Origin of the sequence: Actinomadura rifamycini DSM 43936, assembly GCF_000425065.1 — a bacterium.
Classification (GTDB): Bacteria; Actinomycetota; Actinomycetes; order Streptosporangiales; family Streptosporangiaceae; genus Spirillospora; species Spirillospora rifamycini.
The window spans coordinates 1-55,967 of record NZ_AULB01000017.1; the positions used below are offsets into that span (position 1 = coordinate 1).

General features: G+C 73.8%; 53 protein-coding genes. 28 read left to right on the forward strand and 25 right to left on the reverse strand.

Annotated elements, in window-relative coordinates:
- Positions 1-237: 237 nt before the first annotated feature.
- Positions 238-1,485 (reverse strand): class I SAM-dependent methyltransferase, encoded by a 1,248-nt coding sequence (locus H505_RS0117085; protein ID WP_026402969.1) that lies wholly within the window; start codon positions 1,483-1,485, stop codon positions 238-240.
- Between the two features lie 256 nt (positions 1,486-1,741).
- Here H505_RS0117085 and groES point away from each other — a divergent pair, with 256 nt between their 5' ends.
- The 5 genes from groES (at position 1,742) to H505_RS0117110 (ending at position 6,865) form a co-directional block, all read left to right on the forward strand.
- Entirely contained in the window at positions 1,742-2,050 is a 309-nt protein-coding gene (gene groES, locus H505_RS0117090) for a co-chaperone GroES (protein WP_026402970.1), read from the forward strand.
- An 82-nt stretch (positions 2,051-2,132) separates the two neighbouring features.
- A complete protein-coding gene (groL, locus tag H505_RS0117095) occupies positions 2,133-3,758 on the forward strand; it encodes a chaperonin GroEL (RefSeq protein WP_026402971.1) in 1,626 nt (541 codons plus the stop codon).
- Between the two features lie 196 nt (positions 3,759-3,954).
- Positions 3,955-4,602: a sigma-70 family RNA polymerase sigma factor gene (locus H505_RS42435; RefSeq protein ID WP_425248258.1), complete on the forward strand. Its 648-nt coding sequence runs from the start codon at positions 3,955-3,957 to the stop codon at positions 4,600-4,602.
- Between the two features lie 101 nt (positions 4,603-4,703).
- Complete coding sequence (locus H505_RS0117105; RefSeq protein WP_026402972.1) at positions 4,704-5,357, forward strand: hypothetical protein; 654 nt, start codon at positions 4,704-4,706, stop codon at positions 5,355-5,357.
- A 212-nt stretch (positions 5,358-5,569) separates the two neighbouring features.
- The gene (locus H505_RS0117110) at positions 5,570-6,865 is read left to right on the forward strand and encodes an FAD-binding oxidoreductase (protein ID WP_026402973.1); all 1,296 of its coding nucleotides are present in this window, start codon (positions 5,570-5,572) and stop codon (positions 6,863-6,865) included.
- Positions 6,866-6,906: 41 nt separating this feature from the next.
- Here H505_RS0117110 and H505_RS0117115 read toward each other — a convergent pair whose 3' ends face one another.
- Entirely contained in the window at positions 6,907-7,293 is a 387-nt protein-coding gene (locus H505_RS0117115; RefSeq protein WP_026402974.1) for a DUF5319 domain-containing protein, read from the reverse strand.
- Positions 7,294-7,536: 243 nt separating this feature from the next.
- Between H505_RS0117115 and guaB the strand changes: the two genes are divergently transcribed.
- From guaB to glpD, 3 genes are all read left to right on the forward strand, one after another.
- Entirely contained in the window at positions 7,537-9,033 is a 1,497-nt protein-coding gene (gene guaB, locus H505_RS0117120; protein ID WP_026402975.1) for an IMP dehydrogenase, read from the forward strand.
- A 123-nt stretch (positions 9,034-9,156) separates the two neighbouring features.
- Positions 9,157-10,269 (forward strand): GuaB3 family IMP dehydrogenase-related protein, encoded by a 1,113-nt coding sequence (locus H505_RS0117125; protein ID WP_026402976.1) that lies wholly within the window; start codon positions 9,157-9,159, stop codon positions 10,267-10,269.
- Between the two features lie 167 nt (positions 10,270-10,436).
- Positions 10,437-12,176, forward strand: a complete 1,740-nt coding sequence (glpD, locus tag H505_RS0117130; RefSeq protein WP_034518355.1) for a glycerol-3-phosphate dehydrogenase — start codon at positions 10,437-10,439, stop codon at positions 12,174-12,176.
- Positions 12,177-12,285: 109 nt separating this feature from the next.
- Here glpD and H505_RS42440 read toward each other — a convergent pair whose 3' ends face one another.
- A complete protein-coding gene (locus H505_RS42440) occupies positions 12,286-12,987 on the reverse strand; it encodes a TetR/AcrR family transcriptional regulator (RefSeq protein ID WP_051300801.1) in 702 nt (233 codons plus the stop codon).
- Positions 12,988-13,253: 266 nt separating this feature from the next.
- Between H505_RS42440 and H505_RS0117140 the strand changes: the two genes are divergently transcribed.
- From H505_RS0117140 to H505_RS0117150, 3 genes are read left to right on the forward strand one after another with little or no spacing between them, the layout of a single operon-like run.
- Positions 13,254-14,834: a succinic semialdehyde dehydrogenase gene (locus H505_RS0117140; RefSeq protein WP_026402978.1), complete on the forward strand. Its 1,581-nt coding sequence runs from the start codon at positions 13,254-13,256 to the stop codon at positions 14,832-14,834.
- A gap of 15 nt (positions 14,835-14,849) precedes the next feature.
- Positions 14,850-16,601: an FAD-dependent oxidoreductase gene (locus H505_RS0117145; protein ID WP_026402979.1), complete on the forward strand. Its 1,752-nt coding sequence runs from the start codon at positions 14,850-14,852 to the stop codon at positions 16,599-16,601.
- Between the two features lie 60 nt (positions 16,602-16,661).
- Positions 16,662-17,402: a DNA alkylation repair protein gene (locus H505_RS0117150; protein WP_026402980.1), complete on the forward strand. Its 741-nt coding sequence runs from the start codon at positions 16,662-16,664 to the stop codon at positions 17,400-17,402.
- 16 nt (positions 17,403-17,418) lie between these two features.
- Here H505_RS0117150 and H505_RS0117155 read toward each other — a convergent pair whose 3' ends face one another.
- The gene (locus H505_RS0117155; RefSeq protein ID WP_051300802.1) at positions 17,419-18,408 is read right to left on the reverse strand and encodes a zinc metalloprotease; all 990 of its coding nucleotides are present in this window, start codon (positions 18,406-18,408) and stop codon (positions 17,419-17,421) included.
- A 267-nt stretch (positions 18,409-18,675) separates the two neighbouring features.
- On the opposite strand from H505_RS0117155, the gene guaA reads away from it, so the two are divergent.
- The gene (gene guaA / locus H505_RS0117160) at positions 18,676-20,247 is read left to right on the forward strand and encodes a glutamine-hydrolyzing GMP synthase (protein ID WP_026402982.1); all 1,572 of its coding nucleotides are present in this window, start codon (positions 18,676-18,678) and stop codon (positions 20,245-20,247) included.
- 487 nt (positions 20,248-20,734) lie between these two features.
- Here the strand turns inward: guaA and ahpD are convergent, their stop codons facing one another.
- Together ahpD and H505_RS0117170 are read right to left on the reverse strand one after the other, a co-directional pair.
- Positions 20,735-21,277, reverse strand: coding sequence for an alkylhydroperoxidase, AhpD family (gene ahpD, locus H505_RS0117165; RefSeq protein ID WP_026402983.1), 543 nt, complete (start codon positions 21,275-21,277; stop codon positions 20,735-20,737).
- 138 nt (positions 21,278-21,415) lie between these two features.
- Positions 21,416-21,976, reverse strand: coding sequence for a peroxiredoxin (locus tag H505_RS0117170; protein ID WP_026402984.1), 561 nt, complete (start codon positions 21,974-21,976; stop codon positions 21,416-21,418).
- An 877-nt stretch (positions 21,977-22,853) separates the two neighbouring features.
- Between H505_RS0117170 and H505_RS0117175 the strand changes: the two genes are divergently transcribed.
- The 4 genes from H505_RS0117175 to H505_RS49880 all read left to right on the forward strand — a co-directional run bounded on the left by H505_RS0117175 (position 22,854) and on the right by H505_RS49880 (position 27,950).
- Positions 22,854-24,140 carry a helix-turn-helix domain-containing protein gene (locus H505_RS0117175; protein ID WP_026402985.1) on the forward strand — a complete coding sequence of 429 codons (1,287 nt, stop codon included), beginning with the start codon at positions 22,854-22,856 and terminating at the stop codon, positions 24,138-24,140.
- Positions 24,141-24,235: 95 nt separating this feature from the next.
- Entirely contained in the window at positions 24,236-24,880 is a 645-nt protein-coding gene (locus H505_RS42445; protein ID WP_051300803.1) for a toll/interleukin-1 receptor domain-containing protein, read from the forward strand.
- Positions 24,877-27,186, forward strand: coding sequence for a hypothetical protein (locus H505_RS0117185; RefSeq protein ID WP_026402986.1), 2,310 nt, complete (start codon positions 24,877-24,879; stop codon positions 27,184-27,186). Before H505_RS42445 ends, H505_RS0117185 begins: the two co-directional genes overlap by 4 nt.
- The gene (locus tag H505_RS49880) at positions 27,186-27,950 is read left to right on the forward strand and encodes a hypothetical protein (RefSeq protein ID WP_026402987.1); all 765 of its coding nucleotides are present in this window, start codon (positions 27,186-27,188) and stop codon (positions 27,948-27,950) included. The genes H505_RS0117185 and H505_RS49880 overlap by 1 nt, the downstream gene beginning before the upstream one ends.
- A gap of 50 nt (positions 27,951-28,000) precedes the next feature.
- Here H505_RS49880 and H505_RS0117195 read toward each other — a convergent pair whose 3' ends face one another.
- From H505_RS0117195 to H505_RS0117205, 3 genes are read right to left on the reverse strand one after another with little or no spacing between them, the layout of a single operon-like run.
- Positions 28,001-29,035 (reverse strand): ABC transporter permease subunit, encoded by a 1,035-nt coding sequence (locus H505_RS0117195; protein ID WP_026402988.1) that lies wholly within the window; start codon positions 29,033-29,035, stop codon positions 28,001-28,003.
- A complete protein-coding gene (locus H505_RS0117200) occupies positions 29,032-29,913 on the reverse strand; it encodes an ABC transporter ATP-binding protein (protein WP_026402989.1) in 882 nt (293 codons plus the stop codon). The genes H505_RS0117195 and H505_RS0117200 overlap by 4 nt, the downstream gene beginning before the upstream one ends.
- On the reverse strand, positions 29,910-30,302 hold the full coding sequence (locus H505_RS0117205) for a GntR family transcriptional regulator (RefSeq protein ID WP_026402990.1): 393 nt from the start codon (positions 30,300-30,302) through the stop codon (positions 29,910-29,912). Before H505_RS0117205 ends, H505_RS0117200 begins: the two co-directional genes overlap by 4 nt.
- 109 nt (positions 30,303-30,411) lie before the next feature.
- Here H505_RS0117205 and H505_RS0117210 point away from each other — a divergent pair, with 109 nt between their 5' ends.
- The 4 genes from H505_RS0117210 (at position 30,412) to H505_RS0117225 (ending at position 32,585) form a co-directional block, all read left to right on the forward strand.
- A complete protein-coding gene (locus H505_RS0117210) occupies positions 30,412-31,152 on the forward strand; it encodes an ATP-binding cassette domain-containing protein (RefSeq protein WP_026402991.1) in 741 nt (246 codons plus the stop codon).
- A 75-nt stretch (positions 31,153-31,227) separates the two neighbouring features.
- Positions 31,228-31,611: an ArsR/SmtB family transcription factor gene (locus tag H505_RS0117215; protein ID WP_026403102.1), complete on the forward strand. Its 384-nt coding sequence runs from the start codon at positions 31,228-31,230 to the stop codon at positions 31,609-31,611.
- Positions 31,556-32,026, forward strand: a complete 471-nt coding sequence (locus H505_RS0117220) for an SRPBCC domain-containing protein (RefSeq protein ID WP_026402992.1) — start codon at positions 31,556-31,558, stop codon at positions 32,024-32,026. Before H505_RS0117215 ends, H505_RS0117220 begins: the two co-directional genes overlap by 56 nt.
- A complete protein-coding gene (locus H505_RS0117225; protein ID WP_026402993.1) occupies positions 32,013-32,585 on the forward strand; it encodes a TIGR03086 family metal-binding protein in 573 nt (190 codons plus the stop codon). Before H505_RS0117220 ends, H505_RS0117225 begins: the two co-directional genes overlap by 14 nt.
- 10 nt (positions 32,586-32,595) lie before the next feature.
- On the opposite strand, the gene H505_RS0117230 is transcribed toward H505_RS0117225, so the two are convergent.
- A complete protein-coding gene (locus H505_RS0117230) occupies positions 32,596-33,513 on the reverse strand; it encodes an RNA polymerase sigma-70 factor (protein ID WP_026402994.1) in 918 nt (305 codons plus the stop codon).
- 194 nt (positions 33,514-33,707) lie between these two features.
- On the opposite strand from H505_RS0117230, the gene H505_RS0117235 reads away from it, so the two are divergent.
- Positions 33,708-34,193 (forward strand): carboxymuconolactone decarboxylase family protein, encoded by a 486-nt coding sequence (locus H505_RS0117235; protein WP_026402995.1) that lies wholly within the window; start codon positions 33,708-33,710, stop codon positions 34,191-34,193.
- A 40-nt stretch (positions 34,194-34,233) separates the two neighbouring features.
- Here the strand turns inward: H505_RS0117235 and galK are convergent, their stop codons facing one another.
- The 8 genes from galK to H505_RS0117275 are packed head-to-tail and all read right to left on the reverse strand — an operon-like array spanning position 34,234 to position 42,923.
- Positions 34,234-35,322, reverse strand: coding sequence for a galactokinase (galK, locus tag H505_RS42450; protein ID WP_034518359.1), 1,089 nt, complete (start codon positions 35,320-35,322; stop codon positions 34,234-34,236).
- Between the two features lie 3 nt (positions 35,323-35,325).
- Positions 35,326-36,435, reverse strand: a complete 1,110-nt coding sequence (gene galT, locus H505_RS0117245) for a galactose-1-phosphate uridylyltransferase (RefSeq protein WP_026402996.1) — start codon at positions 36,433-36,435, stop codon at positions 35,326-35,328.
- Positions 36,432-37,439 carry a formylglycine-generating enzyme family protein gene (locus tag H505_RS42455; RefSeq protein ID WP_084550382.1) on the reverse strand — a complete coding sequence of 336 codons (1,008 nt, stop codon included), beginning with the start codon at positions 37,437-37,439 and terminating at the stop codon, positions 36,432-36,434. The genes galT and H505_RS42455 overlap by 4 nt, the downstream gene beginning before the upstream one ends.
- Complete coding sequence (locus tag H505_RS0117255) at positions 37,436-38,941, reverse strand: sulfatase family protein (protein WP_026402997.1); 1,506 nt, start codon at positions 38,939-38,941, stop codon at positions 37,436-37,438. Before H505_RS0117255 ends, H505_RS42455 begins: the two co-directional genes overlap by 4 nt.
- Positions 38,938-39,927 (reverse strand): aliphatic sulfonate ABC transporter substrate-binding protein, encoded by a 990-nt coding sequence (locus tag H505_RS0117260; protein ID WP_026402998.1) that lies wholly within the window; start codon positions 39,925-39,927, stop codon positions 38,938-38,940. The genes H505_RS0117255 and H505_RS0117260 overlap by 4 nt, the downstream gene beginning before the upstream one ends.
- Positions 39,928-39,941: 14 nt before the next feature.
- Entirely contained in the window at positions 39,942-40,760 is an 819-nt protein-coding gene (locus H505_RS0117265; protein WP_026402999.1) for an ABC transporter ATP-binding protein, read from the reverse strand.
- Positions 40,757-41,605: an ABC transporter permease gene (locus tag H505_RS0117270; RefSeq protein WP_026403000.1), complete on the reverse strand. Its 849-nt coding sequence runs from the start codon at positions 41,603-41,605 to the stop codon at positions 40,757-40,759. Before H505_RS0117270 ends, H505_RS0117265 begins: the two co-directional genes overlap by 4 nt.
- Complete coding sequence (locus H505_RS0117275) at positions 41,589-42,923, reverse strand: ROK family transcriptional regulator (protein WP_026403001.1); 1,335 nt, start codon at positions 42,921-42,923, stop codon at positions 41,589-41,591. Before H505_RS0117275 ends, H505_RS0117270 begins: the two co-directional genes overlap by 17 nt.
- A 199-nt stretch (positions 42,924-43,122) precedes the next feature.
- On the opposite strand from H505_RS0117275, the gene H505_RS0117280 reads away from it, so the two are divergent.
- The 4 genes from H505_RS0117280 to H505_RS0117295 all read left to right on the forward strand — a co-directional run bounded on the left by H505_RS0117280 (position 43,123) and on the right by H505_RS0117295 (position 47,775).
- Entirely contained in the window at positions 43,123-44,463 is a 1,341-nt protein-coding gene (locus tag H505_RS0117280; RefSeq protein WP_026403002.1) for a family 43 glycosylhydrolase, read from the forward strand.
- An 81-nt stretch (positions 44,464-44,544) separates the two neighbouring features.
- Positions 44,545-45,474: a deoxyribose-phosphate aldolase gene (deoC, locus tag H505_RS0117285; RefSeq protein WP_026403003.1), complete on the forward strand. Its 930-nt coding sequence runs from the start codon at positions 44,545-44,547 to the stop codon at positions 45,472-45,474.
- Positions 45,475-45,479: 5 nt separating this feature from the next.
- Positions 45,480-46,910 (forward strand): aldehyde dehydrogenase family protein, encoded by a 1,431-nt coding sequence (locus H505_RS0117290; protein WP_026403004.1) that lies wholly within the window; start codon positions 45,480-45,482, stop codon positions 46,908-46,910.
- Positions 46,903-47,775 (forward strand): aldehyde dehydrogenase family protein, encoded by an 873-nt coding sequence (locus H505_RS0117295; protein WP_026403005.1) that lies wholly within the window; start codon positions 46,903-46,905, stop codon positions 47,773-47,775. Before H505_RS0117290 ends, H505_RS0117295 begins: the two co-directional genes overlap by 8 nt.
- On the opposite strand, the gene H505_RS49885 is transcribed toward H505_RS0117295, so the two are convergent.
- Positions 47,726-48,163 (reverse strand): hypothetical protein, encoded by a 438-nt coding sequence (locus tag H505_RS49885; protein ID WP_157433027.1) that lies wholly within the window; start codon positions 48,161-48,163, stop codon positions 47,726-47,728. The two genes, H505_RS0117295 and H505_RS49885, sit on opposite strands and share 50 nt — an antisense overlap.
- On the opposite strand from H505_RS49885, the gene H505_RS49890 reads away from it, so the two are divergent.
- From H505_RS49890 to H505_RS0117310, 3 genes are read left to right on the forward strand one after another with little or no spacing between them, the layout of a single operon-like run.
- Entirely contained in the window at positions 48,162-48,662 is a 501-nt protein-coding gene (locus H505_RS49890; protein ID WP_157433028.1) for a hypothetical protein, read from the forward strand. The genes H505_RS49885 and H505_RS49890 overlap by 2 nt on opposite strands.
- 3 nt (positions 48,663-48,665) lie before the next feature.
- Positions 48,666-48,911 carry a DUF2630 family protein gene (locus H505_RS0117305; RefSeq protein ID WP_026403007.1) on the forward strand — a complete coding sequence of 82 codons (246 nt, stop codon included), beginning with the start codon at positions 48,666-48,668 and terminating at the stop codon, positions 48,909-48,911.
- Entirely contained in the window at positions 48,908-49,795 is an 888-nt protein-coding gene (locus H505_RS0117310; protein WP_026403008.1) for an LLM class flavin-dependent oxidoreductase, read from the forward strand. The genes H505_RS0117305 and H505_RS0117310 overlap by 4 nt, the downstream gene beginning before the upstream one ends.
- A 10-nt stretch (positions 49,796-49,805) precedes the next feature.
- Here H505_RS0117310 and argS read toward each other — a convergent pair whose 3' ends face one another.
- From argS to H505_RS42470, 6 genes are all read right to left on the reverse strand, one after another.
- Complete coding sequence (gene argS / locus H505_RS0117315; protein WP_026403009.1) at positions 49,806-51,551, reverse strand: arginine--tRNA ligase; 1,746 nt, start codon at positions 51,549-51,551, stop codon at positions 49,806-49,808.
- 93 nt (positions 51,552-51,644) lie between these two features.
- Entirely contained in the window at positions 51,645-52,877 is a 1,233-nt protein-coding gene (gene plsX / locus H505_RS42460; protein ID WP_084550386.1) for a phosphate acyltransferase PlsX, read from the reverse strand.
- A gap of 173 nt (positions 52,878-53,050) precedes the next feature.
- Entirely contained in the window at positions 53,051-53,458 is a 408-nt protein-coding gene (locus H505_RS0117325; RefSeq protein ID WP_084550427.1) for a hypothetical protein, read from the reverse strand.
- A gap of 88 nt (positions 53,459-53,546) precedes the next feature.
- Complete coding sequence (locus H505_RS0117330; protein WP_051300804.1) at positions 53,547-53,921, reverse strand: hypothetical protein; 375 nt, start codon at positions 53,919-53,921, stop codon at positions 53,547-53,549.
- On the reverse strand, positions 53,918-54,796 hold the full coding sequence (locus H505_RS42465) for an alpha/beta fold hydrolase (protein ID WP_051300805.1): 879 nt from the start codon (positions 54,794-54,796) through the stop codon (positions 53,918-53,920). Before H505_RS42465 ends, H505_RS0117330 begins: the two co-directional genes overlap by 4 nt.
- Positions 54,793-55,662: a DUF998 domain-containing protein gene (locus H505_RS42470; protein WP_245592549.1), complete on the reverse strand. Its 870-nt coding sequence runs from the start codon at positions 55,660-55,662 to the stop codon at positions 54,793-54,795. The genes H505_RS42465 and H505_RS42470 overlap by 4 nt, the downstream gene beginning before the upstream one ends.
- Between the last annotated feature and the right edge of the window lie 305 nt (positions 55,663-55,967).

The window sequence follows — 55,967 nt, forward strand, 5'->3', positions numbered from 1 at the left end:
CCGCCCCACCCGTTCCTGAACAACCCTTGGTGTTTCTCCGGGCGCCGATCCGCCCGCGCCGATTCACGGGGCCCGTTACCGCCTTGCCGCGCGTCCCGCGGTCCCCTGGGGAACGCAATGCCGGAATGCGCCGATGATTTGCACCGCCATGGTGCGCCGCCGGGGCGCGCTTGGACCGCCCGGGGCCCCCGGAAGATCTTTGGAATCGATTCCCGGCCGCCGCCCGCTCCGGGCGGGTCAGCGCCCTTCCGGCCCGGCGGGCGGCCCGGCGGGCGGCCCGGCCAGCGGACGGACGAGCAGCGCCACCGGGTCCCGCCCGACCCGCGTCACCACCACCGTCAGCTCGGCCCCGCCCCGCCGCCGGCGCCCGCCGAACCCCAGGTCGCGGCGCAGCTTGTCCACGTCCACGGCCGACCCGCGCTTCTTGACCGTCAGCACCCCGACGTCCCGCCGCCGCAGCTCCGCGCGCAGCCGCTTCACCGAGAACGGCAGCACGTCCTCGATCGCGTACCCGGACGCGAACGGCGTCGCGTGCGCCTCGTTCGACGTCACGTACGCGATGCGCGGGTCCGCGAGCCCGCCGCCGACCCGCTCCGCGACCTCCGCCACCAGGTGCGCCCGGATGACCGCGCCGTCCGGCTCGTACAGGTAGCGGCCCCACCCGCGGACGTCCGGGTCGCCGAGCCCGCGCGGCACCAGCGAGCCCGCCACCGCGCCGTCCCCGGCCAGCAGCGTCGCGCGCCGCGGGACGCCGCCCGCGAGCCCGCCGAGCCACAGCGCGGCCTCCTTCACGTCGCCGCCCACCGAGATCCACTCGGCCTCCGCGCCCGCCGGCACCGCCTCGTGCGGAATCCCCGGCGCGACCTTCACGCACGCGCCGCCCGTCCGTCCGGCCAGGTCGAGGACGGCGTCGAGCGGCGGCTCGTACGCGCGCGGGTCGAATACCCGGCCGCGCGCCGTGCGGCGCCCGGGATCGGCGAACACGGCCGCGTACCCGGCCGGGTCCTGCTCGACCGCGTCGCCCACCCGGACGGACGCGCGGTCGGCGACGCCGAGCGCGTCCACGTTCGCCTGCGCGACCTCCGCCGTCAGGGGGTCGAGCTCCACCCCGTCCCCGATGAGGCCCGCGCGCGCACGGGCGACCAGGTCGGCCCCGATGCCGCACCCCGGTTCCAGCACGCGCGCGCCCGGCAGCCGGTCCGCGAACCGTCCGGCCCGGTACGCGGCCACGCTCGCCCGGGTCGACTGTTCGAGCCCGGCCTCGGTGAAGAACATCCGCTCGGCGTCCGCGCCGAACTTGGCTTTCGCGCGTTCCCGCAGCCGGGCCTGCGTCAGCGCCGCCGCCACCAGATCGGGGTCGTGCGCCTCCCGCAGCCGCGCCGCCGTCGCGAGCAGCCCGCCCCCGCCGACGTCCGCCCCCGTCGCAGCCGCGAGGACGTCCTGACCGGAGGGGGCCAGCAGGCGGCGGAAGGAGACGGGGTCCATAGGGTGAAGTTAGCGCTCCGTGAACGTCGCGGAACCGTTGCCGGACGCTCGCCGCGGACGTTCGCGTTCGTGTTGACGAGCCACCGGGCACGGCATAGTTTCATGTCTGGCACTCTCCACGCTAGAGTGCCAACACAGCGACAAGGTCGGTCTGGCACCCGCGACGGCAGGCCGGTCCAGGGTCGCCTCTCTCTGTCACAGTTGCCGGTCGGCCGACCGTGGCCGGCCGAGGACCTATCGAAGGGGAGGTCAGATCGTGACGACCGCCACCAAGGTCACTCTCAAGCCGCTCGAGGACCGCATCGTCGTCCAGCCGCTCGAGGCCGAGACCACCACCGCGTCGGGCCTGGTGATTCCCGACACCGCCAAGGAGAAGCCCCAGGAGGGCACCGTCGTGGCCGTCGGCCCGGGCCGCGTCGACGACAAGGGCGACCGCGTCCCCGTCGACGTCAAGGTCGGCGAGGTCGTGCTCTACAGCAAGTACGGCGGCACCGAGGTCAAGTACAACAACGAGGAGTACCTCGTGCTCTCGGCCCGTGACGTGCTCGCGGTCATCGAGAAGTAATCAGCGAGACGTGATGCGCCCGCCCCGGTCCGCGCCGACTTCGGCGGGGCCGGGGCGGCCCGCGTGAAAGAGGAGAATCCGCATGGCGAAGATCCTGGAGTTCGACGAGGACGCTCGCCGGGCTCTTGAGCGCGGCGTCAACGCTCTCGCTGACGCCGTCAAGGTGACGATCGGCCCGCGCGGCCGCAACGTCGTCATCGACAAGAAGTTCGGCGCGCCGACGATCACCAACGACGGCGTCACCATCGCCCGCGAGGTGGAGCTGGAGGACCCCTACGAGAACCTGGGGGCCCAGCTCGCCAAGGAAGTGGCGACCAAGACCAACGACATCGCGGGCGACGGCACCACCACGGCGACCGTCCTCGCGCAGGCGCTGGTCCGGGAGGGCACCCGCAACGTCGCCGCCGGCGCGTCGCCGCTCGCCCTCAAGCGCGGCATGGACGCCGCCGCCCAGTTCGTCTCCGACCAGCTCCTGAAGGCGTCCCGCGAGGTCGGGACCAAGGAGGAGATCGCGCACGTCGCGACCATCTCCGCGCAGGACCCGCAGATCGGCGAGCTGATCGCCGAGGCGTTCGACAAGGTCGGCAAGGACGGCGTCATCACCGTCGAGGAGGCCCACACGATGGGCCTCGAGCTGGAGTTCACCGAGGGCCTCCAGTTCGACAAGGGCTACCTGTCCCCGCACATGGTCACCGACCCCGAGCGCATGGAGGCCGTCCTCGAGGACGCCTACGTGCTCATCGTGGACGGCAAGATCTCCAACGTGCAGGAGTTCCTGCCGCTGGCGGAGAAGGTCGCCCAGACCAAGAAGCCGCTGCTGGTCGTGGCCGAGGACGTCGAGGGCGAGGCCCTCGCGCTGCTCGTCGCCAACAAGATCCGCGGCACCTTCACCTCCGTCGCCGTCAAGGCGCCGGGCTTCGGCGACCGCCGCAAGGCGATGCTGGGCGACATGGCCACCCTGACCGGCGGCCAGGTCGTGTCCGAGGCCCTCGGCCTCAAGCTCGACTCGATCGACATCGACGACCTGGGCCGGGCGCGCCGGATCACCGTCACCAAGGACAACACCACCATCGTCGACGGTGAGGGGTCCGCGGACGAGATCAACGCGCGCGTCAACCAGATCAAGGTCGAGATCGAGAACAGCGACTCCGACTGGGACCGCGAGAAGCTGCAGGAGCGGCTGGCCAAGCTGGCCGGCGGCGTCTGCGTGCTGCGCGTCGGCGCCGCCACCGAGGTGGAGCTGAAGGAGAAGAAGCACCGTCTCGAGGACGCCATCTCCTCCAGCCGCGCCGGCATCGAGGAGGGCATGGTCTCCGGCGGCGGCAGCGCGCTGGTGCACGTCGCCAAGGAGGGCTTCGACGCCCTCGGCCTGTCCGGCGACGAGGCCGTCGGCGCCGAGGCGCTGCGCCGCTCGCTCGACGAGCCGCTCCGGTGGATCGCCGAGAACGCGGGCCAGGAGGGCTACGTCGTCGTCTCCAAGGTGCGCGACCTGCAGGCCGGCCACGGCTACAACGCCGCCACCGGCGAGTACGGCGACCTGGTCGCCCAGGGCGTCATCGACCCGGTGAAGGTCACCCGTTCGGCCGTCACCAACGCCGCCTCCATCGCGGGCATGCTGCTCACGACCGAGGCGCTCGTGGTCGACAAGCCGGAGGAGGAAGAGGAGCCCGCCGGCGGGCACGGCCACGGCCACGGCCACGGCCACTGATCAACGGCCACGGCGAAAGCGCACGTCGGACGGCGTGTCGCGCGCCGTCGAGGGGCCCTCGTCCGTACGGACGGGGGCCCTTCCGCGCATCCCCCGGCTCGGAACTGTGACCATTCCGTTGTACGAGACGGTGGCGACACGCCCGGCGGCGCTGGGCATCATGCTTGACGTGACCGAGGGAAGCCACGCCCGGACCATGGCCGCGAGCGCAGCCGAGCTCTCCGGGGGACCGCCGCCCCCGCCCCGCGACGTCCGCCGTGGAAGGCGGCGGACGGCGAAGCCCGACGACGGTGATCTCAAGGAACTGACCGCGCTGGCGGTCCAGGGCGACCCCGCCGCGATCGAGGTGCTGATCGCCGAGGTCCGCCCCATGATCGTCCGGTACTGCCGGGCGCGGCTCGGCCGCGTCTCCGGGCAGTACCACATCGCCGACGACGTGGCGCAGGAGGTGTGCATCGCCGTCCTGTCCGCGCTGCCCCGCTACCGGGACATGGGCCGCCCCTTCGCGTCCTTCGTCTTCGGCATCGCCGCGCACAAGATCGCGGACGCGCTGCGCAGCGCGGTCCGCGCGGCCGTGCCCACCGAGGACCTGCCGGACGGTCCGGACGACCGTCCCGGGCCCGAGGAGACGGTGGTGCGGCACATCGAGGCGCAGCGCGCCCGCGACCTGCTGACGCGGCTGCCCGAGCAGCAGCGCGAGCTGGTGCTGCTGCGCGTCGTGGCGGGTCTGTCGGCCGAGGAGACCGGTAATGTACTGGGCATGTCCGCGGGGGCGGTACGGGTCGCGCAGCACCGGGCGCTGGCCCGGCTTCGGGCGATGGCCAGAGAGGAGTCGATCGCTTGACGGAGCGGAGCCGCGGCGCCCCGAATCCGGCCGAGCCATCACGCCCCCACGACGCCCCCGCAGCGGGGGGCGGGCCATCGGCCCCCGCCGACCTGAGCGCGGTGCGCCGTACCGACGCCATCATCGACGCCATGGCGGCCCGGCGCGCTGCCGGCTCCGCTGACCGCGCCGCCCCGCCCGACGAGACCGACCCGGCCGTCCGGCTGCTGACCGCGCTGATCAGCGACGTCGAGGAACCGGCCCCGCCCGTCCCGGCGGGCCCCGGCCCGCGCCGCCGCGGGCCCCGCACCATCGTCGCGCTCGGCGTCGCGGGCGCCGTCCTCGCCAGCACCGGCGTCGCCGCGGCCGGCGGCGGCGTGTCGGACCGGTCGTCCGCGGTCGCGCCCCCGGTCCCCGGCGCCGCGGGCCCGGCCGATCCGCCGCGCGACGCCGACGACGCGGTCGCCGCCACCCACGCGCGTCCCGCGCCGCCCGACCCGCCGGTGCGGCGCCCGTCCGAGCCCGCCCGTCCGACCACGGCGGCGCCCGCGACGTCCGCGGCGCCCGACCGGGGCGTCCCCGAGCCCGTCGAGCGCGAGTTCAAAGAGCGGCTGGAGCGGTTCCTCGAGTCCCGCCCGGAGCCGGACGCGCGCCCGTCCCTGTCGCTGTCCCGCGAGGACGACGACCGCGACGGCGATGGCGACGCCGAGCCGCCCACGCTCCGCGAGCTGCGCGACCAGGCCCGCGAACGCTGGAAACGGTTCACCCGCGACTAGGCGGCGCGGGCTCGACCGCGCGCGTTTCGTGGGAGCGGCGTAGCCCGCGCCCAGACCTTTACGGCGACCCCTGGCTGCGCGCTGCGTCCCCTCCGTCGGCCGAATTGACCCATTTTTCTGGCGTGGGATTGCACCCTGTGGCCGGTCTCTTCGCTCCCTAGCCTCGTAACTGGACACGGAAGATCCAGAACCGTCCAGAATCGAGGCCGACCATGAACGACCTGCGCACCGCCGTCCGGGGCCGCGTCCTGCTCCCCGGCGACCCCGGCTTCGGCGCCGCCCGCCGCCCCTGGAACCTCGCCGTCGAGCAGCCCGCCGACGCCGTCGTCGAGGCCGCCGACGCCGACGACGTCGCCGCGCTCGTCCGGTACGCCCGCGCCACCGGGCGCACGATCACCACCCAGCCCGGCGGGCACGGCGCCACCGGCCGCACCGGCGGCGCGATCCTGCTGCGCACCGGACGCCTCGACGGCCTGCACGTCGACCCGTCCGCCCGCCGCGCCCGCGCCGGGGCCGGCGTCCAGTGGGGCCGCGTCCAGGCGGCCGCCGCGCCGCACGGCCTCACCGGCCTGCCCGGCAGCTCCCCCGTCGTCAGCGTCACCGGCTACACCCTCGGCGGCGGCCTCAGCTGGTTCGGCCGCGCGCACGGCTGGGCCGCCGACTCCGTCACCGCGTTCGACGTCGTCGACGCCGCGGGCACCGCCCGCCGCGTCACCGCCGGCGACGACCTCTTCTGGGCGCTGCGCGGCGGCGGCGGCGACTACGCGATCGTCACCGCCGTCGAGTTCGACCTGCACCCCGCCCCCGCCCTGTACGGCGGCCGGATGCTGTGGAGCGGCGACCGCGCCCCCGAGGTCCTCGCCGCCTACCGGGAGGTCACCGCCGCCGCGCCCGACCGGCTCACCGCCTGGCTCGACCTCCTGCACTTCCCCGGCTCCGACCCGCTCGTCGCCGTGGACGTCACCTACCTCGGCGACGAGGCCGAGGCCCGCGACCTGCTGCGCCCCCTCGACGCCGCCGGCGCCCCGCTGTCGGACGGCCGCCGCCCCATGACGCCGGCCGAACTCGGCCCGATCACCGCCGAACCCACCGACCCGGGCGCCGGGATCTCCCGCGGCGAACTCCTCACCGACCTCGACGACCTCGCCGCGAAGATCCTCCTGGAGCCGATCGCCCCGCTCATGAGCGTGCAGGTCCGGCACCTCGGCGGCGCGTTCGCCCGCCCGTCCGACGGCCCGCACGGCCCCCTGGACGAGCCCTACTCGCTCTACCTGTTCGGCGTGCCCGCCGGGCCCGGGTCGTCCGCCGCCGTCACCGCGAAGCAGCGCGACCTCGCCGAAGCGCTCGCCCCGCGCCTGTCCGGCCGCAAGCCCTTCACGTACCTGAACCCGGCGGAGACGGCCGCGGACGCCTTCGCCCCCGCGGCCCTCGCCCGCCTGCGGTCGGTCAAGCGGGCCCACGACCCCGAGGGGGTCTTCCGCAGCAACCACCCCGTCCTCCCGGAGTGACACGGGCCATGCGGCCGTCCGGTGGGGGCGGGGCCGGGGGGTCAGTCGTCGCGGCCCTCTTCGCTGTCGATGACGCCGTCGACGTAGCCGCGGGCGTACTCCCACGACACGTAGTCGACCGGGTCGGGGGAGAGGGCCGGCTCGTGGACGCGGGGAAGGCCCTCGTCGAGGAGGTGGCGCAGGTTGCCGTGCAGGAGTTCCCAGTCGATGTAGTGCGGCTTGCCGCAGTCGCCGCAGTCGACCGTGAGCCCGCGGACGCCCAGGGGTTCGAGGAGGGTGCGGAAGACTTCGAGGTCGGCGAGGTCGGCCAGGACGTCCTCGCGTTCGGTCACGCTGAGCGGGGCGGCGTCCTCGCCCGGGTCGCCGAGCGACGCCGCCGGGTCGTCCGGATCTCCGGCGAACGGGTCGAGCGGAGCGTCGTCGTGCACACTCCCACGCTACTGGTAGAGGCCCGGTGAGGTGCACCCCCCGGCGGGCGGTGCGTCGAAACGGTCGCGTGGCGGGGCGGTACGCGGGGGAATGTCGGTGCGGGGCGCGGTTGTTGTGCGGTGTCATCAAGCCCACTCGGGGACCGTCCCCAACCGCCCCTCGCGGCGCGGACGCACGCCCTACCATGGGTACAGGGTCGCCCTGACCTGGCCGGACACCGCCACCACGATCGGAAGGTCGCAATGAACCCCGCCGCCGAGCCCGCCAAGTTCCTCCCCCAGGGCCTCACCTTCGACGACGTCCTGCTCCTCCCCGGGTACTCCGACCTGCAGCCGGGCGAGGCCGACACGACGACGCGGCTGACCCGGGAGATCTCGCTGCGCATCCCCCTGCTGTCGGCGGCGATGGACACGGTGACCGAGGCCCGGACGGCGGTCGCGATGGCGCGGCAGGGCGGCATCGGGGTGCTGCACCGCAACATGCCGATCGAGGAGCAGGCCGACCAGGCCGACCGGGTGAAGCGGTCCGAGGCCGGGATGATCACCAAGCCGGTGACGTGCCTGCCGGACGCCACGCTCGCCGACGTCGAGGAGCTGTGCGCCCGCTACCGGATCTCCGGGGTGCCGGTCACCGACGTGCGGGGCGTGCTGGTCGGCATCGTCACCAACCGGGACATGCGCTTCGAGTCCGACCCGTCGCGCCCGGTGCGCGAGGTCATGACGGCGATGCCGCTGGTCACCGCGCCGGTGGACGTGACGCGGGACGAGGCGTTCGCGCTGCTCGCGGGCAACAAGGTCGAGAAGCTGCCGCTGGTCGACGGCGACGGCCGGCTCAAGGGCCTGATCACCACCAAGGACTTCACCAAGAGCGAGAAGTACCCCCACTCGACCAAGGACGCGGACGGGCGCCTGCTGGTGGCGGCGGCCGTGGGCGTGGGCGAGGACGCGGTGACGCGGGCGCGGGCGCTCATCGAGGCGGGCACGGACGTGGTCATCGTCGACACCGCGCACGGGCACTCCAAGGGCGTCGCGGACACGATCGCGGCGATCAAGGGCGGCTCGCGGGTGCAGGTCGTCGGCGGCAACGTCGCGACGTACGCGGGCGCGAAGCTGCTGGTCGAGGCCGGGGCGGACGCCGTCAAGGTGGGCGTCGGGCCGGGCTCGATCTGCACCACGCGGATCATCGCGGGCGTCGGCGTCCCGCAGCTCACGGCGATCTCCGAGGCGGCGCGGGCGGCGAAGGAGGCGGGCGTCCCGGTGATCGGGGACGGCGGCATCCAGTACTCCGGCGACATCGCGAAGGCGATCGTCGCGGGCGCCGACACGGTGATGCTCGGCAGCCTGCTGGCGGGCATCGAGGAGTCGCCCGGCGAGCTGATCTTCGTGCACGGCAAGCAGTACAAGTCGTACCGGGGCATGGGGTCGCTCGGCGCGATGCGCAACCGGGAGCGGGGCGGCTCGTTCTCCAAGGACCGGTACGCGCAGGCCGACGTGAGCAGCGAGGAGAAGCTGATCCCGGAGGGCGTCGAGGGGCAGGTGCCGTACCGGGGGCCGCTCGCGAACGTCGCGCACCAGCTCGTCGGCGGGCTGCACCAGTCGATGTGGTACGCCGGGACCCGGACGATCCCCGAGCTGCAGGAACGCGGGCAGCTCATGCGGATCAGCCCGGCGGGGCTGCGGGAGAGCCACCCGCACGACATCCAGATGACGGTCGAGGCGCCGAACTACCAGGGGCGCTGACCCCCCAGGGGGCGTCCTGGCCCTGTCCTGGGCTGACGTAAGCTCTTCCGGGGCTTGTTTCCGCAGCGCGCGGGAACGCCCCGGACGTCCCGTGACCAGAGGAAGGGCGCAGTGGCCGCAGACGTGGAGATCGGCGCCGGCAAGAGCGGCCGGCGGGCGTACGCCTTCGACGACATCGGCATCGTGCCGTCCCGCCGGACGCGCGATCCGGAGGAGGTCAGCGTCGCCTGGCAGATCGACGCCTACCGGTTCGAGATGCCGCTGGTCGTGGCGCCGATGGACAGCGTCGTCAGCCCGGCCACCGCGATCGCGGTGGGGCGGCTCGGCGGGCTCGCCGTGCTCGACCTCGAAGGGCTGTGGACGCGGTACGAGAACCCGGAGCCGCTGCTCGCCGAGATCGCGTCGCTGGACGACGCCCGCGCGACCCGGCGGCTCCAGGACATCTACAACGAGCCGATCAAGGCGGAGCTGATCGGCCGCCGGATCGAGGAGGTCCGGGAGGCCGGGGTGACGGTCGCGGCGCGGCTGTCGCCGCAGCGCACCGCGCAGTTCCACCGGACGGTCATCGACGCGGGCGTCGACCTGTTCGTCATCCGCGGCACCACGGTGTCGGCGGAGCACGTGTCGGGGCGCGCGGAGCCGCTGAACCTCAAGCAGTTCATCTACGACCTGGACGTCCCGGTCATCGTGGGCGGCTGCTCCACGTACACGGCGGCGCTGCACCTGATGCGGACGGGCGCCGCGGGCGTCCTCGTGGGGTTCGGCGGCGGGTCGGGGCACACGACCCGAACCGTGCTGGGCGTGGCGGTGCCGATGGCGACGGCCGTCGCGGACGTGGCGGCGGCGCGGCGCGACTACCTGGACGAGTCGGGCGGCCGGTACGTGCACGTGATCGCGGACGGCGGCATGGTGAACAGCGGCGACATCGCGAAGGCGTTCGCGTGCGGTTCGGACGCGGTGATGGTGGGCTCGCCGTTCGCGCGGGCCACCGAGGCGCCGGGGCGCGGCTACCACTGGGGCAGCGAGGCGCACCACCCGGACATCCCGCGCGGCACCCGGCTGGAGGTCGGGACGATCGGGACGATGGAGCAGATCCTGCACGGCCCGTCGCACGTCGCGGACGGGTCGATGAACCTGATCGGGGCGCTGCGGCGCGCGATGGCGACGTCCGGGTACACGGAGCTGAAGGAGTTCCAGCGGGTGCAGGTGGTCGTGGCGCCGCGCCGCGGCGACTGAGCCGGGTACTTTCCGGAAGCCCCGGGCCCGTGCGGGTCCGGGGCTTCCGCGCGTCCGGCGATCTGAGACCAGACACACCAGGGGAATCGGCCGATTCCGGGGTAGGTCCGTACCTACTGTGGGGTAGGTACTTGGCGTAGTCGATCCGTGTGTGGGGGGAATGTGCGATGACGGGATCACCGGTGACCGGCCTGGGCAGTTCGCGGCTGGGGCCCGCCGAGCGGGCCGCCGCCCTCGACCGCATGGCGCGCGAGGAATTCGACGTGGTGGTGGTCGGCGGCGGCATCGTGGGCGCCGGGGCGGCGCTGGACGCGGCGACGCGGGGGCTGTCGGTCGCGGTGGTCGAGGCGCGCGACTTCGCGTCGGGGACGTCGTCGCGGTCGTCGAAGCTGATCCACGGGGGATTGCGGTACCTGGAGCAGTACAACTTCGACCTGGTCCGCGAGGCGCTGACCGAGCGCGGCCTGCTCCTGCAGATCATCGCGCCGCACCTGGTGCGGCCCGTCCCGTTCCTCCTGCCGACGACCCACCGCGCGTGGGAGCGGGCGTACATCGGGGCGGGCGTGGCGCTGTACGACGCGCTCGCGTTCCAGATGGGCAGCACGCGGGGCGTCCCGCACCACCGGCACCTGACCCGGAAGGGCGCGCTGCGGCTGGCGCCCTCGCTGCGCAAGGACTCGTTCACCGGGGCGATCCAGCTGTGGGACGCGCAGGTGGACGACGCCCGGTTCGTCATGACGGCGCTGCGGACGGCCGCGGAGTACGGGGCGCAGATCGCGTCGCGCGTCCAGTGCGTCGGGTTCCTGCGGGAGGGGGAGCGCGTCACCGGGCTGCGGGTCCGCGACCTGGAGGCGAACACGACGGCGGAGGTCCGCGCGAAGCAGGTCGTGAACGCGACCGGGGTGTGGACGGACGACATCCAGGAGCTGGTGGGCGGCCGCGGGCAGATCCACGTGAAGGCGTCCAAGGGCATCCACCTGGTGGTGCCGAAGGACCGCATCCACTCGTCCACGGGCATCCTGCTGCGCACGGAGAAGTCGGTGCTGTTCGTGATCCCGTGGGGGCGGCACTGGATCATCGGGACGACCGACACCGCGTGGGACCTCGACAAGGCGCACCCGGCGGCGTCCCAGGCCGACATCGACTACGTGCTCGAACACGTCAACTCCGTCCTGACCACACCGCTCACGCATGACGACGTGGAGGGCGTGTACGCGGGTCTGCGCCCGCTGCTGACGGGGGAGACGGACGAGACGTCGAAGCTGTCGCGCGAGCACGTGGTGGCGCACCCGGTGCCGGGGCTGGTCCTGGTCGCGGGCGGGAAGTACACGACGTACCGGGTGATGGCGAAGGACGCGATCGACGCGGTGGCGCACGGGCTGGACGGCAAGGTCGCCGAGTCGTGCACGGACCGGATCCCGCTCGTCGGCGGCGACGGCTTCCAGGCGATGTGGAACGCGCGGCACCGGCTGGCGAGCCGGTCGGGCCTGCACGTGGCGCGGATCGAGCACCTGCTGCGCCGGTACGGCACGCTGGTGGACGACCTGCTGCGGCTGATCGCGGAGAAGCCCGACCTGGGCAAGCCGCTGGCGGGCGCGGACGACTACCTGCGCGCGGAGGTCGTCTACGCCGCGTCGCACGAGGGCGCCCGGCACCTCAACGACGTCCTGGCGCGGCGGACCCGGATCTCGATCGAGACGTGGGACCGCGGTGTCGGCGTCGCGCAGGAGGCCGCCGACCTGCTGGCGCCGGTGCTCGGCTGGTCGAAGAAGCAGCGCGACCGGGAGATCGAGTACTACCGCAAGCGGGTGGAGGCGGAGCGCGCCTCGCAGACGCAGGTCGACGACCAGGAGGCCGACGCGCACCGCCGCGGCGCGCCCGACATCGTCCCGACCGCCACCCCGTAACCGGGCGCCGGCCGGTGCTCGCCCGTCCGTGCTCGCCGGTCAGTGCTCGCCGGCCGGTGCTCGCCCGTCCGTGCTCGCCGGCCAGTGCTCGCAGGTCCGTGCTCGCCGGTCAGTGCGCGTCCGTCAGTGCGCCGGTGCTCTCCGCCGCGTCCGGGCGGACGAGCGCGCGGGCGGCGTCGTAGAGGCCGGCGGGCACCCGGGCCGGGTCGAGGAGGTGCTGGAACGCGAGGCCGACGTCGAGCGCGACGGCGAGCGCGGCGCGGTCGTCCGGGGCGATGCCGTCGCGTTCGGGCAGGTCGCGGGCCAGCCGGGCGCGGCGCTCGGCGTACCAGTCGGCGATCCGCCAGCCGGCGGCGTAGTCGCGCATGCCGTAGAGCCAGAACTCGACGAGGAGGAGGGCGATGCGGCGGGCGCCGTCCGGCGGTTCGGGGGACGGGCGGACGCGCCCGGCGCGGCCGCCCGCGTCCGGTTCGGGCAGGGCGGGCCGGGCGGCGTCGGGGGCGAGGTCGTCGCGCAGCTCGGTGCCGAGGCGGTCGCTGGTGAAGCGTTCCAGCAGGGCGAGCAGCAGGTCGGTCTTGCCGGTGAAGTTCGAGTAGACGGCGCCCTTGGTGAGCCCGGCGGCCGCGGCGACGTCGTCGAGGGACGCGCCGTGGATGCCGCGCTCGGCCCACAGGCGCTCGGCGGCGGCGAGGAGGGCGTCGCGGGTCTGCTCGCGGCGCTCGCGCCGGGCGGCGGGGCCGCCGCCGGCCCGGTGCCGCGGGGCGCCGTTCGCGGCGTCCGCGGACGGGTCGTCGCCGTGGGCGTCGGTCATGGGGGGTTCCCTTCGCGTGGGGGGGCGCGTCGGCTCTATCTGTTCTGTCGGCTCTATCGGTTCTGTCCGTGCCGTCTCCGCCGCTTCGTGCCAGTCGGCTCTGGCTTCGTCGGCGCCGCCTTTTCGGAATACACCGGTCGAGCATGGTCAGTCCGGGAGTTGCGGAAGTCCGCGCCGGTTGGAACGGTCCGTTCGGGTGGGCGCCGCGTGAAATCGCCGTTACTTGCGGGTAGCAAAAATGGCCGGGCGGTCATACCCTCTTCTGCATGGCATCTCCGACGGTCCGTGCCGACGGTGCGGCGGCGCACGAACTCCCCTCGAACCTCCTCGACCGGCTGGTCGCGCGCGTGGCGTCGGACGGCGCCGAGTCCGCGACGATCCCGGCCCCCTTCACCGGCAAGCCGCTGGCGACCGTCCCGCTGTCCACGGCCGGCGACGTCCGCCGCGCGCACGAGCGGGCCCGCGCCGCCCAGCGGGCGTGGGCGGCGCTGCCCGTCCGCGAGCGGGTCAAGCCGTTCCTGCGGCTCGCGGACGCGCTGGTGGCGCGGCGGGAGGAGATCCTCGACGTCATCCAGCTCGAGACCGGGAAGGCCCGGCGGCACGCGCTGGAGGAGTTCCTCGACGTGGCGCTGTGCTCGCTGTACTACGCCCGGCGCGCCGGGAAGCTGCTGAAGCCGCAGCGCAGGCAGGGCATGATGCCGGGGCTGACCCGCGTCCAGGAGCTGCGGCACCCGAAGGGCGTCGTCGCGCTGATCGCCCCCTGGAACTACCCGTTCGCGCTCGGCGCCAGCGACATCGCGCCCGCGATCATGGCGGGCAACGCGGTCGTCCACAAGCCCGACACCCAGACGTGCCTGTCCAGCCTGTGGGTGCTCGACCTGCTGGTCGAGCTGGGGCTGCCGGAGGACGTGTGGCAGATCGTCGTCGGCGACCCGGCGGAGATCGGCGACCCGCTGATCGGCGAGGCCGACTACGTGTCGTTCACCGGCTCCACCCGCGGCGGCACGGCCATCGCGGAGAAGGTCGCGCCGCGCCTGGTCGGGTACTCGCTGGAGCTCGGCGGCAAGAACCCGATGATCGTCAGGGCGGACGCCGACGTCGAGCGGACCGCGCGCGGCGCCCTCCGGGCCTGCTTCACCAACGCGGGCCAGCTGTGCATCTCCATCGAGCGCATGTACGTGCACGAGGACGTGTACGACCGGTTCGTCCCGCGGCTCGCCGAACTCGTGTCGGCCATGAAGCTCGGCACCGGGCTCGACTTCGACGCCGAGATGGGCTCCCTCACCCACGAGCGGCAGCTCGCGGCCGTCACCCGGCACGTCGACCAGGCCGTCGAGGCGGGCGCGACCGTCCTCGCGGGCGGGAAGGCCCGGCCGGACGTCGGCCCCCTGTTCTTCGAGCCCACGCTGCTCACCGACGTCACCACCGACATGGACCTGTGCGCGAACGAGACGTTCGGCCCGGTCGTGTCGATCTACAAGTACCGGGACGAGGACGAGGTCGTCGAGCGCGCCAACGACACCCCGTACGGGCTCAACGCGTCGATCTGGACGAAGGACGTCGCCGCGGGCCGCCGCCTCGCCGCCCGGATCCAGGCCGGCACCGTCAACATCAACGACGGGTACGGCGCCGCCTACGCGTCCTACGACTCGCCGATGGGCGGCATGAAGCAGTCCGGGGTCGGCCGCCGGCACGGCGCCGAGGGCCTGCTCAAGTTCACCGAGGTCCAGACGGTCGCCAGCCAGCACTACATGGACCTCGAACCGCCCGGAAGCATCGGCTACGACACCTTCGCCGGGTTCATGGCGAACGGGATCAAGCTGATGAAGAAGTTCCGGATCAAGTAAGGGCCACGAGCGCGAGTGAAGCACGACTACGACGTCCTGGTCATCGGGTCGGGGTTCGGCGGCAGCGTCACGGCGCTGCGGCTGACGGAGAAGGGCTACAAGGTCGGGGTGATCGAGGCGGGCCGCCGCTTCGACACGAACCCGTCCGGGGCGCCCGGCTCCCGCTACCCCGCCCTGCCGAAGACGAACTGGCGCGTCGCCCGCTACCTGTGGGCGCCCGCGCTCGGCCTCACCGGCATCCAGCGGCTGCACCTCATCCGCGGGACGAAGCAGAGCCGCGTCCTCGTCATGGCGGGGGCGGGCGTCGGCGGCGGGTCGCTCAACTACGCCAACACGCTGTACGTGCCGCCGGAGCCGTTCTTCAAGGACCGGCAGTGGGCGCACATCACCGACTGGCAGGACGAGCTCGCCCCGCACTACGAGCAGGCGCGCCGGATGCTCGGCGTCGTGCAGAACACCACCACGACCGCCGCCGACGAGGTGATCCGCCGGGTCGCCGACCGGATGGGCAAGGGCCACACGTTCGTCAAGACGCCCGTCGGGGTCTTCTTCGGGCGCGGCGCCGGGATCGAGAGCGCCGACCCCTACTTCGGCGGCGCCGGGCCGCGCCGCCGCGGCTGCCTCGAATGCGGCGAGTGCATGGTCGGCTGCCGGCACGGCGCGAAGAACATGCTCACCGAGAACTACCTGTACCTCGCCGAGAAGGCCGGGGCCCGGGTGATGCCGCTCAGCCGCGTCACCGAGGTCGCCCCCGCCGAGGGCGGCGGGTACGCGGTCGAGATCGTCCGGACCGGCTCGTTCGGCCGCAACCGCAAGGTCCTCACCGCCGGGCAGGTCGTGTTCGCCGCCGGCACCTACGGCACCCAGAAGCTCCTGCACAAGCTCAAGTCGACCGGGCGGCTGCCGCGCGTGTCCGACCGGCTCGGCGCCCTCACCCGCACCAACTCCGAGGCGATCCTCGGCGGCGGGCGGCCGAACGGGAAGCCGGGCCCCGACTACTCCCGGGGCGTCGCGATCACCTCGTCGTTCCATCCCGCCCCGGACACGCACGTCGAACCCGTCCGGTACGGGCGCGGCTCGAACCTGCTCGCCGGCCTGCAGACGCTCCTCGTCGACGGCGACCGGCCCGGCGAGCCGCACGTCCCGCGCTTCCGCAAGTTCCTCCGCGAGGTCGCCCGCAGGCCCCGCGACCTGGTGCAGCTGTTCGACGTCCGGCACTGGTCCGAGCGGACCGTCATCGCGCTCGTCATGCAGACCCGCGACAACTCGATCACCCTGTCGCCGAAGAAGGGCCCGTTCGGCTGGGACGTCCGCGCCGACGCCGGGCACGGCGAGCCCAACCCCACGTGGATCCCGGAGGGGCACGAGGCGACCCGGCTGATCGGCGAGGAGGTCGGCGGCCTCGCCGGCGGCACCTGGGGCGACCTGTTCGACGTCCCGATGACCGCGCACTTCCTCGGCGGCTGCGCGATCGGCGACTCGCCCGCCACCGGCGTCATCGACCCCTACCACCGCGTCTACGGGCACCCCGGCCTGCACGTCGTGGACGGCTCGGCCGTCTCGGCGAACCTCGGCGTCAACCCGTCCCTGACGATCACCGCGCAGGCCGAGCGGGCCATGTCGCTGTGGCCGAACCGGGGCGAGCCCGACCCGCGCCCCGAACTCGGCGACGCCTACCGCCGCGTCGGCGCCGTCGCGCCGAAGAACCCGGTCGTCCCGGCGGACGCGCCCGCCGCGCTGCGGCTGCCGATCGTGGACGTGCGCTGACCGTCCCCCGGTCGCGGAGGCGCGTCCCGGACGTCCGACCGCGGGCGTAGCGTGGCGCGCATGGACGTCGAAGGGGAGGTCGCGCGGATCCTCGCGGAGCTGCGCGACCGGGCCGACCCGGTGCGGGCGGAGAGCGAGCGGCGGTACCTGCGGAGCGCGTTCGTCCACATCGGCGTGCCCGTCCCGGCGCTCCGCAAGGTCGCCGTGTCCGCCGTGCGGACGCCGCCCCCGCGCGGCGACCTGCTCGCCCTCGCCGCCGCCCTCTGGACGGTCGAGGACGCGGGGCGGCCGGTGCACGAGGCCCGCATGGCGGCCGTCGAGGTGCTGGTCAGGCGGGTCGCGCTCCTCGACGGCCGCGACGTCCCGGTCGCCGAGCGGATGATCCGCGACTCGTCGAGCTGGGTGTACGTCGACAACCTCGCCGAACGCGTCGTGGGCGCGCTCGTCCTGCGGACGCCCGGCCTCGCCCCCGTCCTGGACGCCTGGGCGGCCGACGACTGCATGTGGATCCGCCGGTCGGCGCTGCTCGCGCTGCTGCCCGGCGTCCGGACCGGCGCGCCCGACCTCGCCCGCATCGACCGGTTCGGCGGCGCGCTGGCGGGCGAGACGGAGTTCTTCATCCGCAAGGCGCTCGGCTGGGTGCTGCGCGAGCAGTCGAAGAAGGACCCCGCGTGGGTCGTGCGCTGGGTGGAGGCGCACCTCGGGGAAATCTCGGGCGTGACGTTCCGCGAGGCCGTCCGCCGCCTGCCCGAGGGCGACGCCGCCCGGCTCACGGACGCCTACAAGGCGCGCCCCCGGTAGCCGGGCCCGTCCGGCGTCAGCGCCGGTAGGCCGCCCACACCTTGTGCATGCGGTCGCCCTGCCCCCGGGTGAACGACGACATGCAGGTGTCGTAGCTGTAGTTCATGAAGTTGTGGATCGGGTCGTTGCCGGGCTGCGGGCAGGTGTCCTTGCCCTCCGGGCACCCGTTGGACGGGTCGCGCTCCGGCGGGGTGTCGGCCACCCGGTCGCCCTGGCCGCCGCAGCCGTCCTGGAACGTGTGGTACAGCCCGAGCCAGTGCCCCACCTCGTGCGTCGCGCTGAACCCGCGGTTGAACTGGTCGATGTGGCCGCCCGGCATGCTGCCGTAGTGGATCGTGACGCCGTCCATCGCCGGGTCGTCCCGGTACTTCCACGGGAACGTCGACCAGCCGAGCAGGTCGCCCTCGATGTACGCGCTGTACAGGTTCAGCGTGCCCTTGCCGCCCTTGCGCAGCCGCGGCTTGTACGACCCCTCGTACTGCTCCGGGTACCGGTACCAGGCCGCGTTGTCGGACCGGGTGATGCCCTGCAGCCGGAACGACACGCTGGTGTCGTCGCCGCCGTACCGGCCGCCGTAGGCGTCGTTCATCACCTTGATCTGCCGCCTGACCGCGGCGCTCGACACGTTGCCGCGCGTCCCGTCGTGCAGGACGTGGAAGTACACGGGCACCGTGAACCGCTTCGCCGCCCGCCGCTCGGCCGGGTTCGCCTCCCGCGGCTCCTTCGGGCCGAGCGTCAGCCCGAGCCCGTCCAGGATCCGGTCGAGGTCCGACTCGACGGACGCCGACTCCGCCGGGCTCAGCTCCGCGTGGTCCTTGTGCCCGCCGTGGTCGCCGTGCCCGTTCGGGCCGGGCCGCATCCGCGCCGCCGCCGGAGCGCAGTCGTCCCGGACGGCCTCGCGCTGCCCGGCGGCGAGCCCGGCCGGAGCGGCGGCGCCGCCGGCGGGGGCTGCGGGGACGGCGGGAACCAGGGCGGTGAGCAGGGCGGCGGCGGTCAGCAGCTTCACGGCACTCCTACAGGGGCGGGCGCGGACGGGCGGCATGCAAACACAGTGCGTCATCAACAGGTATCAGAGTGAAGTCATCGTGCGTGTGTGATCCAGGTAAACGGATGCCGACCGTTACCGTGCGCGTCCGGTCCGTCAACCCGGCCTCCGCCCGTCCACGGGAGAGGCCGCAGGGACGGGACGGGCGCGGTGCGCGGGCGCGGGCATCGGCGCAGGCCGGGGCCCGTAGACTGGGAAGTCCTTCCGGCCGTGGGAAAGGCGTATTCGTTGGTGGCCGCAGACCAGTCCTTCGACACCGTTCTCGTCGTCGACTTCGGCGCGCAGTACGCGCAGCTCATCGCGCGACGCGTCCGCGAATGTCACGTGTTCAGCGAGATCGTGCCGTCCACGATGCCCGCCGCGGAGATGCTCGCGAAGCGGCCCAAGGCGATCATCCTGTCCGGCGGGCCCGCCTCGGTCTACGAGGACGGCGCCCCCGCCGTCCCCGACGGCCTGTTCGACCTCGGCGTCCCCACCTTCGGGATCTGCTACGGCCACCAGGTGATGGCCCGCGCCCTCGGCGGCACCGTGGAGAACTCGCACGTCGCCGAGTACGGCGGCGCGACCGTCGCCGTCACCGCGCCCGGGATGCTGTTCGCCGGGCTGCCCGCCGAGCAGGCCGTCTGGATGTCGCACCGCGACTTCGTCAGCCGCGCCCCCGACGGCTTCACCGTCACCGCCAGCACCGACGTCACCCCGGTCGCCGGCATGGAGGACCGCGAGCGCGGCTTCTTCGGCGTCCAGTTCCACCCCGAGGTGCTGCACACCGAGCACGGGATGGAGATCCTGCGCCGCTTCCTCTACGAGGGCGCCGGCTGCCGCCCCACCTGGACGATGGTCAACATCGCCGAGGACTCGATCGAGGACGTCCGCGCCCGGGTCGCCGGCAAGCGCGCGATCTGCGCGCTGTCGGGCGGCGTCGACTCCGCCGTCGCGGGCGCGCTCGTCCAGCGCGCCATCGGCGACCGGTTGACCTGCGTGTTCGTCGACCACGGGCTGCTGCGCAAGGGCGAGGCCGAGCAGGTCGAGAAGGACTTCGTCGCCGCGACCGGCGTGAACCTGCACGTCGTCGACGCGCAGGACCGCTTCCTCGCGGCCCTGGACGGCGTCTCCGACCCCGAGCAGAAGCGCAAGATCATCGGGCGCGAGTTCATCCGCGTGTTCGAGGAGGCCGCGCGCGAGATCGTCGGCGAGGACGCCCCCGAACCGGTCGAGTTCCTCGTGCAGGGCACCCTCTACCCGGACGTCGTCGAGTCCGGCGGCGGCACCGGCGCGGCGAACATCAAGTCGCACCACAACGTTGGCGGCCTCCCCGAGGACCTCCAGTTCAAGCTGGTCGAGCCGCTCCGCACCCTGTTCAAGGACGAGGTCCGGGCGCTCGGCGAGCAGCTCGGGCTGCCCCCCGAGATGGTGTGGCGGCAGCCGTTCCCCGGCCCCGGCCTCGCCATCCGCATCGTCGGCGCCGTCACCCGCGAGCGCCTGGAGATCCTGCGCGACGCCGACGCGATCGCCCGCGAGGAGCTCACCCGCGCCGGGCTCGACCGCGACGTCTGGCAGTTCCCGGTCGTCCTGCTGGCCGACGTCCGCTCGGTCGGCGTCCAGGGCGACGGCCGCACCTACGGGCACCCGATCGTGCTGCGGCCGGTGACCAGCGAGGACGCCATGACGGCCGACTGGGCGCGGCTGCCCTACGACCTCCTGCAGCGGATCTCCACCCGGATCACCAACGAGGTCCGCGAGATCAACCGCGTCACCGTCGACATCACCTCCAAGCCCCCGGGCACCATCGAGTGGGAGTGACCGTTCCTCGGCAGGGTCCGGAAGCGGCATGTGACCCGCCGCGGATCAGCGGTCGGCGCTGCCGGGACGCGGTCGGTAACCGGCGGCCGAAGCCCCGGACGGCCTCAGTGCCGCCGGGGACGCGCCGCCCGCGCCTAGGAAGCACCAGGCCGGGCTCGGGCCGCCGCACGGGCAGGTCGTCCGTCTGCGGCGACCCCGCGACGCGGACGCGGCGGCGGGTGCCGAGGTACGCGCCGAACGACCGGGCCTCGGCGGACGGTGCCGGGGGCGCGGGGCGGCGGCGGCGGGGGCGGTGAGGGCGAGGGCCCCGGCGGTGCCGAGCGCGCTGGTCAGCACCGTCCGGCGGCCGACGGTTCCTTGATCGTTCGTCACGTCCGTGACCGTAGAGCCTCGGGTGGGATGGCGAGTGAACGGCTCGGGAACACGGGCGGGAGCGCGTGCGGCCCGGGTGCGTTCGCACCCGGGCCGCACGTCGTGCGTGGCAGTGTCAGACGGTGGCGGGGGCGAGGGCGGCCTCGGCGTCGAGCGTCGCGGCGGCGGCGTTGACGACGGCGGCGATGCGCAGCGCCTCCTGGACCAGCTCGCGCGACAGCCCGGCCTCGCGGACGACCTTCTCGTGCGACTCCAGGCACCGGCCGCAGCCGTTGATCGCCGACACGGCCAGCGACCACAGCTCGAAGTCGACCTTCTCGACGCCCGGCTTCGCGATGACCGACATCCGCAGCTTCGCGGGCAGCGTCGCGTACGTGTCGTCGCCGATCAGGTGCGTGGCGCGGTAGTACACGTTGTTCATCGCCATGATCGACGCCGCGGCCTTGGCGGCCTCGAACGCCTCCGCGGACAGGTAGTCGCCGGCCTCCTCGGCCAGCTCGCGGATGACGACGGCGCTGCGGGTGGCGAGCGCGCACGCCAGGACCGTCCCCCACAGCTGCTGCTCGCTGAGCTGCGAGGTGGAGGTCAGCGAGCCCAGGTTGAGCTTGGTGTCCTTGGCGTAGCCCGGGAGGGCGCTCTTCAGCGCGTCAACGCTCATGATCGAAAAGTCCTTTCATGCGAACGGCCGGCCGCGCGTGCTCGTGCGCTCCGCGACCGGCCGCCGGTCCGGACGGCCCGTGCGGGCCGTCCGGCGGGGTGACTGGGGCGTCCGGGACGGGCCGGACGCGGGGTTGGATCAGGCGCCGGCGCCGGCCATCAGCTTGGCGGCGTCCAGGGTGTCCTCGCCCTTGTTCCAGTTGCACGGGCAGAGCTCGTCGCTCTGCAGGGCGTCCAGGACCCGCAGGACCTCCTTGACGTTCCGGCCGACGGAACCGGCGGTCACCATGGAGAACTGGATCTCGTTGTTCGGGTCGACGATGAACGTCGCGCGCTGCGCCACGCCGTCCGGGGTGAGGATGCCGAGGGCCTCGCACAGCTCGCGCTTGAGGTCGGCCATCATCGGGAACGGGATCTCCCGCAGGTCCGGGTGGTCCTTGCGCCACGCGAAGTGGACGAACTCGTTGTCGACGGACGCGCCGAGCACCTGGGCGTCGCGGTCGGCGAACTCCTCGTTCAGCCGGCCGAACTCGGCGATCTCGGTCGGACAGACGAAAGTGAAGTCCTTCGGCCAGAAGAACACCACGCGCCACTTGCCCTCGTACGTCTTGTGGTTGATCGTCTCGAAGGCGTTGTCCGCGTCCAGCGAGACACAGGCGGTCAGCTCGTACTCGGGGAACTGGTCACCGACAGTAAGCACGCATGCTCCTTTTTCGCGAGAAAGGGGACGCCTCCGCCGAGGCGCCGGAGTGCCGCCCCGGGACGGTTCCTCGGGGGCTCGATGTCACTCAGCGTGCCGTACGGGGGTCGAGAAGAGAAATCGATCTATCCCACTGCACTGATAGGTGCTTCCTATCATTCGCGGCCATATGCGCGCTGACCAGCGAGAATGCTGGAGTGATGAGAGGGTGGTCACACCGGGGGTTGACCTAGATCACACGGAAACGCTCGGTTTGCCGTTAACTCTCCGTTTATCTCGCGGCGAGTGCATCAAGGTACACCCTCGCGATGTCCTGTCCGTCCCCGGGAGTCCGCTTGCTCGGCCGGGAGGGGGTGCCCGCCGGCGGTCGTCGGCGGGGGCGGGCGGGCGGCGGTCCTGTCGGGGTGGCGTCCGGCTTGATCAATGGTGTTCGGGTCGTCCATAAAAGGGGCGATTTCATGATCCCTAAAGGGGAGTCGGGTGGTCCTGCGGAAGGAGGAAACGGGAAACCCGTGTTTTTCGGTCGCCGCCTGTGAAAACAACACGCGAGACTTTACTGGCCCTTGATACTCTGGCGTTCGCGTGGAGGTGCCCGGAGTTCATGCCCGATCCTCGAAAGAAACATGATCGCCAAGGAAGGCGCGCGCGGCGGACTCCGGCCGCCCTCCGCGCCGGAGGTGATCATGCAGGCCACGAGCTTCCATCCTCAGGCCGGCGCGACCAATCGCCGGCATTCCGCTCCCGTTTTCGGAACTTTGTCCCGTCGCGTGCACCGCGCGCCCCCCGCCGTCCGATCGTGAAACCGCGGCTCGTCCGGAACACCTGACCGGACGTTCCCTTCCGCCCGCCGGACCGACAACGGGAAACGGAGACCGGAATGCCGGAGACGATGGCAACATTCGGGGCGGAGCTTCGGCGAAGGCGCCTCGCGGCGGGCCTGTCCCTGGCCGAACTGGGCGGCCTGCTGCACTACAGCAAAGGCCACCTGAGCAAGGTCGAGCACGGGACGAAGCGGCCGTCGCCCGACCTGGCGCGCATGAGCGACGCGGAACTCGGCGCGGACGGCGCGCTCATCGCGCTCGCCGCCCGGCCGCCGCGCGGCGGCCGGCTCGCCGAACGGGCAGCGGACGACGAGGTGTGGCTGATGAACCTTCCACTCGGCGGAGAAGGCCGGTTCCACCCCATGAACCGGCGCGAGGCGCTCGCGGTGGCCTCGACGTCCGTGCTGGGCTTCGGCCTCGGCGCGCGGGGCCTGGCGGAGACCGCCGCCGAACCGGCCGCCCTGGACGGCTTCCGGGCGCTGCTCACCCAGTTCCGCAACCTCGGCCAGACGGCGAGTCCGGGCGCGGTGCTGCCCGCGGTCATCGCGCAGACGCACGTCCTGCGCGACCTGGCCGTCCGGGCGCCCGCGCGGACCCGGGACGACCTGCTCGTGCTCGCCGCGCGGTTCGCCGAGTTCGCGGGCTGGATGGCGCAGGAGTCCGGCGACGACGAGGCGGCCCTGTGGTGGACGGCCAAGGCCGTCGAGACCGCGGCGGCCGGCGGCGACCGCGACCTCGCCGCCTACGCGTTCGTCCGGCGGGCGCTCGTCACCCTCTACCGGGACGACGCCGCGCAGACCGTCGAGCTCGCGCACCGCGCGCGGACCGCGCGGGGCGTCCCGGCGCGGATCCGCGGCCTCGCGGCGCAGCGCGAGGCCCAGGGGCACGCGCTGGCCGGTGACGGCGCCGCCTGCATGCGCGGCCTCGACCGCGCCCGCGGGCTCCTCGCCGCCGACTCCGGGGAGGCGGCGGCCGGGCTCGGGTCCCGGAACCTGCCCGACCCGGTGGCCATGGTCACCGGCTGGTGCCTGTTCGAGCTGGGCCGGCCGCGCGACGCCGCCGCGATCCTGGACGCCGAGGTGGCGCGCATCCCGCCGGAGGCCCTGCGGTCCCGCGCGCGGTTCGGGGTGCGGCGGGCGCTGGCGCACGCGGCGGCGGGCGAGATCGACCACGCCTGCGCGCTGACGGCCCCGCTGCTGCCCGTCGCCGACACCGTCGGCTCGGCGACCATCGCGACCGACCTGCGGCGGCTGGCCCGGACGCTCGGCCGCCGCCGCGACCACGCGCCCGTGCGCGAGCTGTACCCGGCGCTCACCGCGTCCCTGCGGCCCGCGGAGACCTGACCCGGCGGGAGCCGCGCGCGTCCCGCGCACGCCCCGCGACGCTCACCGGCCCCCCGGGGCCGGCACCACCACCGAACCACGGAACGGAGCACCCCATGCCCGAGATCTTCATCAACTACCGCACCGGCGACGGGGAGAACGTCGCCGCCTTCCTCGACCGCGAGCTGTCCGCCCGCTTCGGCTGGGAGACGATCTTCCGCGCGAGCAAGTCGATCCCGTTCGGCGACGACTACCGGCGGGCCCTGCTGGACGGCGTCCGCCGCAGCGACGCGCTGCTCGCGCTGATCGGCGTCCGCTGGCTGGAGGTCCTGGAGGACGGCCGGCGCCGGATCGACCACCCGGACGACTGGGTCCGCCGGGAGATCATCGAGGCGTTCGGCAACGGTGTGCGGGTGATCCCGGTGCTGCTGAACAACGCGCACCTGCCGACGTCCGACCTGCTCCCGCCGGAACTGGAGAACCTGGCCTACTGCCAGCACACCCGCCTGGACGCCCGCAACCTGGACGCCGACCTCGGCCGGCTCGCGCGCGACCTCACCAAGATCGTCCCGGGTCTGGAGGAGGTCGCACCGGCGAAGCCGGAGCCCGAGCCCGAGCCCGGGACGCACGCCGGGCCGCAGTTCATCAACAACGACAACACGCGCGTCGGGTTCGAGGCGGGCGTCGTCCGCGAGGCGAAGATCGGCGCCGACTTCTTCCGCGACGGGGACGGCCGCACGGGCTCGGGAGACGGGCGGTGAGCCCGTCCGCGCGCCGTTCCCGCGCGCGCGAGGCGTTCGAGCGGGTCGAGGACCTGGTGAACGGCGCGGGCCGCACCGGCTCGCGGCGGGCGCCCGAGTCCGAGTCCGAGTCGGGATCCGGATCCGGGGCCCGGTTCGTCAACAACGACAACACGCGCGTCGGGTTCCAGGCGGGCGTCGTCCACGAGGCGAACATCTACGTCGCCCTCGACGACGACGAGCCCGACCGCAGGATCGAGGTCGCCGAGAACTGCCTCGCCGGCGACATGCCGCGCCGCGCCGAGGAGCTGCTCGGCGAGCTCGTCGCGTCGGGGCGGCTCGCCGACCCGCGCTGGCGGCACCTCGCCTGCCGCGCCGCGTACCGCTGGACGCTGGCCGTGCTGAGCGACCGCCCGATCGGGCGGCTGGACGACGACCGGCTCCGCGACGTCGACGCGGCCCGCACGTCCGCGCTCGGCGGCCCGGACGACGAGTGGCGCCGGGCCCTCGACGTCGTGTACCGGCTGCTCGCCCGGCTGCTCGCCGAGGACCGGACGGGCGAGCACGGCCCGGGCGTCCTCGACGACGTCCTCGCCGAGTTCGACCGGCTGCCCGAGACGCGCCGGGAGGAGATCCACCGCCACCTGGACCTCCTGATGAGCGGCGTCGCGCAGGACCGCGTCGACGCCCGCCGCGCCGCGCTCGTCCGCGCCCGGCGCAACGGGAACGGCCGCGAGGCGCGGGTGTGGAAGTTCTTCGAGCCCGTCCCGGCGGAACCGCGCCCCCTGGACGCCCGCCCCTTCGAGCCCGGGCTCTTCCGCTGGGCGCTGGCGGTCTGCGGGACGATCCTGGCGGCCGCCGGGCTCACGGTGGCGTTCGTGATGGTGGTCCAGATGAGCACGCGGGCGGCGATCACCGCGGGCGTGCTGCTGCTCGCCTCCGCCGGGCTCGGCTGCGCGTTCGCGCCGCGGCAGGCGCCGCGCCGCCACTCGCCGTTCCCGGCCCGCAGGCCGGTGGACGTGCCGACGCCGTTCAGCCGCCACGTCGCCCACCGCGTCGAGGCGGAGTTCGACAAGCGCGCCCCGGACGGGGTCGTCGAGCGGTCCGCGTGGACGCTCGGCACGCGGCAGCGGCGGTCCACCCTCGCCACCGAGGTCGCCAACCTGTACGCCGAGCCGAAGGTGGAGGCGGGCGCGATCGACTGGCTGATCGCCTGGCACGCCAAGGAGGCCGCGCGGGAGTGGAGCGAGAACGGCGGCCGGGCGCGGCTGCGGCGGCTGCCCGCGCGGCTGCTCACCATCGCCGAGATCATGATGGTCACCTACGCGGGGCTCACCCTGCTGACCACCGCGTCGCTCTACCACCCGGACATCGCGCTCGTCATGCTGGCGTGGGTCCTGGTCGGCGCCGTCCTCGCCGCCTTCGGCCGGGTGGACGTCCTCGTGGTGGCGCGGCTGCACGCGGGGCGCGCGGAGAAGGCCGCCGACCGGCGGCTGCGGGCGGAGCGGAGGGCGTACGCCGAGCGGGTCGCGCTGCTCCGCGACCGCCCCACCGACGGCGAGATGGCCCGCTGGCTGGACTTCGACAAGATCTACCTCAAGTCGCTGGCGATGAACCAGTACGGGCTCGGCAGCCGCGACGTCCTCCAGCACGCGTTCATCACCGAGGCCGCGCCCGCCGCCCGCCGCGCGCGCGTCCACCGGGGGCCGCCGCGCTTCTCGGCCTACACGGTGTGGGTGTTCCTGCTGACCGAGGCGGGGGTGCGGCAGGTGTCGGTCCACCTCGACTTCCCGACGGGCATCGCCAAGGACCAGCACCGCAGGGCGTTCCGCTACGACGCGCTCACCGCCGCCGAGGTCGTCGAGCGCGGCATCCGCTTCGACGACGGCAGGCGTCGGCCGATGCTGCCGCAGGCGGACGGGCGCGCCGAGCCGGACCGGTCGTCGTTCATCTACGACCAGCTGTTCCGGCTCACCCTCGGCAGCGGCCACCAGGTGGACATCCGGGTGGAGCACCTGGACGCGTGGCTCGCCCGGGACGCGGACCGGCGGGCCGACGGCGGCGACGACGACCTGCCGCCGCCCGGGGACACCGACCTGAGCGGCGCGCTCGGCCTGCTGGAGGCGGTGGCGGCCGACGGGCGCGACTGGATCAGGCAGGCCAAGGACCGCCGCCGGCGGCGGCTCCGCCACGAGCACGACCGCCCCGCCCCGGGCGGGGGCCCGGGCTCCGGCCGTCCGCGGCCCGGCCCCAACGGGGCGCAGGCGCCCGGCCCGCGGCCCGCCCCGGACGCCGACCCGCTCGGACACGGACGGGAGATCCTCTGATGCGGTGCCGCTACTGCGACAACGACAACATCGTGACCCGCCCGGTCTGCACCCACTGCGGTGAGGAGCAGCCCGAGCAGCCGGACGTCCCCGGACCGGACGAGGACGGCGCGGCGCGGGACGGGGCCGAGCCGTCGGCCGTCGCCGAGACGTGGAAGAGCGTGGGCGTGGCGGTGGTCATGTTCGTCGCGCTCGTCTGGGGCGGCCGGTTCACGGTCACGAACTGGCCCGAGACGTACGAGGCGCCCGAGGCCGGGGCGGCCGCACCGGCGGCCACCGGCGACCCGGCGATCGGCGGCGACCCGGCGATCGGCGGGGAGATCCCGGAGGCGTCCTCGGCGTCCCCGGGCGTCCCCGCGGCCGACCTCCTCGCCGAGATCCAGGCGACCCGGTCGCGGCTGCCGGACACCCTGGGCGACTGCGTCACCGTCGACTCCGACCTGCCGGTGCTGCGGGAGGTGACCGAGGAGCGCAGGGCGCAGGCGGAGAGCGCGGCGAGCGCCGACTTCGGCGCCGCCGCGGACGCGGACGCCCTGCGGAGCGCGCTCATGGAGATGACGCGGGCGTCGCTCGCGGCCGACGAGGAGTACATCCGCTGGGCGGAGAGCTTCGTGGCGACCGACGCCTGCTCGCCCGCCTCGGCGGACGGGGGCGTCACGTCCGCGAACACCGCCGCCGAGAACGCCAAGCAGGCGTTCGTCGTGCTGTGGAACGCGAACGCCGAAACGCAGGGCGGGCCGACGTACACGTGGTCGGACTTCTAGGGGCACGTCCGTCCGGGACTCCGCGGGGGCGGGTCCCGGACGGACGCCCGTCACGAGAGGCGCCGGCGGACCCAGAAGAAGCAGAAGCCCGCGAGGCCGGCGGTCAGGGCGGCGAAGACGCCCGTCTCGAGCCACTGGAACGCCCAGAAGCGGTCGCCGGAGTGCTGCCTGACGTGCTGCTTGTAGCCGAGGCGGGCGATCTCGGCGAAGCACTCGTCCCCGGGCCCCATCGGCTCCACGAGGTCCTCCGCCGGCCGCGGGGCGCACGCTCCGGCGGCCAGCGACTGCGGCAGCCCGGCCACCTCGCGTCCCGACGCGTCCACCGGGTGGTTGGCGAGCATCCACCCGCCCGGATCGTCCGGCCTCACCTTCACCTGCACGTTGTCCCCGGTCACGATGAACTGCTGCAGGTTGTCCCGCGTGATCGCGACCGTGGACTCCTCGGCCGGGAGCAGGTGCGGACGGACCAGCATCGGCATCGCGACCTGCACGGCCGCGAAGACGGCCAGGGTGACCGCCATCGCGGGCAGCGTCCGGCGGGCGAGGACGCCGACGGTGACGCCGAGCGTGAACGCGAACGCCGCGTACGCCATCGGGACGATGCCGCGCGCGGCGAACGGCATCGGATCGAGCCGGTGGAACTCGGCGCTCGCCGCCTGCTGCACCGGGTCGGACCACCAGGCCGCGGCGAGGACGGCGCCCTCGGTGACGGCCACGGCGGCCGCGCCGACGACGGCGAGCTTGACCGCGAGCCAGCGGGTCCGGGTGATGCTCTGGTTCCAGACGAGCCGGTGCGTGCCCGTTTCGAGTTCGCGGGCGACGAGGGGGGCGCCCCAGAAGGCCCCGAGGAGGGCCGGGACGGCCAGGACGAGCAGGATCAGCGCCTCGAAGAAGAACTGGTAGTCGTCCCGGAACAGCTCGTTGAACCGTTCGCAGTCGCCGCTCGTGCCGCAGGAGGCGAGGCCGGTCGCGTACTCGTCAGCGAGGCCGGGGCCGGTGAGCGCGAGGACGGCCGCGAGCGCGGCCAGCGCGGCGAGGCCCGCCGCCGCGGGCGCGCGGAATTGGCGGAGCGTCAGCCAGATCATCGGACGGCCTCCAGCGGTGCGCGTTCGGGCTTGCGGTCCATGTAGGCGAGGACGAGGTCCTCGAGGGTGACCCGCCCGACCGTCCACGCGGGGTCGAGGACCGGGCCGTCCGAGCGGACGAGGAACGTGCTCTGCCGGTCGGTGTGGCTCTCGGACACGACGTGCTGGTCGTCCGGCAGCCGCGCGGCGTCCCGGCGCGGCCCGCTCAGCCGGTGGTGGGACGCGAGCAGGTCGTCGACGTCGCCGCTCACCTGCACCCGGGACGCGGCCAGCACGATCAGGTGGTCGCAGACCCGTTCGAGGTCGGACACCAGGTGCGACGACAGGACCACGCTGAACGCGTGCTCGGCGACGGCCTCCATGAGCCCTTGCATGAACTCGCGCCGCGCCAGCGGGTCGAGGGCCGCGACCGGTTCGTCCAGGATCAGCAGCTCGGGGCGCTTCGCCAGCCCGATCGTCAGCGCGAGCTGCGCGCGCTGCCCGCCCGACAGCCGTCCGGCGCGCTGCGACGGGTCGAGGCCGAGCCGGTCGATGCGCTCCCGGGCCAGGCCGGCGTCCCAGCCGGGGTTGAGGCGGGCGCCGAGCCGGAGGTGCTCCTCGATGGTGAGGCGCGCGTACGTCGGGGTGTCCTGCGCGACGAACCCGACCTTCGCGAGCTGCGCGGGCCCGCTCGCGGGCCGCCCGCCCACCACCGTGATCTCGCCCTCGGTCGGCGCGAGCTGGCCCGCGGCCAGGCTGAGCAGCGTCGTCTTGCCCGCGCCGTTCGGGCCGACGAGCCCGACGACCCGTCCGGCCGGCACGTCCAGCGTGCAGTCCGACAGGGCCGGGCGCTTCCCGTAGCTCTTGCCCAGGCCCCGCGCCCTGATGACGGCGGTCATGCTACGTCCTCCTGTGCGGCGGCCCGAAAGGTGTCCGAGAACAGGGCCTCGATGCTCTCGTCGTCCAGTCCGGCGAGGCGCGCCTTGGCGAGCCACCGGCGCAGGTCCTTGCGGAGCTCCCCGTGCGCGGCGAGCGACGCGTCCGCGAGCGTCCGGGTGACGAACGTGCCCACCCCGGGACGCGCGGCGACCAGCCCCTCGTGCTCCAGTTCCCGGTACGCCTTGAGCACCGTGTTCGGGTTGATGGCGAGCTGCGCCACGACGTCCTTCACGGTCGGGAGCCGGTCGCCCTCCCGCAGCAGCCCGAGCCGGAGCGCGTGCCGCACCTGCCGGACGAGCTGCTGGTACGGCGACACCCCCGAGCCGGGGTCCAGATGGAACTCGATCACCTCGAAACTCCATTCATCTAGTTCCCTAGTACTTTAAGACTCTCATACATCTCGGGCGGGCGCCGCGGTACGCCTTGCGGGGGGCGCGGGGGCCCTGCACAGTGGCCGGATGGTGACTGCCGAACTGCGCGGGCTGACCGTCCACATCGACACCGGCCGGTGGGCCGAGACGGTGCTCGACGCCGTCGACCTCGACGTCCCGGCCGGGCGGATCACGGCGCTGCTCGGCGAGTCCGGCTGCGGCAAGTCGATGGCCGCCGCGGCGCTCGCGGGCCGGCTGCCGGCGTCCGCGCGCAGCACCGGGCAGGTCCGCGTCGGCGGCGCGGTCGTCCAGGACGGCCGGTGGCGCGAGCTGCGCGGCCGGACCGTCGGGCTGGTGCCGCAGGAGGGCGTCACGGCCTTCGACGCGGACGAGACCGTGGGCGCGCAGCTGCGGAAGCTGGAGCGCCGGTACGGGCGGTGGAGCCTCGATCGCGCGTGCGCGGCCGCCCGTTATCCCGCCGAGTTGTTCGACCTCTACCCCCGCCGGCATTCCGGCGGCCAGATCCAGCGGGCCGCGCTCGCCGCGGCGCTGCTGCCCGCCCCGGACGTCCTCATAGCGGACGAGGCCGCCGCGTCGCTCGACCTCGAGACGGCGTACGAGGTGTGGAAGACCCTCCGCGCGTACGCCGACGGCGGCGCGGCCGTCCTGGCGGTCACGCACGACGTGCCCATGCTGACCGCGACCCGCGTCGCCGACCGCGTCGTGCTCATGCGCGCCGGCGGGGTCGCCGCGACGGGCACGCTCGCCGAGCTGGCGGCCCTCCCCGACCCCTACGTCCGCGGCTTCTTCCACCCGACCGGCCCCTGACGGCCGCACCGGCGGTTGACGCGCGCGGGGCACGGGCCCTACGTTTCTTTCAACCAATGAGTTGAAAGATGCAGGATGACCACGGACACGCTGCCCCGGGTCTTCGCCGCGCTCGCGGACCCGACCCGCCTCGACATGGTGGCCCGCCTCGCCGCGGGCGACGCGACCGCGAGCGAGCTGGCGGAGCCGTACCGGATGTCGCTCCAGGCCGTCTACAAGCACCTGCGGGTGCTCGAAGGCGCCGGGCTCGTCAGCCGGCCGCCGGGACCGCAGCCCCGGCCGGTGCGCCTGGAGGCCGGGGCCCTCGACCTGATGGACACCTGGATCGAGCGCCACCGGCGCCGCCTCGAGGCGCGCCACCGGCGCCTCGACGCCGTCCTGGCGGAGATGGAGGGAGACGACGATGGAGACGGTCATCGAGGCCGTCCCGGACCTGCCGGTGATCCGGACGGCCCGTGACTTCGCGGCGCCCCCCGAACGGCTGCTGCGCGCCCACACCGATCCCGACCTGTTCGCCCGGTGGGTGGGGCCCGACCGGACGAGCACCCGCATCGAGCACTGGGACGCCCGCACCGGCGGAAGCTGGCGGTACGTCTCCGAGCACGACGGCGCGGAGTACCGGTTCTACGGGTGCTTCCACGAGATACGGCCGGACCGCATCGTGCAGACGCTCGCCTTCGACGGCGACCCCGACCGGGTCGCCCTGGAGACGCTGTGGTTCGAGGCCCTGCCGGAGGGGCGCACGCGGCTGCGCTCGCAGTCGCTGGTCGACAGCTTCGAGCGCCGCGACGCGTTCCTGCGCGGCGGCATGGCCGCCGGTCTCGACGAGGGATACACCAAACTGGAGAGGATGCTGACCGATGGCACTGCCTGAGCACCCTGCCGAACGGCACCGGCGGGTCGCGGGCCTGTTCACCGAACGCGTCGGCGGCACCCGGTCGTGGGACGCGCCCGCCCCGGTCGCCGGCTGGACCGCCCGCGACGTCGTCCGCCACCTGACCGAGTGGTTCCCCGGGTTCCTGGCGTCCGGCGCCGGCATCGAGCTGCGCCGCGGACCGTCGGTGGACGACGACCCGGTCGCCGCGTGGCGGGTCCACCGCGACGCGGTGCAGGAGGTGCTGGACGACCCGGAGACCGAACGGCGGGAGTTCGCGAACCCGCACATCGGCGAACTGCCGCTGGCGACCGCGATCGACCGGTTCTATACCGCCGACGTGTTCATGCACACCTGGGACCTCGCGCGGGCCACCGGCCAGGACGACCGGCTCGACCCCGGCTTCTGCGCCGAACTCCTCGCCGGCCTGGAGCCGATGGACGAGGTCCTCCGGTCGTCCGGCCAGTACGGCCCGCGCGTCGAGGTGCCCGCCGACGCGGACGTCCAGGCCCGGATGCTCGGCTTCATCGGCCGCGACCCGTCCTGGCGGGGCCGCTGAGGCGGGCGGGTCAGCGGGTCACCGGGGTCTCCCGCCCGATGCGGGACAGCTTCTCCGGGTTCCGCACGACGTAGAGGCCGGTGACCAGGCCGTCGTCGATCCGCATCGCGACGACGTTGTCGATCTCGCCGTCGATCCGGACGATCAGCGCGGGGCGGCCGTTGACCTGCACCGGCTCGAAGGAGAGCGCGCCCTCGAGCCGGGGCAGCCCGGCCTCCAGCAGGCGGGCCACCTTGCGGGCCCCCACGATCGGCCGCACCACGGCCTGCCGGACGCCGCCGCCGTCGCCGAGCAGGACGACGTCCGGCGCGAGCAGGTCGACGAGGCCCTGGAGGTCGCCCGTCTCGAGCGTCCGCCGGAACGCGTCGATCGCGGCCTGCGACTCGGCCGGGGTGACGGGGGTGCGCGGGCGGCGGGCGGCGACGTGCGCGCGCGCCCGGTGGGCGATCTGCCGGACCGCTTCCCGGCTCTTGCCGACGGCCTCGGCGATCTCGTCGTAGCCGAGGTCGAACACCTCGCGCAGCACGAACACCGCGCGCTCGGTCGGGCCGAGGGTCTCCAGGACCAGCAGCATCGCCATCGAGACGCTCTCGGCCAGTTCGACGTCCTCGGCCACGTCCGGCGAGGTCAGCAGCGGTTCGGGCAGCCAGGTCCCGACGTAGGACTCCCTGCGGCGGCGCAGCGTCCGCAGCCGCATGAGCGCCTGCCGGGTGACGATCCGGACGAGGTACGCGCGCGGCTCCCGGACGGCGGCGAGGTCGACCTCCGCCCAGCGCAGCCACGTCTCCTGGAGGACGTCCTCGGCGTCGGCGGCGGAGCCGAGCATCTCGTAGGCGACGGTGAACAGCAGGTTGCGGTGGACGACGAACGCCTCGGTGGCCGGGTCCGCGGGGTCGGGGAGCGGTGCGTCGGTGTGCGGCTCGCTCATGGTCGGCTCCTGCCCGTCTCGGCCTCGTCGTGCACCCACAAGGTGCCGGTGCCCGCCGGTCCGTGACGTCCCGGGGCGGTGGCGTACGTCACATCGGTGCGCCGTCACGGGGTGCGGGCCGCCGGCATCTCGTGGTCGTCAGGACGCCGCGCGGACCCTCCGCGCGGTGCGCGCCCATGAGTGGGGAGCATGCCATGGAGGCCCGTTTCAACCTGTTCGACAGCGCGACCGCGGCGAAGTTCGCCAAGCGGGTGCACGCCGCGGGCACCGTCCTCGAGCAGTCGTCGCTGCCGAAGGCCGTCCGGGAGCTGGTGATGCTGCGCGTCAGCCAGATCAACGGCTGCGCGATGTGCATCGACATCCACACCAAGGAGGCCGCGGCCGCCGGGGAGGACGCCGTCCGGCTGAACCTGGTCGCGGCGTGGCGGGAGGCGACGGTGTTCACCGAGGCCGAGCGGGCGGCGCTCGCGCTCGCCGAGGAGGGCACCCGGATCGCGGACGCGGGCGACGGCGTGTCCGACGCGACGTGGGCGCGGGTGCGGGAGCACTACGACGACGACCAGACCGGCACGCTGATCGCGGTGATCGCGATGATCAACGCCGCCAACCGGATGAACGTGATCGTGCGCACCCCGGCCGGCTCCTACGCGGCCGGCATGATCGCGACCGCGCTCGACTGAGCGGGGCCGGACCGGCCCGGGGCCGGACGGCCCGGGCCGGTCACCCGTCCCGTCCCGCGCCCCGGGACGGGCGGGCGACATGGAACTCGGGCCCGGTGAACCCGCGCCGCCGGAACGCGTCCCGCACGGCGCTCTCGACGGCCCGCCGGCCGGCCCGCTCGACCAGCGCGATCACCGAGCCGCCGAAGCCGCCGCCGATCATCCGGGCGCCCAGCGCCCCGGCCGCGAGCGCGGCCTCCACGGCCGTGTCGAGTTCGGCGGCGGACACCTCGTAGTCGTCGCGGAGCGAGGCGTGGGAGGCGGTGAGCAGCGGGCCGATCTCCCGCACCCGTCCCGCGCGGAGCGACTCGACGACGGCGAGGACCCGGGCGTTCTCCCGCACGACGTGCCGGACCCGCCGCGCGGCCACGGGGTCGGTGAGGCGGGCGAGGGCGCCGTCGAGGTCGGTCACGTCGCGCAGGTCCGCGACGCCCAGGGCCCGCGCCGCCGCGGCGCAGGTCCGGCGGCGCGCGCCGTACTCGCCGTCCGCGTGCCGGTGCGGCGACCGGGTGTCGACGACGAGGAGGTCGAGCCCGCCGGACGCGAAGTCGCACGGGACGGGCTCGGCGGTCAGGTGCCGCGCGTCCACGAGGAGCGCCCGCCCGTCCGCGCCGTAGAGGGACGCCATCTGGTCCATGACGCCGGTGGGCGCGCCGACGTACTCGTTCTCCGCCCGCTGGACGACCCGGACGAGCTCGGCGCGGTCCGCCTCGACGCCGTCGAGGCCGGTCAGGGCCAGCGCGACGGCGCATTCGAGCGAGTGCGAGGAGGACAGGCCCGCCCCGCGCGGCACGGTGCTCTCGATGCGCAGGTCGGCCCCGCCCGGCGCGGCCCCCGCGCGGGCCAGCGCCCACGCCACGCCCGCGACGTGCGCGCCCCACCCGGTGACCTCGCCCGGGACGGTCGCGGCGGGGAACTCGACCGCGCCGTGCCCGTCGGACACCGCCGTGATGCGGCCGTCGCCGCGCCGCCGGGCGTGCACGACGGTGCGCTGGGCGAGCGCGAACGGCAGGGCGAAGCCGCCGCTGTAGTCGGTGTGCTCGCCGATGATGTTCACCCGTCCCGGCGCGGACCACACTCCGCCGCGCACGGTTCAGACCTCCCGCAGGCGGCGGGCCACCTGCTCCGGGACGGTGTCGGTCACGAACGCCCCCATTCCCGATTCGGACCCGGCGAGGTACTTCAGCTTGTCCGCCGAACGCCGGATCGAGAACAGCTGCAGGTGCAGGTAGCCGAGGTCGTCGGGGTCGTCGACCGGTCCCTGGTGCCATGCGGCGATGTACGGCAGCGGCGCGTCGTAAAGCCGGTCGAATCTTGCCAGCAGGTCGAGGTAGAGCGAGACGAACGCGTCGCGTTCCGCGCCGTCGAGGCCGGGGATGGTCTTCACCCTCCGGCGCGGGTACAGGTGGACCTCCACCGGCCAGCGCGCCGCCGCCGGGACGAACGCCGTCCAGTGCGCGTTCTCCGCGACGACCCGGACGCCGGCGCGGCGCTCGGCGCCGAGCACGTCGGTGTGCAGGTCCCCGCCGGTGCGGCGGCGGTGGCGCGCGGCCGCCCCCAGCATGCGGGACGTCCGCGGCGTCGTGAACGGGTAGGCGTAGATCTGGCCGTGCGGGTGGGACAGGGTCACGCCGATCTCCTCGCCGCGGCTCTCGAAGCAGAACACCTGCTCGACGCCCTCGACGCGGGACAGCGCGGCCGTGCGGTCCGCCCACGCGTCGACGACCAGCCGCGCGTGAGCGGGGGAGAGGTCGGCGAACCGCGCGGAGTGGTCGCTGGAGAAGCAGACCACCTCGCAGCGGCCCGTGCCCGGGCGGATCTCGACCAGCGGACGGCCGCCGGGGCCGTCCAGGGCGGCGCCGTCCAGGGCGGCGCCGTCGAGAACCGCGCCGGTCGACAAGCTCGGGAAGCGGTTCTCGAACACCACGACGTCGTAGTCGTCCGCGGGGATCTCCGTGCGGCGGCCGTCCGCCGAGGGGCACAGCGGGCACGCGTCGGGGGGCGGGAGGAACGTCCGGTCCTGCCGGTGCGACGCCATCATGACCCACTCCTCCAGCAGCGGGTCCCAGCGGATCTGCGAGGCCGTGCTCACCGGCGGCAGCGGCCGCGGGTCGGCGGCGGCCCGCCGCGCGCCGGGGGCGAGGTCGAAGTAGATCAGCTCCCGTCCGTCGGCGAGCGTCGTGGCGGTCTTGTGCGGGGTCATGGTTCCTTGTGGTGGGTAGCGGCGACCGTGCGGAACCCGGCGTTCCCCATGGACGAGTCCGGAGTGTTCGAGGAGCGGGCGGCGTTGCGGTACCGGTTGCAGTAGGAGTCGTGGCAGAGGTAGGAGCCGCCGCGCAGCACCCTGGCCGTGCCCCGGTCGGGGCCCGCGGGGTCCTCGCTCGGGGACGTCCGGTAGTAGGCCGGGTCGAACCAGTCGGCGCACCACTCCCACACGTTCCCGACCGTCTGCCAGAGCCCGTAGCGGTTCGGCTCGTAGGACCGCACCGGCGCGGTCGTCGCCCAGCCGTCCTCGGCGGTGTTGCGCACCGGGAAGTCGCCCTGCCAGATGTTGGCGCGCCACGTCCCGTCCGGTGCGAGGTCGTCGCCCCAGGGGAACCGGGCGCCGGGGAGGCCGCCCCGGGACGCGAACTCCCACTCGGCCTCGGTGGGCAGCCGGCGCCCGCTCCACGCGCAGTACGCGACGGCGTCGTTCCAGCTCACGTGGACGACCGGGTGGTCGTCCAGCCCGTCGAGGCCGCTGCGCCGCCCGCCCGGGTTCCGCCAGGACGCGCCGCGCACGCCGAGCCACCACGGCGCGCCGTCGAACGGCCCCAGCACGTCCGCAGGGGGAGCGGCGAGCGCGAGGTGGAACACGGCGGAGAACCCGTACGCCTCCGCGTCGGTGACGTGGCCGGTGGCGTCGACGAACGCGGCGAAGGCGGCGTTCGTCACCGCGGTGGCGTCGATGGTGAACGGGGCGACGCGCACCTCGTGGACCGGGCCCTCGCCGTCCGCCGGGTCGCCGTCGCCGTGGTGGTCGCCCATCCGGAACCGGCCGCCCGGGACGCGGCACTGCTCGGCGGCCGGTTCCGCGGGCGGGTCGGCGGGCGGGTCGGCCGGCCGTGCCGCCCCGCCGGGCCCCGGAGCGGTCGTCCGGGACCCGGCGGGGGCGGCGTGCCGGAGGGTCGGCGCGCAGCAGGCCCCCTCGCGGGGACGGTCGGTCATGGAACGGTCTTCCGGTAGGTGGCCTCGTCCAGCCCGCTCAGCGTCGGGTCGTACCCCACTTCCCCGACGTCGTACATGGACGTCATCCAGTGGTAGAAGTTGTCGCCCCGTTCGCGCAGGAGCATGTAGAGGCGGCGCGTCAGCCGCGCCCGGACGTCCCGCATCTCGGGGTGCTCGTAGCGGTTCAGCAGCTCGTCCGGGTCCGACTCCAGGTCGTAGAGCTCGTTGACCGAGTCGGGGTTCACCACCAGCTTGTACCGGTCCGTGCGGAGCATCCGCTGGGGATACGGGAAGTGGTGGCCGTGGAACTCGCACACGATGTCGTCGTCCCACTCGGCCTCCTCCCCGCCGAGCAGGGGCAGCAGGCTGCGCGAGTCGACGGCCGCCTTCGGGTCGACGCCGGCGAGTTCGAGGATCGTCGCCGTGCAGTCGAGCAGGCTGACGAACTCGTCGCGGACCACGCCGCCGGGCCGTCCCGGCACGCGCAGCAGGCCCGGGGTCCGGTAGATGTCCTCGTACATCGCCGGGCCCTTGTCGTGCAGCCGGTGCGCCCCGGTGAACTCGCCGTGGTCGCAGGTGAAGAACACCGCGGTGTCGTCGACGAGCCCGAGCCGCCGCATGGCGTCCATGACCCGGCCGATCTGCCGGTCGATGAGCGCCACGTACCCCCAGTAGACGGCGATCAGCTTGCGCGTGGTCTCGATCGGCATCGTGTCGAACGTCCAGTGCGCGCTGTAGTTCTTCTGCACCGGGGGCTTGCCGGCGAAGGTCTCCGCGACCGACCGCGGCAGTTCGACGTCCGCCGGGTCGAACATGTCGAAGTACTCGTCCGGCAGGATGTACGGCAGGTGGGGGCCGAAGAAGTGCAGCGCCAGGAAGAACGGCCTGTCCTGATTCCGGACGTCTTCCGCGTACCGTTCGAGCATCTCGATCGCCCGGGTGGCGAGGTAGTGCTCGAACGTCGCCTCCTCGGGCTGGTGCAGCCGGGCGGCGAGCAGGTTGCCGGGGCCGCCGTTGGGCAGCGTGCCGCGGATCCGGTCGGAGATCTCGTACGGGGGCAGGCCGTTCTCGGCGAGGTACGCCAGGTAGTCGGGGTGGTCGACGGGGTTGTGCCAGCCGGGCAGGTCCGGCCCGTCGAAACCGAAGTCGGCGGCGGTCTTGTCCGTGCCGACGTGCCACTTGCCGATCAGGCCGCAGTTGTAGCCCTGCTCCCGCAGCGCCCGCGAGAACGTGAACTGCCCGTCGGCGAGGTCCTCGATGTAGCCGACGTTGCGCTCGTGGTTGGCGAGCAGCTTGTGCCGGAACGGCGCCTGCCCGGTCAGCAGGCTCGCGCGCGCCGGGGTGCAGATCGCCGTCGGCGTGTACCACCGGTCGAAGCGGGTGCCGCCGTCCGCCAGCTCGTCCAGGACGGGCGTCGCCGCGTGCCCGTTGCCGTACGCGCCGAGCGTGTCCGCCCGGTGCTGGTCGGTCATGAGGAAGAGGATGTTGCGCGGGTTCGTCACTTGGCGGCCGCCGTGAACAGATCGCCGGTGTAGAAGGTCTTCGGATCGACCGGCGAGTCGAGCTTGCCCGTGTCGACGAAGTACCGGGTCATCGTCGTCAGCCACTTGTCGATGGTGCCGTCCCCGGTCATCGTGTCGAGCTCCTCGGCGGAGAGCACCTTGACGTTGGCGGCGTCGGCCTTCACCTGGTCGACCGGCATGTCGAGCATCTCGGCGGTGAGCTCGATCGACTCGTCCATGTTGGCCGTGCGGTACTCCATCGCCTCGCGCAGCGCCGCGAGCAGCTTCGTCGTCTTGTCCTTCTCGCCGGAGACGACCTCGTTGCCCGCGACGAACGCGGTCGGGAAGGCCATCTCCGCCTCGAAGTCGGAGTTCTTGGCCAGCTCGGCCAGGTCCGGCACCTGCTTCTTGATCGTCGCGATGGCCGGGTACCAGAAGCCCGCGGCGTCGATCTGCTTGGACGAGAACGCCGACACGATGGTCGAGGCGTCCATGTTGACGACCTTGACGTCCTTCTTCGTGAGCCCCGCCTTCTCGAGGGCGAGGGTGAGGATCATGTCGCCGGAGGTCCCCTCGGGCACCCCGACGCTCTTGCCCTTGAGCTGCGCGAGCGAGGTGATGCCGCCCTGCGCGATGACCCGGTCGGCGTTGCCGAGGGTGTTCAACGCGATGATCTTCGCCTGGCCGGAGGCCGGCAGCCAGAACGCGCCGGGGCCGATGTACCCGGCGTCGAGGTCGCCGGTGCCGAGCGCCTGGATCTGCAGCGGGCCGTTGGTGAACACCTTCGCGTTGACCTCGAGGCCGTGCTTCTCCCAGATCTTCTGGTCCTCGGCGATGGCGAGCAGGCTGGTGCCGTTGTAGTCGTTGATGTAGCCGAAGTCGACCTCGACCGCGTCGCCGCCGGAGCCGGAGCCGCAGGCGGAGAGGGCCAGCACGGCGGCCGTGCCCAGGGCGGTGGCGGCGGAGAATCTGCGTGGCAGGGACATGTCCGTTCCTCGGATCAGGCCGTTGTCGATGACGGCAGGGGGTGCTGGGAATCGGCGGCCGTCCGGCCGTCCTGGTGGTACACGGAGTTCCAGACGCGGTTGCGCAGCGCCGCGAACTCCATGCTGAGCCGGAACTCCTCCGACCGGGGGTAGGGCAGGTCGACGTCGATGACGTCGTAGATGCGGCCGGGGCCGGCGGCCATCACGATGACGCGGTTGGCGAGGAACACCGCCTCGTCCACGTCGTGGGTGATGAACAGGACGGTGCGCTTCTCCTCGCTCCAGGTGTCGAGGAGCTGCTCCTGGAGCTTCACCCGGGTGAGCGCGTCGAGCGCGCCGAACGGCTCGTCCATCAGCAGGATCGACGGGTTCCCGGCGTAGGCGCGGGCGATCGCGCAGCGCTGCCGCATCCCGCCGGACAGCATCTTGGGCAGCGCGTCGGCGAACTGCGCCAGCCCGACCAGATCGATGAAGTGCTGCGCCCGGTCGCGGCGCTCCGCCTTCGGCACCCGCGCCGTCTTCAACCCGAACTCGACGTTCTTGCGGACCGTCAGCCAGGGGAACAGGGCGTACTGCTGGAAGATGACGCCGCGCTCGGGACCCGGGCCCGAGACCGCCTCGCCGTCCACGAGCGCCCGCCCCTCGGAGGGCTGCTCGAGCCCGGCCAGGATGTTGAGCAGCGTGCTCTTGCCGCATCCGGACGGCCCCACGACCGTCACGAACTCGTTGTCGGCGATGTCGAGCGAGACGCGGTCGAGCGCGGTGAAGGACTCCTTGCCGAGGGCGAAGACCTTGCTGACGTCCTGGACCGAGATCTTCGGCGGGGTGGTCATCGGCGCTCCTGCCATCCGGTGAGCTTGCGTTCGGCCAGCAGGAGCACCCGGTCCATGAGCAGGCCGAGGATCCCGATGGCGATGAGTCCCACGAAGATCGTGGGCAGGTCGTAGTACAGCTGCGCGTTCTGCATCCGGTACCCGAGGCCCTCCTGCGCCGCGATGAGCTCGGCGGCGACCAGCGTCGCCCAGGCCGAGCCCAGCCCGACCCGCATGCCGACGAGGATGAACGGGGTCGACGCCGGCACGACCACCCGCAGGAAGATGCCGAGGTCCTTGGCGCCGAGGACGCGCGCCGCGTTGATCAGGGTGCGGTCGATGTCCACCACGCCCTGGAAGGTCGAGATGACGCAGACGAGGAACGACGCCAGGAAGATGACGAAGATCTTCGGCGTCTCGCCGATGCCCATCAGGACGATGGCCAGCGGGATGATCGCCAGCGGCGGGATGGTGCGGAAGAACTGCACCCAGGGCTCGACGAGGCCGCGCACGAACCCGTACCACCCCATGAGGAAGCCCACCGGGATCGCGAGGCCGGTGCCGAGGGCGAAGCCGGCGAGCACCCGGCCCAGGCTGGCGACGACGTCCTCTTGGAGCGTTCCGTTCCCGATGAGCGTGCCGGCCTTCGACAGCACCTCGCCCGGCGTCGGGAGGTTGAGGCCCGCCGCGGCCAGCGCCCACCACAGGGCGACGCCGAAGGCGACGGACGCGGCGTTCAGCAGCAGCGGCAGCCCTTTGCGGCGCGCGCCCGCCGCCGTGCCCGAACGCCCCTTGGCGGCCGACGCGCCCGGACCGTCCCGGCCGGTGCGGCTCCCCTGGCCGCTCTGATCACTGAGCACGGCCATAAGCCACTCCTCTGCTCGTTGTCTTCCGCGCACGCTCGATCGGCGCGGTCCCGGCGGGGTTCGCCTCGGGCGCCTCCGGATAGGCCGCCAGCAGCGGCGAGCTGTGGAAGAGCGCGGCGAGGGCGCCGAGCGCGCCGTCGTCGTCGCTGAGCTCGGCCCGGCGCACGACCGGCGCGGAGCCGCCGGGGAAGTTCGCGGCGGCGATGGCCGCGGCGGCCTCCTCCAGCAGGACGGGCGCCACCCGGGTGACCTCGCCGCCGATGACGATCTCCCCGGGATCGAGGATGAGGGACGCGGTGCCCAGCACCCGCCCGACGGCGGCCCCCGCCGCCCGCAGCGTCCGGTCCGCGACCGGGTCGCCGCGCTCCACCGCGGCTGCCAGGCCGCCGAGGTCCGCCACGGCGAGGCCGCGCTCCCGGCAGGTCCGGAGGAGGGCGGGGACCGACGCGAGCGTCTCGACGCAGCCCCGCTTGCCGCAGCGGCACGCGAGCCCGTCCGGGTCCGCGGTGACGTGCCCCAGCTCGCCCGCCAGCCCGGACGAGCCGGTGACCAGCCGCCCGCCGACGACCAGCCCGCCGCCCACCCCGTCGGAGATGCGCAGGTAGAGCAGGTTCTCGACGGAGCTGCGGCCGAAGACGGCCTCCGCGAGCGCGGCCAGCCGGGTGTTGTTGTCCACGATGACGGGCGCCCCGAAGCGCGCCGCGAACGCCACCTGCACCACCGCCTCCGGGGTGCCGTGCGCCGCCGCCTCCCGCACCGCCTCCCGCGCCGCGTCCCGCACGGTCTCCCGCGCTCTCTCCCGCGCCGCCTCCCGCGGCGGCGTCACGAGGACGCCCGGCTTCGCGCGGTACGGACCGGGCACCCCGATGCCGACGCCCTGCAGCGCGCCGAAGTGCACCCCGGACTCGGCGCTGAGCCGGTCGATGAGCCGGAACGCCAGGTCGAGCCGGACGTGCCACGGGGCGTCGTCGTACCGCTCCGACCCGGCCAGGACGATCTCGTGCGAGGCGTCCGCGACCGCGAGGCGCACCCGGCGGTGGCCGAAGTCGATGCCCATGAACTGCCCGGAGGCGGGGTCGAGGGCGAGCCGCTCGGCGGGCCGCCCGCTGCCCTCCCGCCGGTCCGCGTCGGTGTCGACGACCACGATGGCGCCGCGCTGCAGCAGGCTGCCGGTGATCTCGGAGAGGGTGGTGCGGGACAGCCCGACGGCGAGGGCGATCTGCCGGCGGCTCATGGCGCCGTGCTCGCGGAGGACGCGCAGGACGCGCTCCTCGTGCGTGCGCCGTACCAGCGCGTGGACTCCAGCCGACCGTGCCATGGCGCAACGCTGGCAGCGGGCAATTTTTCCGTCAACACTCCGACAAAAAGAACCTGCGCGCTTCCGATGCGGTGCCGTACCCGTCCGCGGCACGCGTCCAACGACCTTTTTGTCGCGTGTTCACCGACGGAAAGAGTCTCTATAACGTCACCTCACAGGCAGGGCAGCGGCGTCCTGCACGACGAAGGTGGAGTGAGCGATGACCAGCTCCGGAAACGGCCCGCACCTCGGGCGGCGTTCCCTGTTGATCGGTGCCGCCGGCTCGCTGGCGGTGGCGGCGCTGCCCGGCACCGCCGCCGCGCGGCAGCTCCCGCCGGGCGCGGCGCCGGGGCGGCGGTACCCGGCGAACTGGCCCGACCCCGAGCCCTACGGCCTCGCCGACACGCGGTCGCACCTGTGGCCGCGCCCGGACAACTCGTTCGTCCTGCCGCTCGAACTGCGCCCCCGCGACCGGGAGCGCGGCACCGTCTGGATGCGCGACACCTACGTCAACCGCTTCGTCGTCGGCGGCCGGTCGCTGTACGTCGCCACCGGAACCACCCGCGTGCCCGGTCTCGACCGCGCCGCCCCGTGGAACGACGGCATCTTCGTGTGGGTGGCCCGGTCGCTGCGCGGCCCGTGGCGGCTGGTCGACACGACCCGGGTGCGGCCCGGCGCCGAGAAGGGCAAGGTGTGGTCGCCCGAGTTCGCCGCCGAGAACCGCCCCGGGCGGACGGTCGTCGCCCCGTGGCAGGAGTACTGGTACGACGACGAGTTCGGCAAGCGCGGCGAGGTCTGGGCGCCGGAGCTGCACTACTTCCGCGGCACCTGGTACATCGTCGCCTGCATGGGCGACCACTCCAGGAAGGTGGGCTCGTTCATGCTGAAGAGCGAGGGAGGGATCGAGGGCCCGTACCGGCTGATCGAGGGCAACCACGACAAGCCGTTCGGCGAGTCGTTCATCGGCGGGCCGAATTTCATCGAACCCGGCGCCTACCACCACATCGACGGCGGCATGTACACCGAGGACGGCGACGCGTGGCTCGTCCTGCACAACGACCTGTACGCCAGGTTCCGGGACGACATGGAGGACATCGTCCCGGCGGCCGGCCTGCCGGAGTTCCGGCAGACGCCGTACGCGCCCGAGCCGTACCTCGAAGGCGCCTACGTCTTCAAGTTCCAGGGCAAGTACTACCTCTCGCACGCCGTGTGGAACCGGACGTCGACCGGCCCGGACGGCGGCACCCGCTACGCCTACGAGCCGGGCGGCCCCGGCCGCACGCAGTACCAGTACGACACGGTCATCGCCGTCGCGGACAGCTTCGAGGGGCCGTACTCGGAGCGCTACACCGCGGGCGTCGGCATCGGCCACAACAACCTGTTCACCGACCGCACCGGGCGGCCGTGGGCGACGTACTTCCTCAACCCGAACGCCGGCTACTGGTCCGACCCCTCGCGCATCGGCGACGCCGCGGTGCCCGGGGTCGTCCGGATGGAATGGACCGGCCCCGAAGGCGACCGCCTGTACGTGAAGCGGCGCGGCCGCGGGACGGACGGCTGACGGGGGCCGTGACCGGCCTCCACAGGGAAGTCGTGACGTGCGTGTTTTGTACCGGTGACCTACTTCGGCGATGCTGAGGGCGTGTCAACGGAGACTGTTACCGGCGCCGCCGAGCTGCGCGCCTTCCTGCACGGCCTTCCGGGCGTCGACCGGGTCGGGGCCGAGGAGCGGGCCGCGCGGCTCGCGGGCCGGTCGATCAAGACGTCGGCGAAGGCCGCGGCGATTGACCTCGCGATCTCGATGGTGGACCTGACCACGCTCGAGGGCGCCGACACGCCCGGGAAGGTGCGGGCGCTGTGCGCGAAGGCCGCCCGCCCCGACCCGGACGATCCGGGCGTGCCGAGGGTCGCGGCGGTGTGCGTCTACCCCGACCTCGTCGACGTCGCGGTGCGGGCGCTGGACGGCACGGGCATCGGCGTCGCGAGCGTCGCGACGTCGTTCCCGTCCGGCCGCGCGCCGCTGGAGGCGAAGCTCGCCGACACCCGGGCGGCGGTCGCGGCCGGGGCGGCCGAGATCGACATGGTGATCGACCGGGGCGCGTTCCTCGCGGGCGACTACGCCAAGGTGGCCGACGAGATCGCCGCCGTGAAGGAGGCGTGCGGGTCCGCGCACCTGAAGGTGATCCTCGAGACGGGCGAGCTGGCGACGCTCGACAACGTGCGGCGCGCGTCCTGGCTGGCGATGCGCGCCGGGGGCGACTTCATCAAGACCTCGACGGGCAAGGTGTCCCCGGCGGCGACGCTGCCGGTCACGCTCGTGATGCTGGAGGCCGTCCGCGACTTCCGCGCCGCGACCGGGCGGCAGGTCGGGGTGAAGCCCGCGGGCGGCATCCGCACCACCAAGGACGCGATCAAGTACCTGGTGCTGGTGAACGAGACGGCCGGGCCGGACTGGCTGGCGCCCGAGTGGTTCCGGCTGGGCGCGTCCAGCGTGCTGAACGATCTGCTGATGCAGCGCCGCAAGCTCGCCACCGGGGTGTACTCCGGTCCCGACTACTTCACCCTGGACTGATCTTCATGGTTTTCGAGTACGCGCCCGCGCCCGAGTCGGCGTCGGTCGTCGACATCCGCGAGTCGTACGGGCTGTTCGTGGACGGCGCGTTCACGCGCGGCGGCGGCGAGCCGTTCAAGACGGTCAACCCCGCGGACGAGACCGTGCTGGCCGAGGTCGCCTGCGCCGACGAGCGCGACGTCGACCGGGCCGTGAAGGCCGCGCGGAAGGCGTTCGACAAGGTGTGGGGCCCGATGCCGGGCGCCGAACGCGCCAAGTACCTGTACCGCATCGCCCGGATCGTCCAGGAACGGGCGCGGGAGCTGGCGGTGCTGGAGTCGATCGACAACGGCAAGCCGATCCGGGAGTCCCGGGACGTCGACGTGCCGCTGGTCGCCGCGCACTTCTTCTACTACGCCGGATGGGCCGACAAGCTCGGCCACGCCGGGTTCGGCGCCGACCCGCGGCCGCTGGGCGTCGCCGCGCAGGTCATCCCGTGGAACTTCCCGCTGCTGATGCTCGCCTGGAAGATCGCTCCCGCGCTGGCGTGCGGCAACACCGTGGTGCTCAAGCCCGCGGAGACGACGCCGCTGACCGCGCTGGTGTTCGCCGACATCTGCCGGCAGGCCGAGCTGCCCCCCGGCGTCGTGAACATCGTGACGGGCGCGGGCGGGACCGGACGCGCGCTCGTCGCCCACGGCGACGTCGACAAGGTCGCGTTCACCGGGTCCACCGAGGTCGGCAAGGAGATCGCGCGGACGGTCGCCGGGACGCGCAAGAAGCTCACGCTCGAACTCGGCGGCAAGGCCGCGAACATCGTGTACGCCGACGCCGCGCTCGACCAGGCCGTCGAGGGCGTCGTCAACGGGATCTTCTTCAACCAGGGGCACGTGTGCTGCGCGGGCTCGCGGCTGCTCGTGCAGGAGTCGGTCGCCGACGAGCTGCTCGACCGGCTGAAGGCCCGCATGGCGACGCTCCGGGTCGGTGACCCGCTCGACAAGAACACCGACGTCGGGGCGGTGAACTCGGCCGCCCAGCTCGCGCGGATCCGCGAACTGGCGGCGTCCGGCGAGCAGGAGGGCGCGGTCCGCTGGTCGCCGCCGTGCGACCTGCCCGACCGCGGCTTCTGGTTCGCGCCGACCGTGTTCACCGGCGTCGCGCAGTCGCACCGCATCGCGCGGGAGGAGATCTTCGGGCCCGTCCTGTCGGTGCTGACGTTCCGCACGCCGGACGAGGCCGTCGCGAAGGCGAACAACACCCCGTACGGGCTGTCGGCCGGGATCTGGACGGAGAAGGGCTCGCAGATCCTCTGGACGGCGCAGCGGCTGCGCGCCGGGGTGGTGTGGGCGAACACCTTCAACAAGTTCGACCCGGCGTCCCCGTTCGGCGGCTACAAGGAATCGGGGTTCGGCCGCGAGGGCGGACGCCACGGACTGGAGGCGTATCTCGATGTCTGAGCGGCCCGTGAAGCACGAGCGGTTGAGCGTGCGCAAGACGTACAAGCTGTACGTCGGCGGCGCCTTCCCCCGATCCGAGTCCGGCAGGTCGTACGTGGTCACCGACGCGAAGGGGCGGTTCGTCGCGAACGCCTCGCACGCCTCCCGCAAGGACGTCCGCGACGCCGTCGCCGCCGCCCGCAAGGCGTTCGGCGGCTGGTCCGGCCGCACCCCCTACAACCGCGGCCAGATCCTGTACCGGATCGCGGAGATGCTGGAGGGGCGCGGCGCCCAGTTCGCGGACGAGCTGCGCACCGCCGGGCTGTCGAAGGCCGCGGCGTCCGCCGAGGTGGACGCGGCCGTCGACCGGTGGGTCTGGTACGCGGGGTGGGCCGACAAGATCGCCGCCGTCGCCGGGTCCGCGAACCCCGTCGCGGGGCCGTTCTTCAACTTCTCGACGCCCGAGCCGACCGGCGTCGTCGGCGTGGTCGCGCCCGACTCGCCGCTGCTCGGGCTCGTGTCGACGGTCGCGCCCGCGATCGTGACGGGCAGCACCGCCGTCGTCGTGGCGTCCGAACCCGCGCCGCTCCCGGCGATCACGCTCGCCGAGGTGCTCGCGACGTCCGATCTGCCCGGCGGCGTGGTCAACATCCTCACCGGGCGCCGCGCCGAACTCGCGCCGTGGCTCGCGACGCACATGGACGTCAACGCGCTCGACCTCGCGGGCGTCCCGGCGGACGCCGTCGCCGACCTGGAGGAGAAGGCCGCCGGGAACCTCAAGCGGGTGGTCCGTCCGGACGAATCCGACTGGGGTGCGGAGCCGGGAACCGCCCGGATCACCGCGTTCCTGGAGACCAAGACGGTCTGGCACCCGGTTGGGGTGTGAAACCCGAATGACGCGGAGTGTGTAGAGGGTCACGAACGGTGGAATAGACCCCCCGATCACAGGGGGGAGATCGTATGCCTGCGAAGACGAAGTCGACCAGGTCGACCAAGGCCACCGCTTCGAAGACAGGCGGCGCGAAGACGTCCTCGTCCAAGACGTCCGCGTCGAAGGCGTCCGCGTCGAAGGCTTCGACGTCCAAGGCTTCGACGTCCAAGGCGTCCGGGTCGAAGAGCACCGCGAAGAAGCCCGCGTCGCGGACGAGCGCGGCGACGAGCCGCTCGTCGTCCGCCGCCGCGACGCGGGTGACCAAGGCCGCGTCCGAGGCGAAGGCCGCCGCCACGCAGATGAAGTCGGTCGCCACGAAGGCGTCGTCGTCGGCGAAGGCCATGACGGCGATGACCGAGGCGATGACGACCGCGACCAAGGCGATGACCGACGCCGCCAAGGCGATGGACGCGGCCGCCAAGGAGATCACCAAGGAGGGCGCGAAGGCGTCGTCCGCGGCGCGCAAGACCGGGACGACGGCCCGCAAGAGCGGCACCGCCAAGTCCGGCGGCGCCCGCAAGTCGACCTCGGCGGCGTCGTCGCGCTCCCGGACGACCGCGACCGCGCGGGTGAGCCCGTCCAAGCCGGCGAAGTCGGGCGCCGCGAAGAAGAGCGCCTCGCGCGCCTCGACGTCGCGCCGGAGCACGGCGTCGTCCACGTCGTCCCGCGCGGCGACCGCCAAGGGGTCCGGATCATCGCGCAACCCGGCCGCCCGCGCCGTCGCCGCCGCCCGGTCCGTCGCCGCGACCGCGCCGCCCGCGGCGCCGCTCGTCGAGCCGCGCACCGGACCCGGCGGGTTCCTCAGCGGGCTCACCGGCAACGGGATCGGCCGCGGGCGCTGACCGATGAGGGAAGAGGACATCCTCGCCCGCATCGGCGAGTTCGTGGGCGAGGAGCAGGATCTGCGCGAACGCCTCCGGCGCGGCGACCTGAGCCGCGCGGAGGAGCAGCGCCGGCTGCGGGACCTGGAGGTCGCGCTCGACCAGTGCTGGGACCTGCTCCGCCGCCGCCGCGCCCGGATCGACGCGGGCGAGAACCCGGACGACGCCGGCGTGCGACCGCCGGACGAGGTCGAAGGCTACCTGCAGTGACGCGGCGCCCGCTGCGGTTCGGGCTGTCGCTCGTCCCGGACTGCGCCGACCCGCTGATCCGCACCGCGCAGGACGCCGACCGGTTCGGCCTCGACCTGCTCGGGATCCGCGACGAGCCGTACCGGCGCGGCACCGCCGACGCGCTCACCGTGCTGGCGTCCGCGCTGGCCGTCACCTCGCGGATCCGGGTGCTGCCCGCCGTGGCGTGCCTGCCGCTGCGCCCGCCCGCCGTCCTCGCCAAGGCGATCGCGACCATGGACCGGTTCAGCGGCGGACGCGCCGAACTCGGTCTCGGCGCGGGTGCGTCCGCGGCCGGCGCCGAGGCGTTCGGCGGCCCGTTCCGGTACGGCGCGTCCGCCGCGGGCGCGCTGGAGGAGGCCGTCCAGGTCGTCCGCCTGCAGTGGAGCGGCCAGGGCGGCCTCGCCTTCGGCGGCGCGCACTACCGGTTCGCGGCGCCCCAGGCCGGCCCGGCGCCCCGGCGGCACATCCCCGTCTGGCTCGGCACGGACGGGCCCCGCGGCCTCGACCTGACCGGCCGCGTCGCCGACGGCTGGCTCGCCCGCTCCGGGCGCGTCCCGCCGAAGCGCCTCGCGGACGCGCGGCGCCGCATCGACGACGCCGCCGCCCGGGCCGGGCGCGACCCGGCCGACGTCCGGCGCGGGTACGTCCTCGAGGGCTCGATCGCCCGCGAGTCGCGGGGGTTCCTGCACGGCCCGCCCCGCCAGTGGGTCCACGAGCTCACCGAACTGGCCGTGGGCCACGGCGTCGACACGTTCCTGTTCGCGGGCGCCCCGGAGCATCTCGCGCTGTTCGCGCTCGAGATCGTCCCGTCCGTCCGGGAGCAGGCCGCGCGGGAGCGCTCGGCCGCACCGGCCGCCGGCTGACCGCCCCGGGCTACATGCGCTCCGGGGTCGGGACGCCGAGGAGGTGCAGGCCGGTCTCGAGCGTGCGGAGCGTCGCGGCGCACAGGGCGAGACGGGACGCCTTCGTCGCCTCGTCCGGCGCCTTCAGCACCGGGCAGTTCTCGTAGAACGTCGTGTAGGCGTCGGCGACCGAGTACACGTACGTCGCGAGCTTGTGCGGCTCGGCGGTGGCGCCCGCCTGCTCCAGCGCGGCGCCGAAGCCGAGCAGCGTCAGCGCGAGCGCCCGCTCGGCGGGGTGCCCGAGGACGACCGGGCCGCGCGCGTCCTCCGGCGCGACGCCGCCCTTGCGGAAGATCGACCGGATCCGGGCGGCGGCGTACTGCAGGTACGGGCCGGTCTTCCCGTTGAACGAGATCATCCGGTCGAAGTCGAAGACGTACTCGCTGTCGCGCGCGACCGACAGGTCGGCGTACTTGACCGCGCCCATGCCGACGGCCTCGACGATCCGCGCGCGGGTCGCGTCGTCGAACTCCTCGACGTGCTCGATCTGGTCGAACGCGGCCCCGGCCCGCTCGACGGCCTCGTCGAGCAGCTCGGCGAGCTTGACGGTGCCGCCCGCCCGGGTCTTCAGGATCTTGCCGTCGGTGCCGAGGACGTTGCCGATCTGCGCGTGCTCGGCCGCGACGTCGTCGCCGAGCCAGCCGGCCATCCGCGCGACGGCGAACATCATCTGGAAGTGCAGCGCCTGCGGGGTGCCCACCACGTAGATCATCCGGTCGACGTGCTCGGTGTCGACCCGGTACCGGACGGTCGCGAGGTCGGTCGTCGAGTAGTTGTAGCCGCCGTCGCTCTTGCGGATGATCACCGGGAGGGGCTCGCCCTCGCGGCCGGTGAACCCGGGCGGGAACGCGCACAGCGCGCCGTCGCTGACGACCGCGATGCCCTTCTCCTCGAGTTCGGCGACGGTCGGGGCGAGCAGGTCGTTGTAGAAGCTCTCGCCCTTGATGTCGTCGTCGGTGAGGGTGACGCCGAGCCTGGTGTAGACGGCGTTGAAGTACCGCTTGGACACGTCCACGAGGAGCTGCCACAGCCGCAGGGTCTCCGGGTCGCCCGCCTGGAGCGCGACCACCCGGTTGCGGGACCGGTCGGCGAACGCCGGGTCGCCGTCGAACTTCCGCCGCGCCGCCTGGTAGAACGCCGTGAGGTCCCGGACGGACGCGTCGTCCCGCGCGGCGGCGTCCTCGCCGAGGTCGAGCAGGTGCTCGATCAGCATCCCGAACGGGGTGCCCCAGTCGCCGACGTGGTTGTCGCGGACGACGTCGTGGCCGAGGAACTCGAGGATCCGGGCGATGGCGTCGCCGACGATCGTGGTCCGCAGGTGGCCGACGTGCATCTCCTTCGCCACGTTCGGCGAGGAGTACTCGACGACGACCTTCTGCGGCCGCTCGGCTTCGGGGACGGCGAGCCGCGGGTCCTCCAGGGCGCGCTGGGCCTCGGCGGCGATCCAGTCGTCGGCGAGCGTCAGGTTGACGAACCCGGGCCCGCTGACCTCGACCTTCGACACGACGCCGGCGACGTCGAGGTTCGCCACGATCTCGTTCGCCACGTCTCGCGGCTTGCGGCCCAGCTTCTTGGCCAGCGGCAGCGCCACGTTGGCCTGAAGGTCGGCGAACTGCGACGGCCGGATGACCGGGTCGTCGTCCGCGTGGGACGGTCCGAAGGCGGCGGCGAGCGCGGCCTGGACACGGGCGGCGAGTACGAGTTGCGGATCGGGCATGCACCAAGGTTATCGGCGCGGTGCCGTGGCCTCGTCATGGTTTTCACGGCACGGTTCCCGCCACCGCCCGGCGGCGGCCTCCCGCGGTCCGGCCTACGGCCTTCCGCCGGGCGGTTCGATCGGGTCCGGCGCGGTGTCCTCGGCGGGGCGGGGCTCCGGCGGGATGTCGGCCGGGTCCGGCGGCGCCCCGTCCGGCCGCTCGGCGTTCCGGTCGTCCCCGGTGCCGTGCGACCACCGGCCGAACCGGTGGGTGCGGGTGAGCGACACCTGCTCGCGGATCCGCTCCACGATGCGGCCCGCGGCGAGCCGGTGCGCCAGCTCGCACGCCGACGTGATCGCGCGGGCCCGGGACGCGCCGTGCGCGATCACGACCGTCCCGTTCAGGCCGAGCAGGACGCCGCCGCCGTAGGTGTCGGGGTCGAGCCGGTCGCGCAGGCCCTGCATCCGGCGGCGCTGCAGCAGCGCGCCCATCCGGGCGGCGGCGCTGGCCGTCATCGCGCCGCGGATCTCCGCGAACGCCGTCCGGATCGTGCCCTCCATCGTCTTCAGCGCGATGTTGCCGGTGAACCCGTCGGTGACGATGACGTCGACGCCGCCGCGCAGCAGGTCGTGGCCCTCCACGTTCCCGGCGAACTCGATCCCGTGGTTGCCGCTCGCGAGCAGCTCGTGCGCGCGTTTGGCGAGCTTGTTGCCCTTCCCCGGCTCCTCCCCGATGGTGAGGAGCCCGACCCGGGGGCGGTCGGTGCCGAGCAGCACCTGCGCGTACGCGGTGCCGAGCGCCGCGAACTGCACGAGGCCCTCGGGTTTCACGTCGGCGGTCGCGCCGGCGTCCAGCAGGATCGTCGGAGTCGGCCGGGTGGGCAGCGTCACCGCGATCGCGGGCCGCATCACGCCCTGCTGCCCCTTCAGCCGCAGCCGGGACGTCGCCACCACCCCCGCGGTGCCGCCCGCCGACACCAGCGCGGACGCCCGTCCCTGCTTGATCAGGTGGCAGGCGATGGCGATGGACGAGCGGGGCTTGCGCCAGCTCGCGAGCGCGCCCTCGCCCATGTCGAGGGCCTCGTCGGCGTGCACGATGGGGATCTCGCCGATGATCCCGTACCGGTCCAGCTCGCGGCGGATCCGCGGTGCCTGGCCCACCAGGACGAGCCGGACGCCGTGCTCGCGCACCGCGTCGACCGCGCCCGCGATGATCTCCGCGGGGGCGTGGTCGCCGCCCATCGTGTCGACGGCGATCGGCAGCGGGCGGACCGTCCGGACCGTCCCCGCGCGGCGGGCCGGCGCCGGGCGCGACGGTTCCCCCCTGCCGGACGTGCTGCCGGGCATGGTCGCTCCAGACGGGTGAGAGAGCACCGGCGCGGAATGCGGTGCTCTGCGATGATGCAGCTCAATGATGCAGTTCATCGCATGGTAGGCCGTCGATTCACCCATCTCGCCGACCGGCGCCCGGAGTGGCCATCTTCACTCGGGGCCGGCGGCCCGCCGCGGACCCTTTCCGGTCAGCCCGATTCGCCCTCCCGGCAGCCGTCGCCGATGCACGCGGCGTTCTCCACGAGCGGCCGTCCGTCCACGAGGATCGTGTAGAAGGAGTCCTGTGTCTCCATCTGCCCGCTGCCGAGGACCTCGACCGGCTTCTTGTCGGCGGTGGTCCCCGTGCAGGACACGCGCAGCCGCTGCTCCGTCCAGCCCGGCACGCCGTCGCAGGTGAGCGGCCCCGCCAAGGTCACGCCGCGCCGCTCCAGTTCGGCGGCCGCCATGGCCGGCATCGCGTCGCGCATCTGCGCCTGCGTCTTGTAGGGCAGCTCCTTGCCTCCGGTCAGCAGCACGATCGCGGCGGCCGCGACCCCGCCGACCACCAGGAGGGCCGCCATGCCCGCCCCGAGGAGCGCGGCCTTCTTCCGAGTCATCTCCACGGAGCCGATATCGCCCTGCGTGCGGTGCCGTATGCGGTGAGTGGTCGGTTTTTCCTCGCCGTATGCGGATCCTTGGCCGCCGCTAACCGCAGTCGGGGCCGAGGCAGTCCGTGCGGAAGACCTCACGCTCGCCGACGGTCACGACGTACAGCTCGCGCGGATCCGGTGTGTCGGCGTCCCGCGCCACTCCCCGCACGGTGACGGGTTCGCCCGTCCGCGTCCGCGCCGTGCAGTGGACCCGGACGAGCGCGTCCGCGCCCGTCTCCGGCAGCTCGCAGTCGGGGCGGCGCTCCAGCTCGACGCCGCGCGCCCGCAGTTCACCGGCCGTCCCGTCGCTGACGGCGTTCCGGTACGCGCCCTCGGAGATCCGCTGCATCGCGTCGCACCCGGAGAGCGCGGCGACCAGCAGCACCGCCGCGGCGGCGCGCCCGGCGCGCCGGGGTCCCGCCCGCGTCACGCGGGCTCCCCGGCCGCGGCCCGGGGGGCGAGCGCCGCCCCGACCGCTTCGGCGACGGCGTCCGGACGGTCCAGGTGGATCATGTGGCGCGCCTCCGGGAGCTTCACCTGCCTGCCGCGCGGCGACATCGCGGCCAGAACCGCGTGCCCCTCCGACCACGAGCGCTTGCACGCCTCGCGCCGGACGTCGCCCAGGGCCGTCAGCACCAGCAGCGGGACGGGCGGGAACGGCCGGCGCGCGCGCAGCGCGACGAGATCGGCGGCCATCTCCCGGTAGGCGAGGTTCTCCGCGAGGACGGTGCCGAGGACCGTCCCGCGCCCGTACACCGACCGGACGGCCGCGGCCGGGGCCGGGTCGCCCGCGCGGCTGGTGTGCCGCAGCACCGCGCGCCGTCCCCGCGGGCCCGCGGCCCCGGCCGCGCCGGACAGCTCCAGCAGCGCCCCGGCGGCCGCGAAGGCGGGCGTCAGGACGGGCGAGAGCCGCACGCACGCGCGCGCGCCGTGCTCGTGGCTCGGGTCGACGAGCACCAGCGCCCGGACCAGGTCGGGACGGACGCGCGCCAGCGCCTCCGCGTGGAACGCCGCCATCGAGTGCGCGACGATCGTGACCGGGCGTCCGGCGCCCCGCTCCGCGAGCGCCGCGACGAGGGCGACGTCCCGGCGCAGCGACGGCGGGGCCGCCGCGGCGGGGCTCGCGCCGAGGCCGGGGCGGTCGAACACGGTCACCCGGTACGCGTCGCGGAGCAGCGCGACCACGGGGTCCCAGTCGAACCACGCGCCGCCGAGGCCCGAGTCGAGCAGCACCGGCGGCCCGTCCGCCGGGCCGGAGCGGACGACGTGCACCTGCTCCCGCCCCGCGTTCACGATCTCGCTCATGCCGAACCCTCCCGGGGGACGTTCCGCGCCGGGCCGTCCGGCACCGTGCCGGCGTTCGCCGGGGCGCGTGCGGCGCGCGCGCGGTCGGCGTGGAGGGCCCACGCGATCGTCAGCAGGCCGAGGCAGAGGATCCCGATCTGGAAGCGTTGCACGAGGCCGAGCCACTGCCCGTGGTACATCGCCGCGAGCGTGACGAGGGCGAACACCGACTCCGTCAGCGCGAGCAGCCAGCCCCAGCGGGCCAGCGGCGGCCACCACCCGTACCGGCGGGCGGCCAGCGACAGCAGCAGCAGCGCGGCGACCCCGCAGACGATCACGGCGCTGCTGGTGACCGAGTGGAACGCGTGCGAGAACGAGACGTGCGACGACCGTTCGCGCAGCGCGCACGACGTCTGGAGGCTCGGCGCGCAGTCGAGCGGGAAGACGGCGTCCCCGATGGCGCAGAGGCCGAACAGGCCGAGGAACGACCAGCCGGCCGTCGCCAGCGGCCGCCGCCGCAGCCGCCGCAGCGCCCCCGCGACGATCGCGAGCGTCAGCAGTCCGGTGAGCAGGTCGCCGCCGCCGTACACGTACCGGAACGGCTGGTCGGCCGCCGACAGCTCGCTGACGTACCCGTCGACGGGGTCGAGCCGGGAGCCGAGCGCGTGCTCCAGCAGGAACGACGCGTAGCAGACCGCCGCCGTGCAGGCCAGGACGGCCATGTACCGGGGTGCCGCTCCGGGCCCGCCCGCGGCGTCGCGCGCCGGGCGCCCGCGCCCGCCGCGCCGCCGGCGCGCGGGCCGCCGTCCGGCGCCGCCGTCCCGCCGTTGCGCACCGCTCGCGGGGACGGCCGCGCCGACCGTTCGCCCGACGTCCGCCGAGTCCACCGCACACCCCCTAGCACCGCACGGGTCAGGCCAGTATTTCCGAACATCGGGGGTGGTGTGACCTGCGCCGCGTTTCGCGGGCGCCGCGGCGGCCGTCCCGCACCGTGCACGCTGACGTCCCGTAGTCGTTTACAAGGGGCCTCCGGTCCACGATCATTACCGGGTGATTTGTCGGGATCCTGACTGACCAGGCTTGCCCCGTACCGTGTATGGGGTATCAATTCGGCAGGAACCACCCCAGGACTGTTCAATAGGGGGGACTTGCCGGCCCTGTGCTCACAGTCCGTGACGGCGCGCCCCACCGG

Excerpts from the sequence above, each read along its gene's own strand:
- plsX (WP_084550386.1), bottom strand. The coding sequence starts at position 52,877 with ATGCCCGGCAGCACGTCCGGCAGGGGGGAACCGTCGCGCCCGGCGCCG.
- ahpD (WP_026402983.1), bottom strand. The coding sequence starts at position 21,277 with ATGAGCGTTGACGCGCTGAAGAGCGCCCTCCCGGGCTACGCCAAGGAC.
- H505_RS49885 (WP_157433027.1), bottom strand. The coding sequence starts at position 48,163 with ATGGCCTTCGCCGACGACGACGCCTTCGTGGCGACCGACTTCATCTGC.
- H505_RS0117270 (WP_026403000.1), bottom strand. The coding sequence starts at position 41,605 with ATGGCCGTGCTCAGTGATCAGAGCGGCCAGGGGAGCCGCACCGGCCGG.
- H505_RS42465 (WP_051300805.1), bottom strand. The coding sequence starts at position 54,796 with ATGAGCGAGATCGTGAACGCGGGGCGGGAGCAGGTGCACGTCGTCCGC.
- groL (WP_026402971.1), top strand. The coding sequence starts at position 2,133 with ATGGCGAAGATCCTGGAGTTCGACGAGGACGCTCGCCGGGCTCTTGAG.
- H505_RS42440 (WP_051300801.1), bottom strand. The coding sequence starts at position 12,987 with ATGACCGACGCCCACGGCGACGACCCGTCCGCGGACGCCGCGAACGGC.
- H505_RS49890 (WP_157433028.1), top strand. The coding sequence starts at position 48,162 with ATGACGGCGATGACCGAGGCGATGACGACCGCGACCAAGGCGATGACC.
- H505_RS0117200 (WP_026402989.1), bottom strand. The coding sequence starts at position 29,913 with ATGACCGCCGTCATCAGGGCGCGGGGCCTGGGCAAGAGCTACGGGAAG.
- argS (WP_026403009.1), bottom strand. The coding sequence starts at position 51,551 with ATGCCCGATCCGCAACTCGTACTCGCCGCCCGTGTCCAGGCCGCGCTC.
- H505_RS0117085 (WP_026402969.1), bottom strand. The coding sequence starts at position 1,485 with ATGGACCCCGTCTCCTTCCGCCGCCTGCTGGCCCCCTCCGGTCAGGAC.
- H505_RS0117140 (WP_026402978.1), top strand. The coding sequence starts at position 13,254 with ATGGCATCTCCGACGGTCCGTGCCGACGGTGCGGCGGCGCACGAACTC.
- H505_RS42435 (WP_425248258.1), top strand. The coding sequence starts at position 3,955 with ATGGCCGCGAGCGCAGCCGAGCTCTCCGGGGGACCGCCGCCCCCGCCC.
- H505_RS0117275 (WP_026403001.1), bottom strand. The coding sequence starts at position 42,923 with ATGGCACGGTCGGCTGGAGTCCACGCGCTGGTACGGCGCACGCACGAG.
- H505_RS0117110 (WP_026402973.1), top strand. The coding sequence starts at position 5,570 with ATGAACGACCTGCGCACCGCCGTCCGGGGCCGCGTCCTGCTCCCCGGC.
- H505_RS0117150 (WP_026402980.1), top strand. The coding sequence starts at position 16,662 with ATGGACGTCGAAGGGGAGGTCGCGCGGATCCTCGCGGAGCTGCGCGAC.
- H505_RS0117195 (WP_026402988.1), bottom strand. The coding sequence starts at position 29,035 with ATGATCTGGCTGACGCTCCGCCAATTCCGCGCGCCCGCGGCGGCGGGC.
- H505_RS0117280 (WP_026403002.1), top strand. The coding sequence starts at position 43,123 with ATGACCAGCTCCGGAAACGGCCCGCACCTCGGGCGGCGTTCCCTGTTG.
- H505_RS0117295 (WP_026403005.1), top strand. The coding sequence starts at position 46,903 with ATGTCTGAGCGGCCCGTGAAGCACGAGCGGTTGAGCGTGCGCAAGACG.
- H505_RS0117305 (WP_026403007.1), top strand. The coding sequence starts at position 48,666 with ATGAGGGAAGAGGACATCCTCGCCCGCATCGGCGAGTTCGTGGGCGAG.
- H505_RS49880 (WP_026402987.1), top strand. The coding sequence starts at position 27,186 with ATGCGGTGCCGCTACTGCGACAACGACAACATCGTGACCCGCCCGGTC.
- H505_RS0117175 (WP_026402985.1), top strand. The coding sequence starts at position 22,854 with ATGCCGGAGACGATGGCAACATTCGGGGCGGAGCTTCGGCGAAGGCGC.
- H505_RS0117225 (WP_026402993.1), top strand. The coding sequence starts at position 32,013 with ATGGCACTGCCTGAGCACCCTGCCGAACGGCACCGGCGGGTCGCGGGC.
- H505_RS0117235 (WP_026402995.1), top strand. The coding sequence starts at position 33,708 with ATGGAGGCCCGTTTCAACCTGTTCGACAGCGCGACCGCGGCGAAGTTC.
- glpD (WP_034518355.1), top strand. The coding sequence starts at position 10,437 with ATGACGGGATCACCGGTGACCGGCCTGGGCAGTTCGCGGCTGGGGCCC.
- H505_RS42455 (WP_084550382.1), bottom strand. The coding sequence starts at position 37,439 with ATGACCGACCGTCCCCGCGAGGGGGCCTGCTGCGCGCCGACCCTCCGG.
- H505_RS0117230 (WP_026402994.1), bottom strand. The coding sequence starts at position 33,513 with ATGAGCGAGCCGCACACCGACGCACCGCTCCCCGACCCCGCGGACCCG.
- H505_RS0117220 (WP_026402992.1), top strand. The coding sequence starts at position 31,556 with ATGGAGACGGTCATCGAGGCCGTCCCGGACCTGCCGGTGATCCGGACG.
- H505_RS0117290 (WP_026403004.1), top strand. The coding sequence starts at position 45,480 with ATGGTTTTCGAGTACGCGCCCGCGCCCGAGTCGGCGTCGGTCGTCGAC.
- H505_RS0117260 (WP_026402998.1), bottom strand. The coding sequence starts at position 39,927 with ATGTCCCTGCCACGCAGATTCTCCGCCGCCACCGCCCTGGGCACGGCC.
- galT (WP_026402996.1), bottom strand. The coding sequence starts at position 36,435 with ATGACCCCGCACAAGACCGCCACGACGCTCGCCGACGGACGGGAGCTG.
- H505_RS0117325 (WP_084550427.1), bottom strand. The coding sequence starts at position 53,458 with ATGACTCGGAAGAAGGCCGCGCTCCTCGGGGCGGGCATGGCGGCCCTC.
- H505_RS42445 (WP_051300803.1), top strand. The coding sequence starts at position 24,236 with ATGCCCGAGATCTTCATCAACTACCGCACCGGCGACGGGGAGAACGTC.
- guaB (WP_026402975.1), top strand. The coding sequence starts at position 7,537 with ATGAACCCCGCCGCCGAGCCCGCCAAGTTCCTCCCCCAGGGCCTCACC.
- H505_RS0117265 (WP_026402999.1), bottom strand. The coding sequence starts at position 40,760 with ATGACCACCCCGCCGAAGATCTCGGTCCAGGACGTCAGCAAGGTCTTC.
- H505_RS0117210 (WP_026402991.1), top strand. The coding sequence starts at position 30,412 with ATGGTGACTGCCGAACTGCGCGGGCTGACCGTCCACATCGACACCGGC.
- H505_RS0117215 (WP_026403102.1), top strand. The coding sequence starts at position 31,228 with ATGACCACGGACACGCTGCCCCGGGTCTTCGCCGCGCTCGCGGACCCG.